58 protein-coding genes and 1 pseudogene (2 of these 59 running past the window's edge) are annotated in these 57,671 nt (G+C 42.0%); 27 read left to right on the forward strand and 32 right to left on the reverse strand.

Annotated elements, in window-relative coordinates:
- The 5 genes from tig to BLR84_RS13470 all read right to left on the reverse strand — a co-directional run.
- Nucleotides 1–1,038 carry the 5' portion of a trigger factor gene (gene tig / locus BLR84_RS13450; RefSeq protein WP_090469317.1) on the reverse strand. 321 nt of this gene lie to the left of the window's left edge, so 1,038 of the gene's 1,359 nt are visible here — the first part of the coding sequence; its start codon is at nt 1,036–1,038; its stop codon lies beyond the left edge, outside the window.
- Nucleotides 1,039–1,141: 103 nt separating this feature from the next.
- Nucleotides 1,142–2,131 carry a c-type cytochrome gene (locus BLR84_RS13455; RefSeq protein ID WP_090468700.1) on the reverse strand — a complete coding sequence of 330 codons (990 nt, stop codon included), beginning with the start codon at nt 2,129–2,131 and terminating at the stop codon, nt 1,142–1,144.
- 393 nt (nt 2,132–2,524) lie between these two features.
- Nucleotides 2,525–3,244 carry a head GIN domain-containing protein gene (locus BLR84_RS13460; RefSeq protein WP_090468702.1) on the reverse strand — a complete coding sequence of 240 codons (720 nt, stop codon included), beginning with the start codon at nt 3,242–3,244 and terminating at the stop codon, nt 2,525–2,527.
- A gap of 176 nt (nt 3,245–3,420) precedes the next feature.
- Nucleotides 3,421–4,035: a GIN domain-containing protein gene (locus tag BLR84_RS13465; RefSeq protein WP_090468704.1), complete on the reverse strand. Its 615-nt coding sequence runs from the start codon at nt 4,033–4,035 to the stop codon at nt 3,421–3,423.
- A gap of 454 nt (nt 4,036–4,489) precedes the next feature.
- Complete coding sequence (locus BLR84_RS13470) at nt 4,490–4,786, reverse strand: hypothetical protein (RefSeq protein ID WP_090468706.1); 297 nt, start codon at nt 4,784–4,786, stop codon at nt 4,490–4,492.
- A 99-nt stretch (nt 4,787–4,885) separates the two neighbouring features.
- On the opposite strand from BLR84_RS13470, the gene BLR84_RS13475 reads away from it, so the two are divergent.
- The 3 genes from BLR84_RS13475 (at nt 4,886) to BLR84_RS13485 (ending at nt 7,636) form a co-directional block, all read left to right on the forward strand.
- On the forward strand, nt 4,886–5,719 hold the full coding sequence (locus tag BLR84_RS13475) for an AraC family transcriptional regulator (RefSeq protein ID WP_090468708.1): 834 nt from the start codon (nt 4,886–4,888) through the stop codon (nt 5,717–5,719).
- A gap of 223 nt (nt 5,720–5,942) precedes the next feature.
- Nucleotides 5,943–6,482: a P-loop NTPase family protein gene (locus tag BLR84_RS13480; RefSeq protein WP_090468710.1), complete on the forward strand. Its 540-nt coding sequence runs from the start codon at nt 5,943–5,945 to the stop codon at nt 6,480–6,482.
- Between the two features lie 479 nt (nt 6,483–6,961).
- Entirely contained in the window at nt 6,962–7,636 is a 675-nt protein-coding gene (locus BLR84_RS13485; RefSeq protein ID WP_090468712.1) for an SGNH/GDSL hydrolase family protein, read from the forward strand.
- Between the two features lie 66 nt (nt 7,637–7,702).
- Here BLR84_RS13485 and BLR84_RS13490 read toward each other — a convergent pair whose 3' ends face one another.
- From BLR84_RS13490 to BLR84_RS30580, 6 genes and pseudogenes are all read right to left on the reverse strand, one after another.
- Nucleotides 7,703–8,305 carry a GIN domain-containing protein gene (locus BLR84_RS13490; protein WP_090468713.1) on the reverse strand — a complete coding sequence of 201 codons (603 nt, stop codon included), beginning with the start codon at nt 8,303–8,305 and terminating at the stop codon, nt 7,703–7,705.
- Between the two features lie 255 nt (nt 8,306–8,560).
- The gene (locus BLR84_RS13495) at nt 8,561–10,456 is read right to left on the reverse strand and encodes a RecQ family ATP-dependent DNA helicase (RefSeq protein ID WP_090468715.1); all 1,896 of its coding nucleotides are present in this window, start codon (nt 10,454–10,456) and stop codon (nt 8,561–8,563) included.
- Nucleotides 10,457–10,616: 160 nt separating this feature from the next.
- Nucleotides 10,617–11,903, reverse strand: coding sequence for a citrate synthase (locus BLR84_RS13500; RefSeq protein WP_090468716.1), 1,287 nt, complete (start codon nt 11,901–11,903; stop codon nt 10,617–10,619).
- 189 nt (nt 11,904–12,092) lie between these two features.
- Nucleotides 12,093–12,626 carry a DUF3347 domain-containing protein gene (locus BLR84_RS13505; RefSeq protein WP_090468718.1) on the reverse strand — a complete coding sequence of 178 codons (534 nt, stop codon included), beginning with the start codon at nt 12,624–12,626 and terminating at the stop codon, nt 12,093–12,095.
- 7 nt (nt 12,627–12,633) lie between these two features.
- Nucleotides 12,634–12,999, reverse strand: a complete 366-nt coding sequence (locus tag BLR84_RS30575) for an ABC transporter permease (RefSeq protein WP_369829181.1) — start codon at nt 12,997–12,999, stop codon at nt 12,634–12,636.
- Nucleotides 13,000–13,134: 135 nt separating this feature from the next.
- A pseudogene (locus BLR84_RS30580) lies at nt 13,135–13,881 on the reverse strand (ABC transporter permease); the annotation flags it as partial.
- A 248-nt stretch (nt 13,882–14,129) separates the two neighbouring features.
- On the opposite strand from BLR84_RS30580, the gene queA reads away from it, so the two are divergent.
- Both queA and BLR84_RS13520 read left to right on the forward strand, forming a co-directional pair.
- On the forward strand, nt 14,130–15,179 hold the full coding sequence (gene queA, locus BLR84_RS13515; protein ID WP_090468721.1) for a tRNA preQ1(34) S-adenosylmethionine ribosyltransferase-isomerase QueA: 1,050 nt from the start codon (nt 14,130–14,132) through the stop codon (nt 15,177–15,179).
- An 84-nt stretch (nt 15,180–15,263) separates the two neighbouring features.
- The gene (locus BLR84_RS13520) at nt 15,264–15,992 is read left to right on the forward strand and encodes a 2-C-methyl-D-erythritol 4-phosphate cytidylyltransferase (RefSeq protein ID WP_090468723.1); all 729 of its coding nucleotides are present in this window, start codon (nt 15,264–15,266) and stop codon (nt 15,990–15,992) included.
- A gap of 42 nt (nt 15,993–16,034) precedes the next feature.
- Here BLR84_RS13520 and BLR84_RS29690 read toward each other — a convergent pair whose 3' ends face one another.
- The 3 genes from BLR84_RS29690 to BLR84_RS13530 all read right to left on the reverse strand — a co-directional run bounded on the left by BLR84_RS29690 (nt 16,035) and on the right by BLR84_RS13530 (nt 17,146).
- Nucleotides 16,035–16,181: a lmo0937 family membrane protein gene (locus tag BLR84_RS29690; RefSeq protein WP_143013900.1), complete on the reverse strand. Its 147-nt coding sequence runs from the start codon at nt 16,179–16,181 to the stop codon at nt 16,035–16,037.
- A 103-nt stretch (nt 16,182–16,284) separates the two neighbouring features.
- Nucleotides 16,285–16,506, reverse strand: a complete 222-nt coding sequence (locus BLR84_RS13525; protein WP_002996718.1) for a DUF2795 domain-containing protein — start codon at nt 16,504–16,506, stop codon at nt 16,285–16,287.
- A gap of 91 nt (nt 16,507–16,597) precedes the next feature.
- On the reverse strand, nt 16,598–17,146 hold the full coding sequence (locus BLR84_RS13530) for a cob(I)yrinic acid a,c-diamide adenosyltransferase (protein WP_090468725.1): 549 nt from the start codon (nt 17,144–17,146) through the stop codon (nt 16,598–16,600).
- A 248-nt stretch (nt 17,147–17,394) separates the two neighbouring features.
- Here BLR84_RS13530 and BLR84_RS13535 point away from each other — a divergent pair, with 248 nt between their 5' ends.
- Both BLR84_RS13535 and BLR84_RS13540 read left to right on the forward strand, forming a co-directional pair.
- The gene (locus BLR84_RS13535; RefSeq protein WP_090468727.1) at nt 17,395–18,402 is read left to right on the forward strand and encodes a chitinase; all 1,008 of its coding nucleotides are present in this window, start codon (nt 17,395–17,397) and stop codon (nt 18,400–18,402) included.
- A 14-nt stretch (nt 18,403–18,416) separates the two neighbouring features.
- The gene (locus BLR84_RS13540) at nt 18,417–19,466 is read left to right on the forward strand and encodes a cyanophycinase (protein ID WP_090468729.1); all 1,050 of its coding nucleotides are present in this window, start codon (nt 18,417–18,419) and stop codon (nt 19,464–19,466) included.
- 463 nt (nt 19,467–19,929) lie between these two features.
- On the opposite strand, the gene BLR84_RS13545 is transcribed toward BLR84_RS13540, so the two are convergent.
- The 6 genes from BLR84_RS13545 to BLR84_RS13570 form a co-directional block, all read right to left on the reverse strand.
- Entirely contained in the window at nt 19,930–21,579 is a 1,650-nt protein-coding gene (locus BLR84_RS13545) for a serine hydrolase domain-containing protein (protein WP_090468730.1), read from the reverse strand.
- Between the two features lie 60 nt (nt 21,580–21,639).
- Entirely contained in the window at nt 21,640–22,455 is an 816-nt protein-coding gene (locus BLR84_RS13550; protein ID WP_090468732.1) for an AraC family transcriptional regulator, read from the reverse strand.
- 47 nt (nt 22,456–22,502) lie between these two features.
- Nucleotides 22,503–23,243 (reverse strand): ABC transporter ATP-binding protein, encoded by a 741-nt coding sequence (locus BLR84_RS13555; protein WP_090468733.1) that lies wholly within the window; start codon nt 23,241–23,243, stop codon nt 22,503–22,505.
- Nucleotides 23,244–23,368: 125 nt separating this feature from the next.
- A complete protein-coding gene (gene gatC, locus BLR84_RS13560) occupies nt 23,369–23,659 on the reverse strand; it encodes an Asp-tRNA(Asn)/Glu-tRNA(Gln) amidotransferase subunit GatC (RefSeq protein ID WP_090468735.1) in 291 nt (96 codons plus the stop codon).
- Nucleotides 23,656–24,387, reverse strand: a complete 732-nt coding sequence (locus BLR84_RS13565) for a lysophospholipid acyltransferase family protein (protein ID WP_090468736.1) — start codon at nt 24,385–24,387, stop codon at nt 23,656–23,658. The genes gatC and BLR84_RS13565 overlap by 4 nt, the downstream gene beginning before the upstream one ends.
- Before the next feature lie 38 nt (nt 24,388–24,425).
- Nucleotides 24,426–25,169, reverse strand: coding sequence for a lysophospholipid acyltransferase family protein (locus BLR84_RS13570; protein ID WP_369829180.1), 744 nt, complete (start codon nt 25,167–25,169; stop codon nt 24,426–24,428).
- A 45-nt stretch (nt 25,170–25,214) separates the two neighbouring features.
- On the opposite strand from BLR84_RS13570, the gene trpS reads away from it, so the two are divergent.
- From trpS to BLR84_RS13590, 4 genes are all read left to right on the forward strand, one after another.
- On the forward strand, nt 25,215–26,210 hold the full coding sequence (gene trpS, locus BLR84_RS13575; RefSeq protein WP_090468739.1) for a tryptophan--tRNA ligase: 996 nt from the start codon (nt 25,215–25,217) through the stop codon (nt 26,208–26,210).
- A 159-nt stretch (nt 26,211–26,369) separates the two neighbouring features.
- Nucleotides 26,370–26,984: a deoxynucleoside kinase gene (locus BLR84_RS13580; RefSeq protein WP_090468740.1), complete on the forward strand. Its 615-nt coding sequence runs from the start codon at nt 26,370–26,372 to the stop codon at nt 26,982–26,984.
- A gap of 108 nt (nt 26,985–27,092) precedes the next feature.
- Nucleotides 27,093–27,821 carry a 3-deoxy-manno-octulosonate cytidylyltransferase gene (gene kdsB / locus BLR84_RS13585; protein WP_090468742.1) on the forward strand — a complete coding sequence of 243 codons (729 nt, stop codon included), beginning with the start codon at nt 27,093–27,095 and terminating at the stop codon, nt 27,819–27,821.
- 188 nt (nt 27,822–28,009) lie between these two features.
- Nucleotides 28,010–28,588, forward strand: a complete 579-nt coding sequence (locus BLR84_RS13590; RefSeq protein ID WP_090468743.1) for a hypothetical protein — start codon at nt 28,010–28,012, stop codon at nt 28,586–28,588.
- A gap of 53 nt (nt 28,589–28,641) precedes the next feature.
- Here BLR84_RS13590 and BLR84_RS13595 read toward each other — a convergent pair whose 3' ends face one another.
- Together BLR84_RS13595 and BLR84_RS13600 are read right to left on the reverse strand one after the other, a co-directional pair.
- Complete coding sequence (locus BLR84_RS13595; RefSeq protein ID WP_090468745.1) at nt 28,642–30,135, reverse strand: TlpA family protein disulfide reductase; 1,494 nt, start codon at nt 30,133–30,135, stop codon at nt 28,642–28,644.
- Between the two features lie 265 nt (nt 30,136–30,400).
- Nucleotides 30,401–33,439, reverse strand: coding sequence for a glycosyltransferase family 117 protein (locus BLR84_RS13600; RefSeq protein ID WP_255366938.1), 3,039 nt, complete (start codon nt 33,437–33,439; stop codon nt 30,401–30,403).
- A 342-nt stretch (nt 33,440–33,781) separates the two neighbouring features.
- Between BLR84_RS13600 and BLR84_RS13605 the strand changes: the two genes are divergently transcribed.
- From BLR84_RS13605 to BLR84_RS13615, 3 genes are all read left to right on the forward strand, one after another.
- The gene (locus BLR84_RS13605) at nt 33,782–35,392 is read left to right on the forward strand and encodes a CTP synthase (protein WP_090469325.1); all 1,611 of its coding nucleotides are present in this window, start codon (nt 33,782–33,784) and stop codon (nt 35,390–35,392) included.
- 193 nt (nt 35,393–35,585) lie between these two features.
- Nucleotides 35,586–37,415, forward strand: a complete 1,830-nt coding sequence (yidC, locus tag BLR84_RS13610; RefSeq protein WP_090468747.1) for a membrane protein insertase YidC — start codon at nt 35,586–35,588, stop codon at nt 37,413–37,415.
- 542 nt (nt 37,416–37,957) lie between these two features.
- Nucleotides 37,958–39,325: an exonuclease domain-containing protein gene (locus tag BLR84_RS13615; RefSeq protein ID WP_090468750.1), complete on the forward strand. Its 1,368-nt coding sequence runs from the start codon at nt 37,958–37,960 to the stop codon at nt 39,323–39,325.
- Nucleotides 39,326–39,456: 131 nt separating this feature from the next.
- On the opposite strand, the gene mutS is transcribed toward BLR84_RS13615, so the two are convergent.
- Both mutS and BLR84_RS13625 read right to left on the reverse strand, forming a co-directional pair.
- Nucleotides 39,457–42,066, reverse strand: a complete 2,610-nt coding sequence (gene mutS, locus BLR84_RS13620; protein ID WP_090468752.1) for a DNA mismatch repair protein MutS — start codon at nt 42,064–42,066, stop codon at nt 39,457–39,459.
- Nucleotides 42,067–42,234: 168 nt separating this feature from the next.
- A complete protein-coding gene (locus BLR84_RS13625) occupies nt 42,235–42,723 on the reverse strand; it encodes a hypothetical protein (protein WP_090468754.1) in 489 nt (162 codons plus the stop codon).
- A gap of 247 nt (nt 42,724–42,970) precedes the next feature.
- Between BLR84_RS13625 and BLR84_RS13635 the strand changes: the two genes are divergently transcribed.
- The 5 genes from BLR84_RS13635 (at nt 42,971) to BLR84_RS13655 (ending at nt 46,505) form a co-directional block, all read left to right on the forward strand.
- Nucleotides 42,971–43,489, forward strand: coding sequence for a hypothetical protein (locus tag BLR84_RS13635; protein WP_090468758.1), 519 nt, complete (start codon nt 42,971–42,973; stop codon nt 43,487–43,489).
- A 404-nt stretch (nt 43,490–43,893) separates the two neighbouring features.
- Nucleotides 43,894–44,298 (forward strand): ribosomal maturation YjgA family protein, encoded by a 405-nt coding sequence (locus tag BLR84_RS13640; RefSeq protein WP_090468760.1) that lies wholly within the window; start codon nt 43,894–43,896, stop codon nt 44,296–44,298.
- 2 nt (nt 44,299–44,300) lie between these two features.
- Complete coding sequence (locus tag BLR84_RS13645; protein WP_090468762.1) at nt 44,301–45,071, forward strand: oxygenase MpaB family protein; 771 nt, start codon at nt 44,301–44,303, stop codon at nt 45,069–45,071.
- A gap of 6 nt (nt 45,072–45,077) precedes the next feature.
- Complete coding sequence (locus BLR84_RS13650) at nt 45,078–45,872, forward strand: DUF817 domain-containing protein (protein WP_090468764.1); 795 nt, start codon at nt 45,078–45,080, stop codon at nt 45,870–45,872.
- A 384-nt stretch (nt 45,873–46,256) separates the two neighbouring features.
- Nucleotides 46,257–46,505, forward strand: a complete 249-nt coding sequence (locus tag BLR84_RS13655) for a hypothetical protein (RefSeq protein WP_090468766.1) — start codon at nt 46,257–46,259, stop codon at nt 46,503–46,505.
- Here the strand turns inward: BLR84_RS13655 and BLR84_RS13660 are convergent.
- The 3 genes from BLR84_RS13660 to BLR84_RS13670 all read right to left on the reverse strand — a co-directional run bounded on the left by BLR84_RS13660 (nt 46,502) and on the right by BLR84_RS13670 (nt 49,702).
- The gene (locus tag BLR84_RS13660) at nt 46,502–48,304 is read right to left on the reverse strand and encodes an alpha-L-fucosidase (protein ID WP_255366939.1); all 1,803 of its coding nucleotides are present in this window, start codon (nt 48,302–48,304) and stop codon (nt 46,502–46,504) included. The two genes, BLR84_RS13655 and BLR84_RS13660, sit on opposite strands and share 4 nt — an antisense overlap.
- A gap of 342 nt (nt 48,305–48,646) precedes the next feature.
- Nucleotides 48,647–49,204, reverse strand: coding sequence for a sugar O-acetyltransferase (locus BLR84_RS13665; RefSeq protein ID WP_090468769.1), 558 nt, complete (start codon nt 49,202–49,204; stop codon nt 48,647–48,649).
- 15 nt (nt 49,205–49,219) lie between these two features.
- Nucleotides 49,220–49,702 (reverse strand): hypothetical protein, encoded by a 483-nt coding sequence (locus tag BLR84_RS13670; RefSeq protein WP_090468771.1) that lies wholly within the window; start codon nt 49,700–49,702, stop codon nt 49,220–49,222.
- Between the two features lie 223 nt (nt 49,703–49,925).
- Between BLR84_RS13670 and BLR84_RS30035 the strand changes: the two genes are divergently transcribed.
- Nucleotides 49,926–50,318 (forward strand): hypothetical protein, encoded by a 393-nt coding sequence (locus BLR84_RS30035; RefSeq protein ID WP_176852059.1) that lies wholly within the window; start codon nt 49,926–49,928, stop codon nt 50,316–50,318.
- A gap of 138 nt (nt 50,319–50,456) precedes the next feature.
- On the opposite strand, the gene BLR84_RS13680 is transcribed toward BLR84_RS30035, so the two are convergent.
- Nucleotides 50,457–51,014, reverse strand: a complete 558-nt coding sequence (locus tag BLR84_RS13680; protein WP_143013901.1) for a hypothetical protein — start codon at nt 51,012–51,014, stop codon at nt 50,457–50,459.
- A 166-nt stretch (nt 51,015–51,180) separates the two neighbouring features.
- On the opposite strand from BLR84_RS13680, the gene BLR84_RS13685 reads away from it, so the two are divergent.
- Nucleotides 51,181–51,462: a pyrimidine/purine nucleoside phosphorylase gene (locus BLR84_RS13685; protein WP_090468774.1), complete on the forward strand. Its 282-nt coding sequence runs from the start codon at nt 51,181–51,183 to the stop codon at nt 51,460–51,462.
- Between the two features lie 112 nt (nt 51,463–51,574).
- On the forward strand, nt 51,575–51,904 hold the full coding sequence (locus BLR84_RS13690) for a YbjQ family protein (protein ID WP_090468776.1): 330 nt from the start codon (nt 51,575–51,577) through the stop codon (nt 51,902–51,904).
- A 163-nt stretch (nt 51,905–52,067) separates the two neighbouring features.
- Here BLR84_RS13690 and BLR84_RS13695 read toward each other — a convergent pair whose 3' ends face one another.
- The 3 genes from BLR84_RS13695 to BLR84_RS13705 form a co-directional block, all read right to left on the reverse strand.
- Nucleotides 52,068–52,265, reverse strand: a complete 198-nt coding sequence (locus tag BLR84_RS13695; RefSeq protein WP_090468778.1) for a hypothetical protein — start codon at nt 52,263–52,265, stop codon at nt 52,068–52,070.
- A 31-nt stretch (nt 52,266–52,296) separates the two neighbouring features.
- Complete coding sequence (locus BLR84_RS13700; RefSeq protein WP_090468780.1) at nt 52,297–52,791, reverse strand: hypothetical protein; 495 nt, start codon at nt 52,789–52,791, stop codon at nt 52,297–52,299.
- 211 nt (nt 52,792–53,002) lie between these two features.
- Nucleotides 53,003–53,191, reverse strand: a complete 189-nt coding sequence (locus BLR84_RS13705; protein WP_076372763.1) for a hypothetical protein — start codon at nt 53,189–53,191, stop codon at nt 53,003–53,005.
- 397 nt (nt 53,192–53,588) lie between these two features.
- Between BLR84_RS13705 and BLR84_RS13715 the strand changes: the two genes are divergently transcribed.
- From BLR84_RS13715 to BLR84_RS13735, 5 genes are all read left to right on the forward strand, one after another.
- Nucleotides 53,589–54,515: a hydroxypyruvate isomerase family protein gene (locus BLR84_RS13715; protein ID WP_090468784.1), complete on the forward strand. Its 927-nt coding sequence runs from the start codon at nt 53,589–53,591 to the stop codon at nt 54,513–54,515.
- 19 nt (nt 54,516–54,534) lie between these two features.
- Entirely contained in the window at nt 54,535–55,731 is a 1,197-nt protein-coding gene (locus BLR84_RS13720) for a M28 family metallopeptidase (protein ID WP_218128321.1), read from the forward strand.
- Between the two features lie 2 nt (nt 55,732–55,733).
- Complete coding sequence (locus tag BLR84_RS13725) at nt 55,734–56,285, forward strand: GNAT family N-acetyltransferase (protein WP_090468786.1); 552 nt, start codon at nt 55,734–55,736, stop codon at nt 56,283–56,285.
- 143 nt (nt 56,286–56,428) lie between these two features.
- Entirely contained in the window at nt 56,429–56,644 is a 216-nt protein-coding gene (locus BLR84_RS13730; RefSeq protein ID WP_076371974.1) for a hypothetical protein, read from the forward strand.
- A gap of 274 nt (nt 56,645–56,918) precedes the next feature.
- Nucleotides 56,919–57,212, forward strand: a complete 294-nt coding sequence (locus BLR84_RS13735; protein ID WP_090468788.1) for a DUF3892 domain-containing protein — start codon at nt 56,919–56,921, stop codon at nt 57,210–57,212.
- A gap of 16 nt (nt 57,213–57,228) precedes the next feature.
- On the opposite strand, the gene BLR84_RS13740 is transcribed toward BLR84_RS13735, so the two are convergent.
- Nucleotides 57,229–57,671, reverse strand: partial view of a CYTH domain-containing protein gene (locus BLR84_RS13740; protein WP_090468790.1) — the 3' portion only. The gene runs 31 nt beyond the window's last position; 443 of the gene's 474 nt are visible here — the last part of the coding sequence; its start codon lies off the right edge, out of view; it ends in the stop codon at nt 57,229–57,231.

Raw genomic sequence — 57,671 nt, forward strand, 5'->3', positions numbered from 1 at the left:
ATCATTGTAACCACCATTCAATTCCTCGTCGGTCAGTTTTTCGTTAGTGGCTTTTAACCAGCGTTTCAAAAACTCATCCGGCAGGTTAAAATCAACCTTGGCCACACTCGCTTTGTAAATATCGTCCTGTAATTTACGCTCTGAATCCTGAACCATCATGGTCTCGATCTCTTCAGTAATTTTAGCTGTAAATTCCGCTTCGGTAGTTACTGTACCTTCACCAAATAATTTGTCAAAGAACTCCTGGTTCAGATCGCTTTCTTCTAAACGGTTCACATTTTTAACCGTTAACTGAAATTTCGATTTTAACTCAGCCGCTTCGTCTTCTTCAATTTTTAATAAACCGGCAACCTTTGGCGCTTCGTTATCAAAAGCTTTCTGAATATCAAGCGTTACTACATCACCTTTTTTAAGGCCGATCAATGATTTTTTTATCTTTTCATCTTTGATCTGGTCTAATCTAACTGATGCGGTATTGCTTATGCCCCCCTCAAAAACAGAACCATCCGGAGAAAGCTGGGCCAAATCTGCGTAAAGCACGTCATCATCTGCCGATACGTCAGGATTTGTCATTTTGCCATAGCTACGGCGAATATTTTTAATACGTGAAGCCAGCGTTTCGTCATCAACTTTGATCACGTACTGGGTTACTTTATCTTTTGATGAGAAATCAATATTGAACTGTGGCGCTAAACCCAGCTCGTAGTTGAATTCAAAATTATCGTTAAAATCCCAGTTGTATTCTTTCTCGTTATCAACCTTTGGTAATGGCTGACCCAATACTTCCAGTTTTTGCTCGTCGATGTATTTATTTAAAGTATCTGATAACAAGTTGTTGATCTCATCAACCAAAATACTTTTACCGTACATTTTTTTGATATGTGCCGCGGGCACCATTCCGGGACGAAAGCCTGGCAGTTTAGCCTTTTTAGCGTTTTCTTTTATGGCTTTGTCAACACGTGGCTGGTAATCCTCAGGGTTAATGTTGATCTTAACAACTGCATTCAGGGCATCTACTTTTTCCTGTGTAATATTCATCTTTTTACCGGGTATTTTTAATTTAATCGTTTGAAACGTAGCCATAAAACCAATTCAGGCTATACAAATTTCGAGGCGCAAAAGTATGAATTTTATTTTAAATTTAATCACGCAATTCTGCCGGGGTAAATTTATCCACCTTGTTTTTTACGGGCTTTATGGTTTTGATATAAGCATATATGGCCTCCAGGTCGGTAACCTTCATGGTACCGTATTTATACCAGGGCATAATGGTTTGAAACTCATTTGGTTTTATAGGGGTCTGTTGACGGGTGCTATCGGCATATTGTGTAAAACGACTTAAAAACTGGGCTTTTGTCCAGCTACCTATACCTGTTTCTTTATCAGCCGTGATATTGGCCGACCGTATGGTACCACCGTTGGGCGATGTATATTCATGTCCACCGGCAAATTCCAACCCTTCAATGATCTTACCTTTGTTGGCCTGGCTGTGGCAATCTTTACAGGCTCCTATCCGCACCAGGTAAGCGCCGTACGCCAATGTATCATGCTGATCGGGCACCGTACCCAGCGTGGCCTTTGCCGGCATGGTATGCACCAGTATGTTTAATGGAAAATCGAGTTTACGCTCGGGATAGTCGGTCGTTTGTGGCTTAAGCGTGCGCAGGTAGGCAATAATGGAATAAACATCTTCCCTGCTCATTTTGGAGTACGACTCCCAGGGCATGATCGGGAATATAGCCGAGCCATCTTTTTTAACCCCGGTGGTAATAGCCCGGAACAGTTCACCGTCAGTCCAGTTTTTTAAATGGTATGGAGTAATATTTGGTACATAAACAGAACCCGGAAAACCCACATTGGCATCAAATTTTTCGCCGCCAGCTCCTAATGTTTCTTCTTTTACCGGCCCGGCCAATATGTTCCATTCGCGTTTGGAGTGGCAATCAACACAAGCTGTTATATGATTGGCCAGGTATTTACCGCGTTCAATACGCTGCGGGGTGGCTTCTACCTTAATATTTTCCGGATCGCCTACATTGGGCAAGGCCAGGGTAATATAGCTTATACCAGCTACAACAATTAAAACAATGGCTATTACAATATAGCCTGCAAACTTTAAGATCTTTTTCATGAATAGGTAATAGGGACGCGGCAAAACTAATCAACTTTTTAAACTTATGATTAACCTTCTACACCGTATTTTCACCGAAAAATCACGCGTAGATTTACGTTGTTTCGACTCACCCCGGCATCGCTACATCTCCGATAACCACACACGTCATTGCGAGGTACGAAGCAATCTCTACATAGGCAGGGTAACTATTAAGGGTTTAAACTGTTCAATTTGCTCTGTATAGCATAGAGATTGCTTCGTACCTCGCAATGACGTTATTTTTTAGTTCCCTCTCCTTTGGAGAGGATTACTACATGAGGGCTTCGCCGTTTAGGTGAGGCTCTCCCCTCCCAAAAAAACAAAAAAGCAGGAACCCTCGCTCCTGCTTTTTACAAAATAGTAAATACCTATTTAGTCAACTTTTTCAATGCTCGATGCGCCCGATTTGTCGTTATTCACAGTTGTAGGCGAACCTTTATACCTGATCTCCGAAGCGCCAGAAGAGTGAACATTAAGCGTTTTTAATACGTTGATCTTGCAATGACTGGCGCCTGATGAATTAATGGTGTATTCGCCAACCACAAAATCAAAGGCATTGATCTTGCCTACGCCGCTAAATTCCACCTGGTGGGTGGCTGCCTGCCCGGTTAAGTTCAGTTCGCTTACACCACTGCCATGGCTGTTTACATTAGCCGCGTTCAAATCAAGGTTAACTTTGGTAGCGCCCGATAAATGAATGTTCAGATCGCCGGTAGTGATTTTACCAGTTGATGAAACCTCCACTGCTCCTGATGATTTAAGCTCTTCCAGTTTGCGGATACCGATATTTACCACCAGGCTATCATCAAGACATATTGTTTTTGTGGTTTTGATGACCAGTTTACCGCCATTAACAGAGGTAGAAACATATTTAAGCAGGTTATCATCTCCCGTAACCGAAATGGAGAGTGAGCTATCCTGTTTTAAATGAATTTTATATGCGCCAGATATATCGATCCTGCTAAAATCAGTGGCTTTGCGTTGCTCCGTAATTATTTTCCCCGAGCCATGTACGCAAACAAGCTTACATGATGAAATTATACTTAATGATGCACATGCGATGATGGCAATAACTAAACCTGTTTTTTTCATAATGATAGATTTTTTATGGTCATAAAGCTATCAGGCGTTATGCCCATGATAGTTTTATTATGTTTTTTTACTTTGTGACGTTGTTTATAGAGTTGAAGTTACATCAAAAATAAAAAAAGCTGTCACAAATTGTGGCAGCTTCTCAGAATATATGATGAACTTTTGCAAAAGTTGGATTAAAGACCTGCAAACTCGTTTGCTATTTCTTTTTGAGGTACACCGTTCAATTTATCGGTGAAGCTTTCGGCAGCAAAGTTGTTGTTATTTACGCTGGTAGTGTTGCTGTGGTTTAAAGTATAAACAGTAGCGTTACCGCTCAGATCAATTTTAGCGTGATCATTTACGTTAACGTTGGCTGTATAAGCATCTACATTTAAAGTAGCGGTAGCGTTGTTGTGCAGGTTAACTTCCAGTTCAAGGGCTGATAATTTACCAAATGATTTTACCTGGGCGTTGTCATAAGCGCTGATAGCACGCAGATCATTAGCAGTTACCCAAACAACCAGTTTTTCTGCTTTGTATGAAGTGATACGCAATACACCGTTTTCGCTTTGAACAAGGGCGCTTTCACCATAGTAGCGGTTGTAAACTTTTACCTGGTCGGCGGAGCCGTCAGAAACAAACAGTTCCACATTACCGCGGATCTCGATCTTACTGATCTTGCTTACTTCTTTTACTACAGTGGCAGTGTTGCTGGTAGTGTTATTATTATTGGTAGTTGCATAAGTTGTGCTGGCGATACCACCTACTAAAACTAACATAGTTGCGATGGTGAATAATTTTGTTTTCATGATATTAATATTTTGATTGTCAATTAATTATATTGTCTTTATTTTTTAAATACATCTATATGACGCCCCCATTTTTAAAACGTTACAGCTGTTTGGAGCCAAATAGATGTACGGCCTTATTTTGTCGGCGAACGGAGGATTTATATCGGTGAACGGCGAAAATATTTTTAGGAGGAAAAGAGGAAAATGACCGATTAAGGTGTGGGATGAGAGCAATAAGGGCTTTTTATAAGGAGGCTGTCATCCTGAACTTATTTCAGGATCCCTTTGGACAGATTGACGGTCATGCTGCACACCTTGCATATGGGATGCCGAAACAAGTTCGGCATGACTGGATTTTATATGGCTTAATAGAAAAGAAGGCCTGTCATCCTGAGCACCGTCGAAGGATCGCGCGTAAAAGGCCTGCCCACCATGCTTCGACGGCGCTCAGCATGACACCTATTATAAATACTCAGTTAACCATTGGGCTTACCGGCCGGTAATAAACCTCACTGCGGCCATTCACCGTTTTAACTACAAAGCCATGCTCAATAAGCCATTGCAGCACCAGGTAAATGCTGCTGGTGCTCACTTTAACACCATTAATGCGGATATGCCTCGACAGAGTATCTACATCGGCATCATCTGCCAGCTTTAAAACGTGTGCTATGATATGCTTTTTTTTAACCGACAGGTTATATTGATGCAGATGACAATATTGTACAAATTCATCAGGAAGGGCTGTTGCCGTTAGGTTAAAGTGTGTCATAAAGTGATTCAATTGAAATACCGTGTTTTATTTCAAAGAAAAAAATATATACACGTACAATTGTTGTACATAGGGGCGATATAATTGTAAATTTACGACATGAAGAAAAAGCAATTTGCGCCCCTGGTAATTTGCGATGTGGAAGGGGCCGGCATCATCCAATCCCGGCATAGCCACACCTATTATGAAATCATCTATGTACAAAAAGGTACAGGCACACATATCCTTAATCAGAACCGTATCCCCTACAAGGCGGGCGACCTGTTTTTAATATGCCCAGAGGATGAACACTGTTTCGACTATAAAAAGTATACTTGTGTTACGCTGATCAAGTTTACCGATGAGTTTTTCAGTTCTCAAAATCAATCCATCCCGCATGTAGGTATCGTATTCAGTCCGCAGGACCTGATGCGGCACAAACTGTTAAAAGAGATCAAACTCACTTTCGACGAACCTTTTAAAACCATTTTAAAGAGCACCGTCGACAATATTAAAGCTTACAATGGGTCGACAGATATAGCTACCTGTCCCTATATCTTTTATCAGATCCTGTCGCTCTTTGGTTTAATAACACAGGCATTGGGGCGTATCGACGCGCAATTGGTTAACTGTCCGCCGGGCAAACAGGAGCTGATATCTTATATCCATCAGCATATTTACGAACCCGAAAACATCCAGATCAAAAACGTAGCCGCGCATTTTAATATCGCTACCAGCTATTTTAGCGCCTGGTTTAAAAGAAATTTTGATATCAGCTATCGTGATTACATCAACGGGTACCGTGTTAAATTGATTGAGATCCGTATCAGCAATAAAACCTCCACCCTGAGCCAGATAGCGGAGGAGTTTGGGTTTACCGATGTGAGCCACCTATCCAACTATTTTAAAAAGAAAACCAATACCAACGCGAGCCATTACGGCAGAACAGCGTGATAGAGCTATTCATATACTTAATTTATATAATTAATAAAAAAAATGTCATTTCGACGAACACGAGTGGGATATGAGCATTGGAGTGAGGAGAAATCTTTTGCGACAGACTTATCCATAATATCGCGTGTAAAAGATTTCTCCTCGTACCTCGTTCGAAATGACAGTTCTTTATAGCTGAAATGGAGGCGGCTTTTCAATCAACAAATAGGTCTATATTATATATATGAAAATACACATCATGGGCGCATCCTGTGCCGGCTCAACCACTTTGGGCACCGCCTTAGCCCAACGCCTGAACTATCCACTGTTTGACAGCGACAAATATTTCTGGGAAGCAACCGAACAACCCTTTACCGTAAGACGTGATCCGGAACTGCGAAACGCTATGATGATGCACGATGTTAACAGTAATCCAAACTGGATACTTACCGGATCGATGGTGAGCTGGGGACCAGTATGGCTGGATATGTTTGACCTGGTAGTATTTCTGTACATTCCCCACCACATCCGGATACAGCGCCTGCATAACCGCGAGCTGGAACGCTATGGTGATGCTATTTTTAACGATCCGGAACGCGCGGCCAATTACCAGGCATTTATTAAATGGGCAACAGGCTATGACGATAATACCACTAAAGGCCGTACCCTGCAGGTACATGAAAACTGGTTGAGCCAGGTAAGCTCCCCTATTTTAGAAATACGTGGGGACACCACGGTACAGGAACGCTTGGACCTGGTTTTGGAAAAAATGAAGGAGTTGTAACGTAAAAACTGGAGATAGCGCGATTCCTTCCCTCGGGAAGGGCAGGAAGGGATTTATACACTTTACCCGTTTATGTCGCCCGTATAAACCCCTCCCTGCAACTACACAACCTACCGCACCCCTCCCGTGGGGAGGGAATTGAAACAGCAAAGTATTTGAATCTCTTCTTAATTTTTCGTATATTTATATCAATAGCAGCCCGCTTGTCTTTTCAGGAGATAAGCGGGCTGTTTGGTTAAGGATAAAAGGGCTCTAAAATAGGCTATTTTTCATTTAGTTCATTGACAATCAATAATTTAATACTTTTTAAACCTATCAAAACCGTGTTAAAATTTGTTAAAAAGTGTTAAAATCGATGGTTTTGAAGCAATTTTCGATGGTTTTTGAGTGATTTTTGCCCCATTTTTAGTTAAAAAAGTGTTAAAATAAAGCTTTAAAAAGTTTTGCTGTTAAATAATTAACGTAATAATGCTAGTCGCATGAAAATAAACCTATCCATCATTTCACTCACATTACTTTCAGCTGTTTCTTCTGCTCAAACACAGCTAATCAAAAATCTGCAGGCAGGCAAACCCCAAATCCTGGTTGTTTATGGTACTAGTTTAACCGCGGGCGCCGGAGGGCATGCCTGGGTAGATTCTGTAGCTGCCGATCTGAACAACAAGTACCACGGCAACTTAACCGTGTATAATGCTGCCAAAAGCGCCATGTGGTCAACCTGGGGCGTACAGCACCTGGAGGATAGTGTGATCAGCAAAAAACCCGACGCCGTTTTAATTGAGTTTAGTATGAACGATGCTTTCCTGAATTACAAAACCAGCAGGGAGCTGGCCGAATTGAATCTGAACTATATGATCGATCGTATCAAACTGTTTAATCCCAATTGTGAGATCATCCTGCAAACCATGGACATAGCGCTCGACAAACATGCTACTGACAGGCCCGACCTAAACACCTATTACGACCTTTACCGCGAGGTTGCAAAAAAACGAAAGCTTTTACTGATAGATCATTATCCGCATTGGAAAGCCATACTGGATAAAGGAAAAGAAGAATATTTGAAATATGTACCTGATGGTCTGCACCCGGATGCTGAGGGCGCCCGCAAAGTGATAGCACCTTATGTGATTGAAAAACTGATGGAAGGGAAATAGCTATAAAAGACAAAGCCACCTGGCTTCAGGTGGCTTTGTTCGGTGATTAGCCTGCTGTGATGGCAATTATAAACCTGCATACTCGTCTGCTTTAACTTTTACACCATTCAATACTTCGCTGGTGTGCTCTGCTATCAGGTTTGATCCGTTTACGCTTGAGCCATAGCTGCGGTTTAAGCAGTATTCATTAACAGTACCGCTTAAGTTAGCGCAAGCTTTATCATTCATGGTAACACGTGCACTGTAAGCATCTAATTTTAAAGTGGCTGATGCGTTGTTGTATAATTTCACATCCAGTTCAATGGCTGACAGGTTGCCGAATGAGCTGATGTTAGCATTGTCATAAGCAGTGATGCCTGAAAGTTCTTTTGCGGTAACCCAAACCACTAACTTTTCGGCTTTGTTATATGATGATATACGTAACACACCGTTCTTTGCTTGTACCAATGCGCTTTCGGCATAATAACGGTTGTAAACTTTTACTTCATCGGCCGGACCGTTGGATACATATACCTGAACGTTACCGTAAACTTCGATCTTATCGATCCTGGTGATGTCGGTTAAAACGATGCCTTTGTTGTTGTTTGTGTTAACAGTGGCTTGTGCTTGATTTCCAATTCCAAATACTATAGCTGCTACAGTAAAAAGGGTGATTGCTAAAGTTTTCATGATTTTAATATTTTGATTGTCAGTTGATTAATATTGTTATTTTAAATACACCAATATGACGACCTCACTAAAAAAACGTTACAGCAATATGGCCTGTAATAGTTGTACGCCGGGTTTTTGTCGGTAAATGGAAGAATGTTGTCGGTGAAAAGCGGGAAGAAAAAGAGCTGATTTTGGAAGTCCGTGAGTTGATGGGGTAAATGTCGCCAGAACAAGGATAAAATGTATCCCTTAAAACGCAAAACTTACTACTATTTAGGCCAGATAATACTTTTCTCCGTCGGTTTTTATTTTGCCGGCATCCAGCAATAGGCGAATGGTTTCCATCTTTTCTTTTTCGGTACCTACGTTAATGGTATTTATCAGTGTGCCGATATCCGGGGTGGATATTCCAAGCAATTGTACAATTTCATGGGTGATGTCATCAAAGATCTCGTCGGCGTTTTTTTGGCGTTTCTCATCCAGGCAAACGTCGCAAACGCCGCATTTACGGGCATTGGCTTCGTCGAAATAGGCCAGCAACATTTGGCTGCGACATTTTTTGGCGGTCGCGTAAGCAAACACCGCTTCCATTTTCTGGCGATAGGTCTCCTTGCGTTCTTCTATGTACTTTTTGTTGATAAAGAGGCGGTCGGCCTGCTGGCGGGGCTTTAAATAAGTTACCTGGGGTTGATCTGTCTGCTGCAAATAGCTGATCAGCCCAAACTCCTGTAGCTGCATTAATCCATCTATCACCTGCTGAACGTTTAAGTTAGTGCGCCGCGACAGATCGTATTCTTTTAAGCGTACGTAATTTTCAAATGAACCGCCGTAGGAGCGCAGCAGGGTTTTAATAAAAGGATCCCAACCTGCGTTCTGTATCTGGAAGTTATACAATACCTCATTTACCACCTCAAACCGGAAACGTGACGGCAAAAACACGCTTTCGTTGAAGGAGAGGTATTCGTCCTTTTCCAGAAATTTGAGTGCATTGAGCGTTTTAACGGCATCCAGCTTAAAGCGGCTGCAAAACTCGCCCAGGTCAAGATCAAAGCTCAGGCCCTCGCCTGCACCATAAGCCAGCTGGTAGTAATTGGCCAAACAATGATACACAAGCTTGATCTCCTCCACCGATGGAAAGTTCAGCACAAACATTTTTTCCTGCCTTAGTCTATCGGAATGTGTATATAGTAAAATAGCGTAGGCCTTTTGTTCGTCGCGCCCGCCGCGCCCCCCTTCCTGATAATAAGCCTCCAGGCTTTCGGGCATATCTTTATGGATCACAAAACGCACATCGGGCTTATCAATTCCCATTCCAAAAGCGTTAGTGGCTACAATAATACGGGTACGGTTATTTTTCCAGCTTTCCTGTTTTTCGGCCCGCTGATCCATGGCTAAACCGGCATGATAATAATCGGCTTTTATACCGTTCTCATTATAATATTTGGCAATATCAGCAGCATCCCGGCGACTGCGTACATAAACAATGCCGCTGCCTTTAACACCACGGGCAATATCCAGCATCTTTTGCAGCTTATTTTCAGCATTTTGCACTACATAGCTTATATTTCGGCGTTCGAAGCTCTGCTGGTAAATAACCGCGTCCTTGAACAATAATTTCTGCTGGATGTCGAGTTTCACTTCGACCGTAGCAGTGGCTGTAAGGGCTAATACGGGCACTGTGGGGTGCAATTCCCGCAGATCGGCAATGTGCAGATATGGCGGTCGGAAATCATAGCCCCATTGCGATATACAATGCGCCTCGTCAATAGCTATCAGGTTTACTTTCATATACCGGATCCGCTCGCGCACCAGTTCGGACAGTAAACGCTCGGGCGACAGGTACAGGAACTTGACCGAACCATAAATGCAATTATCCAGCGCCAGATCTATCTCCCGCAAACCCATGCCCGATACTATGGATACCGCGTTGATCCCTTTTGCTTTCAGATTCTCCACCTGGTCTTTCATCAGGGCTATCAGTGGCGATACTACGATACAGATCCCCTCTTTAGCCAAAGCAGGCACCTGGAAACAAACAGATTTACCGCCACCGGTAGGTAATAAAGCCAAAGTATCGCGACCTAATAAAACAGATTTGATGATCTCGGCCTGCATAGGCCGGAAACTATCGTGGTTCCAGTACTGTTTTAATATTTCCTCTATGGTCATGTGGCGGCTTCAAATATAAAGGCGGAAGGATGAAAAGACAAAGGATTAAAAGATAAAAGACCAACGCAAGGTACCTGTACAAAAATAGCGGTGATTTTGTCACCGCTATTTTTGTATTTCTGACTATGGACTATTGACCATAGACTATGGACTTAAAAAATTATCTCTTTTTTACATCAACATATTCCCTGTCAGTATCGCCGGTATAGATCTGGCGCGGGCGACCGATAGGTTCCTTGTTTTCTTTCATTTCTTTCCATTGCGCTATCCATCCCGGCAAACGGCCCAGGGCAAACAGTACGGTGAACATTTCGGTTGGGAAACCTAATGCACGGTAAATGATACCTGAGTAAAAATCAACGTTAGGGTATAATTTACGCTCTACAAAGTATGGATCTTTCAGAGCTACTTCTTCCAGCTTTTTCGCTATTTCCAGCACTTCGTCATTGATACCTAACTTCTCTAATATATCGTCGCAAGCTTTTTTGATGATTTTGGCGCGTGGGTCGAAGTTTTTGTACACACGATGACCAAATCCCATCAGGCGGAACGGATCATTTTTATCCTTTGCTTTGGCAATCCATTTATCGGTATCGCCGCCATCGTTCTTGATCTTCTCCAACATCTCGATAACCGCCTGGTTAGCACCGCCATGCAGCGGGCCCCATAAAGCAGATATACCAGCAGAAATAGATGCGTACAGGTTGGCATCAGACGAACCTACTATACGCACTGTAGACGTTGAACAGTTTTGCTCGTGATCGGCATGCAGTATCAGTAATTTATTCATTACATCAACTACAACCCTATCAACTTTATAATCTTCTGTACGTTCCGCAAAGGTCATGTACAGGAAGTTGGTTACATAGTCGAATTTATTTTGAGGATATACAACCGGGTGCCCTAATGATTTTTTATAGATCCATGATACTACTGTGCTCATTTTTGCCAGTAGTTTTATAATCTCCAGGTTAACCTCTTCTGTTGAAAGACCTTGTTTTAATGATTCGGGGTTGAAAGCAGCCAGGGCACCAATCAATGATGAAAGCTGCCCCATGGGATGCGATTTTGACGGAAAACCATCAAAAAACTTCTTCATATCCTCATGAACCAACGTATGGCGGCTTATCTGGTATTGAAAATCAGTAAGCTGTTGTTCACTTGGCAATTCGCCATAAATAAGCAAGTAAGCTACTTCGATGAAACTGGCATTCTCGGCCAGTTGCTCAATCGGGTAACCACGATATTTTAATATGCCTTTTTCTCCATCTAAAAAAGTGATGGCACTTTTGGTAGCACCTGTATTTTTATAGCCGATATCCAGCGTTACGTAACCGCTTTGATCCCGGAGTTTTGAAATATCAATAGCTTTTTCACCTTCTGTACCCTCAATCACCGGGAGGTCAAATGTTTTATCACCAATCTTTAGTTGTGCTGTATCCGACATAGAATATAATTGTTGTAACAAATGTAATTAAATCTGTGTATTATAACCCTCCAGATCATTTACTGTTTTGTAAATTTTATGTGCAAATCTATTAATTAAACCCAGTTTTGCTAATTACAAGACATCAATTATTCGTTAAAAAAACATTATTTACAAAGCGGGGACACATCAATAAAAAAACCTGCCGGCTTAATTGATCTGCTCTTTAACCTGTCCGCAGGTTTTCATGTGCTCGGGGAAGTATGGATTTTCGATGGCTTTATTGACAGATAGCCAATAGCCGCCCTTGCCATTATCAGCCATAGGACAAAAATCAACATATATTGGGGCCGATTTAAATTTAGCGCCTTTTATAAGACCGATGACATCTTTACTCAATATCAAAAACGCGTCGCGCTGCGCTTTGATATCATCACCTGTTGCTATTTGATGAGCAAGCGTAGCGGTTTCAGTACAACCTTTAATACCGGCCAGTTTATCCTCCAACATAGTGGCAGTACTTTTAATGCCCTTCATGTTCGATTTCAGGAACTGATTTTTGAGACCTATATAATTATTAAATACATCGGCTGTATTGGAGGTATCAGCTACTTTGGCTACGATAGTTTTAGTACTATCTGATTTGATTGCTGTTACTTCTGCCGGTTTGTTGGTTTGTTTGCATGCGGCTAAGGCAACCACGAGGCCTGCAAATAGGGCGCTATTAAAAAGATTGATCTTCATATGGGTATCAATTTGTGCGTATGGCTTCCACAGGATCAAGCCTCGAAGCTGAATACGCCGGAATAATGCCCGAAATTACACCTATTCCCAAAGAAAAACCTAAGCCTTTTATAATATTATTGATATCCAGTACCACCTGCACATCAAACAGTGCCTTGACCCCGAAGGTTGAGAAATACACCAGTAAAAGCCCAACCAAACCTCCCAACAAGCAAAGCACAATGGATTCGATCAAAAACTGAAGCAGTATGAAATAATTTTTAGCACCTAATGATTTTTGAATACCTATAATATTAGTACGTTCTTTTACCGATACAAACATGATGTTAGCTATACCAAAACCACCCACCAGCATGGAGAATAAACCGATAATAAAACCACCTTTATTAACAATGCTGAAAAGATCGTCCAGGGCGTTGGTAAGCATCGTGGTGCGATTCAGTGAAAAGTTATCTTCCTGTCCGGGTCGCAAACTCATGATGGAACGCATCAGACCTCTCAGTTCACTCTCTACATCATCAACCGGGATACCTGTTTTACCCCTTACGATAATTTGCGGGTTATATTTTTCATTTTGTACATCAATCAAATTATGAGCAAAATTAAGGGGCAATAAAACTTCTTTATCTGTTGATATACCCAGCATGTCTTTTCCTTGTTTTGAAAACACCCCCACCACTGTTACGTAACGGTTCAGTACTTTGATCTGTTTACCCACAGCATCACCAGCCGGAAACAGGTTTTCGGCTATATCAAAACCTATATTAACTACAGGCGCACCTGTTTTTGATTCCATTTCGGTAAAATACCTGCCGTTCGCAAAGTCAAAGTTCCAGGTTTTGTCATGATCTTTCGAAGCCGCATCTATCTGGGCGCCTTCAACCGTGTTGCTCTTATACTTAATGGTGCGGTTATCTATAGATATCTCGTATGATAAAGCTTCGGCAGTTTGGCTGCGGCGCTGCAACTCATCAAAATTGCGCAATTTAGGTACCGGCCGCTGTAAATATTTCCACCAGGGAAAATCGCTGCCCCCAACCCAAGGCCATTTTTGAACATAAATACTGTTATTACCCAACTTATCGACACTCTTTTGCAGGTTATTGCGCAAGGTATCAACAGCCGAAAAAACCGCGATGATCGTAAATATGCCTATTGTTACCCCAAGCAAGGAAAGCATAGTGCGCAGTTTATTTTGTCTTAGCGCATCATAAGCGAATAAAAAGCTTTCTCTGAAAAGTTTTAAAAATAGCATACAACTTATTTTGATCTCGATGGTTAATCATTCTACCACACAGGTTTACAAACTATGGCGGGAGAATATTTTTGTAAAAATATACCAGTATGGAATATTTCGTTTTTTAGACGATATTACAGCTGTTAAGTTACATTCTTTTTATATATAAACTGAATAATATGCAAACCATGTTGTTCATAAAAAAATCGGTGACATTAACAAAAAAAATTCATACATTTGCGCCCTGAAAATTCATAAATACAAGCATGAAATTATCTCAATTCAAATTCAATTTACCCGAATCATTAGTAGCACACAATCCATCTGCCACCCGCGACGAAGCCCGTTTAATGGTTTTACACAAAGATTCAGGAAAAATTGAGCATAAAATATTTAAAGATGTACTGGATTATTTTGATGATCAGGATGTCATGATCCTGAATAACACCAAAGTATTTCCTGCACGTTTGTATGGTAATAAAGAAAAAACAGGTGCTACAATTGAAGTGTTTTTATTACGCGAACTCAATAAAGAACTTCGTTTATGGGATGTGCTGGTTGATCCGGCCCGTAAAATACGCGTAGGTAACAAATTATATTTTGGTGATGACGATCTGTTGATTGCCGAAGTTGTGGATAACACCACCTCACGTGGCCGCACCATCCGTTTCTTATTTGATGGTACCGACGAAGAATTCCGCAGAAACGTGGAGATCCTGGGCGAAACACCACTGCCAAAATACATTAAACGCAAGGCTACTGCCGAAGATAAAGAGCGTTACCAAACCATTTTTGCCAAGCACGAAGGCGCTGTTGCTGCCCCTACTGCCGGCCTGCACTTTAGCCGTGAGCTTATGAAACGCCTGGAATTAAAAGGTGTTGATTTTGCCGAAGTTACCCTGCACGTGGGTTTAGGAACTTTCCGCCCGGTTGAGGTGGAGGACCTGACCAAGCACAAAATGGACTCAGAGCAATTTATCATTGAGCAAAAACAAGCTGATATCGTAAACCGCGGTATCGAACGTAAAAAACGCATTTGCGCGGTAGGTACAACTTCTATGCGTGCCATTGAATCAGCTGTATCTGCTGGTAAAACATTGAAAGCCGCTAACGACTGGACAAGCAAATTCATTTTCCCTCCGTATGATTTCAGCATTGCCAACAGCATGATCACCAACTTCCACACACCAGAGTCGACCTTATTGATGATGGTATCGGCATTTGGCGGTTATGAGCATGTAATGAACGCTTATGAAGTTGCGGTTAAAGAAAAATATCGTTTTTACAGCTATGGCGATGCCATGCTGATCATCTAAAATCAGATTTGAGATGTTAGATTTGAGATATGAGAGTTTTCTTGTATCTCATTTTTTTTGCTTTAGATTTGGGTAATATTTTTTATGGACGATCAAAATCTCAAATCTCAAATCGCATATCCCGCATCTAAAAAATACTACGCCATTATAGTGGCAGGTGGTACTGGTACCAGGATGCAATCAGTGGTTCCTAAGCAGTTTCTATCGCTTAATGGACTACCTGTTCTGATGCATACTATACAGGCTTTCACCCAATCGACCATCAAACCTGACATTATTTTAGTTCTACCAGCGGCCTATCATGATTATTGGAAAGAGCTTTGCCACACCCATCAATTTGATACGCCTCATACTTTGGTTACCGGCGGCGAAACTCGTTTTCATTCTGTCAGGAACGGACTTGACCTGATATCGTCTGACGATAACACCCTGGTAGCCATTCATGATGCCGTACGACCGCTTACCAGCAATCATATTATCGAAACCTCATACCAATACGCCCAGAAACATGGCAATGCGGTTACAGCCGTTAAAAGCCGTGATTCGGTAAGGCAGTTGGTCAATGACAGGTCTGTAAGCTTATTAAGAGATCAAATCTACCTGATACAAACCCCGCAAACTTTTAAAATAAGCTTATTAAAAAAAGCCTACCAACAACCCTACAGCGAACATTTCACCGACGATGCCAGCGTGGTTGAACAGGATGGGGTTGAAATACACCTTACCGAAGGCAGCCATCAAAACATCAAGATCACTTTTCCCGAAGACATAGCCATAGCCGAACTGCTTTTAAACAAAAAGCCAACGACCTGAGGTCATTGGCTTAAAATTCTTAATTGCATGAGCAGGTAATTGCTATGCCCTGCGGATAATTCCTAAAAGTACAGCGATAATAGCTATAACCAATAAAATGTGGATCAGTCCGGTAGCGTGACCAAAGAAAAACCCAAATATCCATCCTATTACCAGGATAACGGCGATAATGTACAATAAACCTCTCATTTTTGATATGTTTTAAGTGATAAATATGAAAGGCATATTACTAAAATCATTCCAAAAAGCAGAGTTCATAAAAAAACCCTCCATAAGAGGGTTTTTAATGCTGTTAATATTCGTCTTCGTTAAAAAAGAAATCGTCTTTTGTCGGGTAATCCGGCCATATTTCTTCGATATTTTCATACGGTTCACCATCGTCTTCCAGCGCCTGCAGGTTTTCAATAACCTCAACAGGAGCTCCTGAACGGATAGCATAATCAATTAATTCATCCTTTGTTGCGGGCCAGGGCGCATCTTCAAGGTGAGATGCTAGTTCAAGTGTCCAATACATGTTTCTCTATTTATATTTAATTCAGTAAATTAACTTTTTCGCAAAAGTATAATATTTTCAATTGGAAAATCAACATTTTTTTTCACATTTTTCATATGCGGGGTATCCATTGATTTTCAGGTATTTTATGCTCAGTTGCAATCTTACGTGCTAAAGTGAACAGGTAATCGCTCAATCTGTTCAGATAAATGTTCACTTTTTCGTCAACCGGGCTTTCTTCGGCTAAATGAACGGTTATCCTTTCGGCCCGCCGGCAAATACATCTTGCAATATGGCAAAACGAAATGGTATTATTTCCGCCCGGTAAAATAAAATGACGTAATTCAGGCAATTTTTCGTTCATAGCGTCCATTTCCTGTTCCAGTAGCTCCACATCGGTCATATACAGGTCGGGTATTACCATTTTTGATCTTTCCGGATCGGCGGCTAGCGAGGAGCCTATAGTAAACAATCTGTCCTGTATCTGCTTCAATATGTCCTTATCATGCTCAGTAATATCCTGATCGCGAATGAGGCCGATATAGGAATTCAGTTCGTCAACCGTTCCATAGCTCTCAATCCGTATGTGGTGTTTGGCTACCCTGGTTCCTCCTATTAATGATGTAAACCCCTTATCGCCTGTTTTAGTATATATCTTCATATTTTATCCGGCAGCATTTATCCTTTAGTTCAATATACGTGTATATATTTTGTATTGATACCACTTGTAGTATAATTTTTGCTAATAAAGTGTAAATTTTTAAATGATAGGCTTAAACTTGCATAAATAACAGAGTCAAGAGGTAAGAGTCAAGAATTAAGAGAATATATAATAGCAATTTAGTTTTTATCCAATCTTGACTCTTACCTCTTGATTCTCATAACTTGGTTCTTTTTAACTATAAAACTATGAGATCGATCATATCATCAAAATTCGTAATTATACCTTTTGCCGCATTAGTAGTCTCGGCTTTTAGCTGTGGCAACAGTAATAGTTCCAAAGCACCGGCAACGGCAACAACCGCTTCTCAAAAAACGGTATCTATATCTACACTCATCAGCGAGCAACAATTCAATGAGCTTTTTCCGCAACGCGATAAATTTTATAGTTACGCTGCTTTTATAAAAGCAGCAAACGAATTAGGCGAGATAAAAATAAAAGTTACCCGCAGGGCCACCTCGGTATATCAATATATACGTACCGATAAAAGTACAGGCAAAACAAGTACTGTAAGACAAGATGGCGACTGGAACGAGGAATGGGCCAAAAAGAAACCCGACAGCACTTTTACGGTAGATTACGGCAACTTCGGGACCCAATTTAGCGCCGAAGCCAATAAAAAGGAGCTGGCAGCATTCTTCGCGCATATAGCCCACGAAACCCGCCACGGTGTAAATGCTACTTATACCGACGGGCTGATGCTGATACATGAAAGCAATACATCTTTAAGTTATATAGCCGAGAGTGACGAATACCCACCGGTGGCAGGCAAAAAGTATTATGGCCGCGGTCCTATGCAGTTAAGCTATAACGGCAACTACGGCCTGGCCTCTACCTGTATATTTGGTGATGCCAAAACTTTATTGAACAATCCTGATATGGTGGAGACCGATCCGATAGTAGCTTTTAAAGCCGCTATTTATTTCTGGATGACACCCGAAACGCATAAACCATCGGCACATGATGTGATGACGGGCAAGTGGCAGCCCAATGCTATTGATAAAGCTAAAGGCCGCACACCCGGCTTTGGCATGACCATCAACATAGTGAACGGTGAGGTTGAGTGCAACAAAGGCGAAAACATGTACAGCATGAACGACCGTATTGGCTTCTATCAATTCTTTTTAAAGAAATTGGGTATCACCGATGCCAACTGCGCCTGCTCATGCGGTAAAATGGAACCTTATAAGTATTAAGCTTATATTTACACATGCGTTTTTTTCTTTCTATAATTACCTTGTTAAGCTTTAGCCTTACCACATGGGCTGCTGCTTTGCCTGATACTGTTAAAAAAGATAAACATATTGCTGGTCGCCCAGCCTCGATAGGCATTATAGGCGATACCGCTAACGTAAATACGCCGGTCAAAGCCGGCCTGGTGATGATAGGTGGCGGCAGGGATGTTGACGAGGCTTTTAAATGGATGATAGACCGCAGCGGTGGTGGCGACGTGGTGATTATCCGGGCGTCGGGTAAAGATGGCTACAACCCCTATATTAATGGACTGGGTAAGGTAAATTCGGTGGAGACCCTTAAAATTGATTCAAGGGCTTTGGCCAACAACGATACGGTTGCTTATATCATCCGCAATGCCGAAATGCTTTTTATCGCTGGTGGCGACCAATCCAACTACATGAATTTTTGGCGGGGAACCAAAACCATGGATGCTATCAATTACCTGCTCAATGTAAAACATGCGCCTGTTGGCGGCACCAGCGCCGGCTGCGCCATTATGGGTGGCATCTATTACAGCGGCGAAAATGCCAGCGTTACCGCCGAGCAGGCCCTGGCTAACCCCTACAATCCGTTGGTGAAATTGTATCATGATGATTTGCTGCATGCCCCCTTCCTCCAATCGGTAATTACTGATCAACACTACATTACCCGCGACAGGCAGGGCCGCCATGTGGCCTTTTTAAGCCGTATTGTTAAAGACTGGCACTTATTTGCCAACGGCATAGCTGCCGATGAACATACCGCGGTTTGCGTTGACGAAACTGGTCATGCGGTAATCTTTGGTACCAGTAAGGCCTACTTTTTATTGACTAATAACCCAAAACCGCCCGAGGTATGCGAGCCGGGCAAACCCTTAACCTGGAATAATAACCAACAAGCCATCCATGTTTATGAAGTACAGGGGACTGCAACCGGCAACGGAAGTTTTGACGTAAGCAGTTTTAACCCTACACAAGCATCGGGTGGTAAATGGCAATGGTGGTGGGTAGAAGCCGGGAAGTTAAAGCGACAGGAGGCGAAGTAATTCCCCTCAGTCCATTTAAGCGTAAAAGTGGGTTTACATGGTTTACACAATTTACGGTTAACATTGACTTATTTAATTGATTATCAATTTATTATAATAAAACACAATAAATTAATGTAAACCGACTTATTGGCTCATTTAAGCGTCCGCGCTTATGGCTATTTGAAGTCTCACCGCTCCCGCGAGATTAGCGTAGCGTATCTCGTGGGATGCATGGTTAAAGCTTCCAGCTTTAATTCAGCTGAAAGCCCGCGGTAGCGGGAGTATTAACAATCATGTCATTGCGAGCGATAGCGTGGCAATCTCCTCCCTTGCTAACGCGTAGACGGAATAGCTACGAGATTATTAATGTTGTATTTTTTTTAACGGTATTAATGAGCTCCCTTTGGTCGGTTGTCTTCGTCGTGCCTCCTCACAATGACATATTTGAGATATAATTTCTTACCCTCAATTCTGGAGTAACCTACTTCAACACCGCCGGTAAAATATACTCCTGCATTATTTTATCAACTTGTGGATGCGCGTAGGGTTTGCCATATGCTGTAGCCGTAACAATCACCACCAATGGCACATCGGTAAAAACAAATATTTTGTTGCCCCCATTACCCGAGCAATAAAAAGTTTCGTACGATTTATCATTCACGGTGTAGGTTTTGTTCCAGAACAGATAGCCGTAACACCCCTCGCCTACCACATCTTTTGGCAGGGTAAGATATTTGGTAAACGATTGTTTCACCCAGCTTTCAGGAATGATCTGTTTGCCGTTCCATGCCCCATTATTTTTATATAACTGCCCGAATTTGGCATAATCCAGTGAGCGCATCTGCAAGCCGCCGGCGGTACTCGGAACGTGCTGTGGAGAATATGGCCACTGATACTTTACTATACCCAGAGGTTTAAACAGTTTTTCATCGGCATATTTTTCCAAGCCTCCCGGGACAGACTTATTGACCATATCGCCCAGAAGCATAGCTCCGGCCGTAAAATAATTCCATTGTTTGCCCCCGGTTTTGGCACTATCCACACGAAGATCGAGTGTGAATTTTGCCCAATCAGGCGTTGGGTACATATTTTCTTCATTCCCGGGCGAATCGCTATCGTTATCATCCCCATCAAATATGGAGCTCATGGTGAGCAGGCTTTTCAGGGTAATACCTTCTTTCCGCGGCGAATAGTTATTAAACTTCTTAAGATCGTAAAAATCTTTTAACGTTTGGTTTTCGCTTTTTATAAACCCATCATGTATAGCGATCCCCATCATGGCCGAGGCGAAAGTTTTGCCCACCGAGCGGGGATCATGCAATGAATCGCGCGAGCTGCCATTAAAATATTCTTCAATCAGGAGCTTTCCATTTTTAATGACCACAATACTGGTAATATCTTTCAACTTATTTTGAGCTATTAAGCCATTCATTGCCATGATCTTGTTCTGATCAAAGAGTTCGCTGGAAACCTGCCAGCCGCTATTGGGTTTTATAGCCTGTACCTGGACAGCCCTTGTATCAGGCGGTGGAACGGTAAACCGAAGCCCTCCCTGGGCAATTATTTCACCAACTTTTAAATCCGGGATATTGATATACGGTCGAACCTCTATTTTCAATAAATGCTCACCTGTTATCAACGCGTCGTCACCGCCCCTGGCTGTAAAACGATACCAAAGGCCCCTTCCCCAGGAATCTTCGTTACGGTTACTGATCAATGGGACACTTATAGTGGTTTTAGTATTTTTAGTTGCAGGTAAATTAGCCCCTTTATTGAGATTCTCCTGGTATATCTGCCGGCCATCAACATAAAAAGTAAACTGAAAATTCCCTTTATTTGAATCCTCAACGCTTAAAGAGGAATTGAGTTGGTGTTGATAATTGGTTAAGGAATTGGCTATAAAAAACCTCATATACAGATTATTTTGAGGTCTTGCTTCAAATTGATTAAGCAGGTCGGTTTGTTTTAACCTTGTTAAATTGATGGTATCGGCCAGAAAAACAACTTTCCCCACATTGCCTTTGTAGACGGGCAAAGTGAGCAACTCGGGCTGGGTAATATTGCTGGTTTGCGCAAATGATGATGTGGTAACAGTAATGAAGGTTAGGATAAAAAGTATATAGCGTTTCATCTTTTTATGATATGATATATGCAAAGCTGCATGGATAAACTCACACAAAATAGAACAGAATTAACATGCCCGCGTAAGCAGTTTACGGTAGGCCGATGGATTGCCGTCGCTAAACTGCTTAAAGCTGCGTAAAAAATGGCTCTGGTCTGCAAAACCGCATCGAAAAGCAATATCGGTTAACGACAGATGATGATCATGCAACAAGGAGAACGATCTTTCGACCCTTAACTTCCTGATGTACTCGCCCAGGTTACAGTTAAAATATTTTGAAAAGTCACGGGAAAGATGAACTGGGTGAATTTGCAATTGAGCCGACAGATGATCAAGTGTATGCTTTTGAGTAAACTCATCTGCCAGGATCTCCTTTAATTTTTTGGCCCAAAGCGGCACCTGCTGTGGCGGACTTAATTTGCCAACCTGCATTTTGACCAGTGTTTGCAACAACAACGCTTCAACAGAAAGGGCGGTTACTTCATCGTCAATTTTTGATTCTTTAAAGAGCCTGTACAGCAAAAATTTAACATCCGGATCATTGATCGTAAAACTTCCCTGAATTTTATCCTGTTGAAGATCAAAACCATCAAACCAGTTTTTTTGCAACTCGATATGGAAGCCTCGCGTAAAGCCTTTGGGTTTTATGTTGTAATGTGGATCCTGCCAGTTATGAAACAGCAAACTACCGGCCGAGCAATTGTAAATTTCCTTCTTGTTGCCTTCAATAACATTGCCGGCTAATATAAACGTGAAATAGGCATTTTCGTGATAGTGCCAATCTACCTTATCGTGGGTGTATTCGGTATCGGTTAAAGTGATCCCTTTCAAACAGATGGTTTGATTGGTTTGTCCGTAAAAACTTCCTGTTTGTAAATATTTCACGGATAATTGAATTTTCGTGATTCCTGACTCTAAAAGTCCTGTCTCTTTTAAACCTCTTCTACCTTGCGGTTTACGGTTTGAATCTCGGTATTGGCATAATCATTTTCAATCAGGCCATCGCGCATACGCACAATACGGTGAGCGTGTTTGGCTATATCCTCTTCGTGGGTTACTAAGATGATGGTGTTGCCTTTGGCGTGGATATCTTCTATCAGGCCCATTATTTCAATGGATGTTTTAGTATCGAGGTTACCTGTAGGCTCATCGGCCAAAATAATAGATGGGTTATTGATCAAGGCACGCGCCACGGCTACACGCTGGCGCTGACCACCCGATAACTCGTTTGGTTTATGATCAATACGATTGCCTAAACCCACGTTTTTAAGCGCGTTGGTAGCACGCTCTGTGCGGTTTTCTTTGTTAATGCCGGCATAAATTAAGGGTAAGGCCACATTATCAAGCGCCGTATTACGAGGCAACAGGTTAAATGTCTGGAAAACGAAACCGATCTCGGAGTTACGCACCTCGGCCAGTTCATTATCAGTCATGTGGCTTACGTTGATGCCGTTCAGGATATATTCACCTTTTGAGGGTGTATCCAGGCAACCCAGGATATTCATTAAGGTTGATTTACCCGAACCTGATGGACCCATCAATGCTACAAACTCGCCTTTATTAATATTCAGGGTAACTGATTTAAGCGCGTGGATCACTTCGGAGCCGATCACGTACTTACGCCCGATATCTTTAATGGTTATTAATGGTTTGTCAGTATTCAATGGCTCCATATATATTTTTCGTTTGGACTAAGATACACTTCTGAATGTTACAGATAATTCAAAATTAAAAAGTCAAAATTCAAAAGCATAATAAGGGGTTCTGAATTTTGACTTTTTAATTTTGAATTATGAATTTACTTCTCGATCACTTTGGCAACCAGGAAGTAGTTTTCATCGTGTTTTGGGGCGTTTTCCAGCGCTTCCTCATGGGTTATCCTTTGTTTTACTACATCATCGCGCAAAATATTGGCATCGCCGGTCATATAAACCAGGGGCTCCACGCCGGTTGTATCCAGTTCATTCAGTTTTGCCATAAAGTCAAGGATCTTACTCATATCCTTAATCATTTCCTGCTTTTCTGTTTCGTTAAGCTCTAAACGGGCCAGGTGGGCAACTTTTTCAACTGTTTCTTTATCAATGGTCATGCCTGTAGCAATTTTTGTTTAATAATATCGTAAACCTCATCGCGCAGGGCGTCGGCGTCATCTAAGGTTAAATGGGCCGTTTCAATGGGTTTATGTACAAATATATCACAAATTCCGGGTCTGCTGCCAAATTCTTTACCGGTATCCCAAAGCACTTTCCAGGTATCCAGTGAGGTAATGGGGATAATTGGCACCTTCATTTCGATAGCCAACCTGAAAGGGCCATTCTTAAATTGATGTAAAGCAGGCGGATAAGTATCAGGAATGGTACCTTCTGGAAATATCACTACACTCACGCCATTCTTTAACCTTTCGGCTGCCACTTTAAATGCTCTGAATGATGATATTTTGCTTTCGCGGTTAACCGTAATATCTATTGTTTTAAAAAAAAAGTTTAGCACAAAATAAGCTTTCAGTTCTTCTTTGGCCATAAAACAATGATTATTATGTAAATTGGTGCTGATAGCCAATACGTCAAGGTTTGAAGTATGGTTAGGGCATATTACATAAGTTTTGTTCCAGTCGATAGGCGCCTCATAGGTGGCCCGATAAAATATACCTGAGCATGCCGAGCTTATCAGTGCAATTATCTGCCTGAATTTATTGATGTATTTATAAAGCTTTGGTCTTTTACTAAGCAGGTACAGAATTGGGAAACAAAGGATAAAAAAGAATGTAACACTGGTCTTGTAAAACTGTGTATGTATTCTTTTTATTATTAATTTCATGGCGACCAAAATTAGAAAAAATACTCAATCACCACAGGCTAAACCATCACTAACTGTTGTTGCTCGTTAAGTTTCTGTTTCATCATGTCATAAACCCTGTCGCGTAGCATGTCGGCATCGTCAACAGTTAGGTTGTTGGTATCAATGGGTTTATGCACATAAAAATCGCAAACACCTGGCTTACTGCCGTATTGCAGTCCGGTATCCCAGAGCATTTGCCAGGTATTGGATGAGCTTACCGGGATAATGGGTATTTTTAACTCAATGGCTAGCCGGAAAGGCCCATTTTTAAACTCCTGTAACTGTGGTGGGTAATCATCAGCTATTTTGCCTTCGGGAAAAATGATCATGGTTATACCGCTCTGTAATTTTTCGGCTGCCTTTTTGAAAGCCCGAAATGACGACATTTTACTTTCCCGGTTCACCGGGATATCAACCGAACGGAAGAACAGACCGGTCACCAGGCCATCTTCCAGCTCCTGTTTACCCATAAAGCTGCAGTTATTATTTACCAATGAGCACATGGCAGCAATATCCAGGTTAGAGGTATGATTGGCACATACAATATAGGTTTTGCTCCAGTCAACAGGTTCTTCAAACTCAAAGCGGTAAAAGAAGCCAACGGCGGTCGAACTGATTAAGCCCCAGAACCTTCGTAAGCGGTTCAGGTTCCGGTAACGCTCGGGTTTTCGCGAGCAATAGTAAAAAAACGGCCAGAATATAAAATAAGATAATGCCACACTGAGCACATACAGGTAGATATGCACTTTTTTCAATATCATTTTCATCAGCATCAAAAATAGAAAAATTCCTTACTTTCGCAACCTATGGAAACTGTTGTTAGTGGCATCCGTTCAACCGGAAATCTGCACTTAGGAAATTACTACGGAGCGCTGCAAAATTTTATAAAAATGCAGTCTGAATATAACTGCTTTTTTTTTATCGCCGACCTCCACTCATTAACTACGCACCCTACCCCAGCCGATCTGCATACCAACGTAAAGCAGGTTTTGGTAGAATACCTGGCTGCCGGCATCGACCCGGACAAAGCGACCATCTACGTACAATCAGACGTACCGGAGATAGCCGAATTATACTTGTATCTTAATATGAACGCCTACCTCGGCGAGCTGGAACGCGCCACATCTTTTAAAGACAAGGTGCGCGCCAATCCCGATAATGTAAATGCCGGTTTGCTTACTTACCCGGTATTGATGGCGGCTGATATTATTATCCATAAAGCAACCAAAGTACCTGTTGGTAAGGATCAGGAACAACACCTGGAAATGGCCCGCACCTTTGGCAACCGCTTCAACAGACTGTACAATCACGATTACTTTCCCGAACCTTACGCTTTTAGTTACAGCGACAACCTGGTTAAAATTCCAGGACTTGATGGTAAAGGAAAAATGGGTAAATCAGAAGGAGAAGGCAATGCTATTTTCCTGGGTGATACACCGGAGGCCATTCGCAAAAAAGTAATGCGTGCGGTAACCGATGGCGGACCTACCACAGAAAATCAAACCAAACCCCAGGAGATCCAGAACCTGTTCGACCTGATGAAAGTTGTTTCATCGGCAGATACGCTGGCTCATTTCGATAACCTGTATAATACCTGCAGCATTCGTTACGGTGATCTGAAAAAACAGCTGGCCGAAGATATGATCATTGCCACTGCCCCTATCCGCGATCGTATCAATGCCATTGCCGGAGATGCTGCTTACCTGAGCAAAGTAGCCCAGCACGGTGCCGATAAAGCCCGCGAAAGCGCTTCAAAAACCATACGCGAGGTAAGAGAAATTATAGGTTTCAGGAAATTTTAATAAGTTCATTGTCAGAATCAGAATTGACAGAATTTTAGGATTTACAGAATTGATCGCTAAAAATTTTTATAATTCTGATGATTCTGTAAATTAGGAAAATCCTGATTCAGACAAATTCTGTAAATTAGGAAAATTCTGATCCGAACAAATTAACACTGTATGCACATAGCTATTGTAGGAAACATAGGAGCGGGCAAAACTACCCTCACCGAAATGCTGGCCCGGAACTATGGATGGGAACCGCTGTTTGAAGCCGTTGATAACAATCCCTACCTTGAAGATTTTTACAGCGACATGAAACGCTGGAGCTTTAACCTCCAGATCTATTTCCTGAACAGCCGTTACCGCCAAATAGTGGACATACAAAAAAGCGGGCGCAACATTCTGCAGGATCGTACCATTTATGAGGATGCCTATATTTTTGCCGAAAACCTGCATGATATGGGCCTCATGACTACCCGCGACTACGAAAACTACCAGTCTATATTTGATAATATTACCGAGTACATTAAACCACCCGATCTGTTGGTTTACCTCAAAGCATCTGTACCTACCCTGGTGAGTAATATACAACGCCGCGGTCGGGAATATGAAATAGGTATTCGCCTGGACTACCTCTCTAAACTGAACGAGAAGTATGAAAAATGGATCAGGAACTATAAGCTGGGCAAATTATTGATATTGGATAAAGACAACCTTGATTTTGCCAACAATACCGAAGACATGGCCACCATTGTTCAACTGATCGAGCGCGAAATTAACGGACTGTTTTAGAACGTTGTAAGTTTGACGTTTTACGTAATACGTTCCAAGCAGTTCAAGCATTTAAATAATTACCAGGCGAAACGTACAACGTATTACGTAAAACCTACAACCTAACAAATGAAAGTATTAGGTATTATCCCCGCCCGTTATGCGTCTTCCCGTTTCCCGGGCAAGCCATTGGTTGATATTGGTGGTAAAAGTATGATACAGCGGGTTTATGAGCAGGCCAAAAAATGTACCAGCTTAAGCGAGGTTGTTGTTGCTACCGATGACGAACGCATATTTAATCATGTACAGGCTTTTGGCGGCGTAGCCGTAATGACCGGGTCTGACCACCAAAGCGGAACCGACCGTTGTGCCGAAGTGGCCCTGCTGCACCCGGAGTATGAAGTGATCATCAACATTCAGGGTGATGAACCATTTATCGATCCCGAACAGATCGCCAAATTAGCCGCCTGCTTTACCGACAAAGCCACACAATTGGGCACACTGATCAAACGAATTAAAACCGAGGAGGAATTGTTTAATAACAACTCCCCAAAAGTAGTGGTCAACAAATTATCCGAGGCGATTTATTTTTCACGCTCTGCCTTGCCGCACATCCGCGGACAGGAACCCGAAAACTGGCTGGAATTTTATACTTTCTTTAAACACATCGGCATATACGGATATCGGGCCGATATCTTACAGCAGGTCACCAAACTACCCGTATCATCACTGGAAAAAGCCGAAAGCCTTGAGCAGCTCCGCTGGATAGAGAACGGCTACCGCATCAAAGTTGCCGAAACCGAACTGGAAACCTATGCGGTTGATGTACCAGAAGATCTGCTGAAATTGAAGTTTTAATAATATCTCCTTTACTAATTCCGAGCTTATAAGTTCCATCCAGTTGGGAGGGAATCGCAGATGCCCCAGCTTTCTTTTTACTATTCTGAACATCTCAATATTAATCGTTTGATTAAAATATGGCATTCATATAACACTATGGGGTTAAACATGTAATAACTTTGTATTTACATTAACCTCACAGTACTATGAAAACTCTTTTGAAAAAAGTAGCCATCTGCTTAGCGGCTACCTTATTTACATTAGGAGTAAAGGCTCAAAGCCAGGACTACGTGATTACAACCCAGGGCGATTCGATACCCTGTACCATCAAGATCCCCTTAATAACCTGTGGCGATGGCAATTATAAAACAAGTACCAATGGTCCGTCTGTAAAGATCAAGCCTGAAGAGATCAAAGAATATTATATCAGCAAAAAGGAAACACTATATAGAGCTGTTATCAAAGAAGGCAAAACCAAACCTGAATTCCTGCTTGTTTTGGAAACCGGAAAAATAAGCCTGTACGAAGAAGTTACCGAAGTTTATGTTAACAATACCGTTACCACCCTTACTAAGTGGTATGTTGCCAAAGGCTCCGATGTTGCAATACCTTTAAAAACCGACGATGTATTCATGGCCAAATCCAGAAAACAGCGTAAGGGAGAATTTACCACACTGATCAGTGATAACAATGCGGTTTATGCCCAATACACCGCCGAAAACAAATTCAGCTTTAAGCGGATCAGGATCCTGGTTCAGCAGTATAATAGTACTACAAGTATTTAAAATGCAAAAAGAAAAGGGCGATTCAAGAATCGCCCTTTTCTTTTTGCGACCAATTACTTATTAACCAAAGCCTTATCCAGTTCAGCAGTAAGCAAATTGCCATCTGATGGCCTTGCGCTGTTATTGTTCACTATTTTGCCATCAGTGCCAATAGTCATATAATGAGGGATCCCCATTATATTATATTTTTGACAAACCGGATTTCGTGTCCAGCCCTCGGCAATAAGATTAATGCCGCTTACCTTTAACGATTCCAGGCTATTTTTCCAGGTTTTTTTATCAGAATCGACACAGATATTCAAAAAAACCACATTCTTATCTTTATATTTTTCATGCAGCGGCTCGGTGGCGTTTTTTATTTCGTACACACAGGGGCCACAGCCTACACCCCAAAAATCAATGTAAACTACTTTGCCCCGCAAACTTTTCAAGGATACCGTTTCACCTTTATCATTCTTCAAACTAAAATCAGGCGCGGGCTTACCGGGTTTTAATTGCTGTACCACCGCATAAAATTGTTTAAGACTATCCGCATATCGCGGTGTTTTAACCTTGGTGATAAAGTCCTTATAAACACTGCTTACATCGTCAAATGGGTAAAACCCAAACGCCTCTTCTATCTCCTTGGTCGCAAACCAATCGCGAATCTCGGGTAAATGCAAATTATTCATACCAAAGTAATACTCATCCCATACAGGCACCCCGGCAGACGGCTTGTTCCCCCACCCCGCTCCCTGAGCAGGTACGTAATTAGAGCGAGCATAGTTAAAAATAAATTGCTTATAAGCGTTGCTATTCCTGTAAGCATATACCGATTCGGCGCGGTAATTACCGGGGTTAAATTTATGGTTGAGCATTTTCCCAATGGTACTGGTATCTTTAATTTTCAGATCAAATCTGGTCACTAATCCATAATCACTTAACAGGTTAACGTATTTATAATATACATCGGTGATCAACTTCCGACTTTCGGCCTGGTCAAGATGTACTGCCGCTATCATCATCTCCTTGTTATACAAATTATTTATCTTATCATACTTCACTGAATCAGGAGCTTTATCGGCGTACATAGACTTCATCAGGTCCATCAACTCTACACGGCAATTGTTATAAACAGAAATCATGGTCTGTAACCTGGCATTAATATGCGATTGTGGCGATGATACGCGAAACGTATTTTTAAAATCCTTGTTATCCCAGTTTACCTCAATGATATCATTTTTTTGAGCGCAAATGGTAATAGCGTCATCGTTTAGATACAGGTAGATATCTTCTGTTTCGCTGTCAATACTAATAGTTTTGTTAAAGTTACCATCCTTATCAACGGGAACGGTTACGGAGTAATTGGTCAAATCGCCGGTTATGGCCAGCTCCCAGAATTTATCGCTAAAGTTTTTAACGCTCCCTTTTATTACAGCGGTGGCTTTGGGTGCAGGTGTAGTGGTTAAAGGCATAAAGATTAAATCTTTATGAACAACTTTCTTTTTTATTTGAGCACTCAGGTTCAGCGCTAAAAATAGCAGGGGTATAAATAGCAGGTTTTTCATGAGATGTAATAAGATTAGATTATCGTAAATATAGGACTAAAACAACTAAACTTAAGTTTGCATGATGTTTATTCAAGATATGTCATTGCGAGCGCAGCGTGGCAATCTCCTCCCCAGCAGAGGCACGCGAGGAGATTGCTTCGTCGTTCCTCCTCGCAATGACATATTCTTGATAAGTAATTGAGTTCGTGCCCTGAACGCAACACATCATCTTATCTTCAGAGTTCCTGGATTTTAATTCTCAGGGTACCCCGTTTTTACTTATCTATTCCTGCCTGTTCAGCAAAGCCGCAAACTTATTGCCGTAATCGTCCAACTGCGCCTGGTATTGTTGGTGCAGGGCTGTTTCCTTATAGGTTTTTGTAGTATCGGCCAATCCGTTCAATACATATAGCTGAAACTGCACCTCGTTGGCATTCAGTGCTTCGGGTTTATTTTGCAATAGGGTATAATTATAAGCCAGCTGATCGGTCAGATAACTATCAATACCTTTTATATATCGGTTAGCCAGTTCCTTATCATTCAGTTTATAGGCCACCTGTGCCAGCATGAGCTTACGATGGGCCGAGTCGATATTGGGGTTGATATCCGGCATCTCCTGATCAAATTTATGCAGTACATTCAGCGCCAGGTCATTCCGGCCATCTTTAATCAATCCCTGGGCCAGTTCATGGAAAGTACTTTCCATAAAAGGATAAAACTCAGTTTTGGCTACCGGATCAAGATACCGGGCATGCTTAAAATTGCCGAATTTAAATTTGTTCATCACATTATTGTAGGCTACCAGGCTGTTAACCTTGCTCAGCTGATCCTTCATCGAAGTATCCTTTTTAAAAGGTATCAGGTGATAAACAAAGCCTTCTTTATACAAGTATGGTTGTAAACCGTTCATCCCAGACGGAGGCACCCCTATGGTAAAGCATACAGGCCTTTGCCAATTGTTATGAGCCAGAATATCCATGATGGCCAGGTTATCCTTAAAAATATAATTGGCAGGATACTTCCACTCCATCTCCGTAGCCAGTTTGTCTTTTTGCTCCGTGGTGATTACCCCGTTCTTTACTATAACATCCGGGTTAATGCTGAGTTTAAAGTTTTTTGTGGGCAGGTAATTCATGGTTTCGCCATTCTGATACTGTACTTTGGTGCGGCTATCGTCGGATGTAATAAAATCAAACACATCCTTTACATCTACATATCCGGGTATCTTAGCGTCGTTAAAGGCTATTACATCGCGTGTGCCCAATTTATATTTATCAAAGGGCATAGTAATAGGTAATGGTGCCGATTGGTTCATTGGCCGCTGCATTTGCCGTATCATCCAATCACTGCCAAATAAGCTGGTAATTACTATTCTTACATCAGGCCTAATGCCTTCAACCTCCTGGTCATACCAAAGGGAATAGGTATCATTATCGCCATTGGTAAACAGGATGGCATTTTTGGGGCAGGATATCAGGAAATTATAGGCCATGTCATGCGGAATCATTTTGGTCGACCGGTCATGTCCACCCCATTCCTGCCGGGCCAGCAATACGGGGGCAACCAACAGACAAGTTGCCACCGATGCCAGCGCCGCGCTGTGCGCGTTTATCTTGCGGCGTGCGGCATCATACAGGGCCAACACACCCAGGCCAATCCAAATGGCAAAAGCATAAAACGAACCCACGTACGAGTAATCGCGCTCGCGGGGTTGCAGGTTCACTTGGTTAACATATAGTACAATAGCCAAACCGGTAAAAAACCAAAGCAAGGCTATAATGGTAGCATCTCCCCTTCTTCGTTTAAAATGATAAAACATCCCTAATAAGCCAATGATCAATGGCAGGGCATATAAAGGGGTATAAGTATTTGAATTGGTGATAGATTTTGGCAGATGACGGGCACCATCAAAAATACCAGAGGTCCAGTTGCCATCAGTTGACGCCGTGCTGGTTTGGCCGTCCAGATCATTATAGCGGCCCACAAAATTCCATAAAAAATAGCGCCAGTACATCTGGTACATCTGCCAGCTCAGCATCCATCTCATGTTATCTGCAAAGGTGGGACTTTGCCCATCGGGCAGGTTAAGCCATTGCTTGTAGAATTGCACGTTCTGCGCAAAATCCTGATCACCCTCAGTACTGTGCATACGGGGCATAATGGTATTATGATCAAACACGTAATTCTGTTTTTTGCCGGATATCTCATAGCGGTTACGGCCCTTGCGGTACATAGCGCTGCCCTCGCTTTGATCAATTACTTTGGCGTCGAATTGCGGGCCGTATAGCAGGGGATTATCGCCATACTGGGTCCTGTTCAAATAGCTATTCAGGGTAAAAGCATTATCCGGATGCCAGTTGTTCAGATTGGTGTTAGCTGTAGCGCGGATAGGAATATATATAAATGATCCATAGCCAAAATAGATAAAGGCCAGGCATACCAGCGCCAGATTTAGCGCCATTTTTTGATGACGGATGCTATATCTTATAGCAAAAACCAATAATGCGATGAGGACTACAAATACAAATGCTGCTCCGCTGCCAAAACCCATTCCCAGTGTATTTACAAAAAACAGATCAGCATAAGCGGCTATCTTGATGGTATATTCCCTGATACCATATTGCACCAGACCCAGGATCACGATGCTGATCAAAAACACCACGATGCTGCTTTTTATAGTAGGATTTTTATGCCTGTGGAAATAATAAACCATAGTGATGGCCGGGATGGTTAACAGATTAAGCAGATGTATACCTATGGAAAGACCCATAATATAGGCTATCAGCACAATCCATTTATCCGCACCGGGTTCATCGGCGTGGGCTTCCCATTTCAGTATAGCCCAAAATACCACCGCGGTACATAAGGACGACAGGGCGAACACAATAGTTTCCACCGCCGAAAACCAGAAGGTATCGGTATAGGCAAAGGCGAGTGCCCCCACCAAACCGGCACCCATTACCGCGATCATTTGCGATGAGCTGATATCCTGACCTTTAGCTACCAGCAGTTTTTTAGCCAGGGCGGTTATCGTCCAAAATAAAAACATCACCGTAACCCCGCTGGCTAATGCCGAACCCAGGTTGGTGAAATAAGGTACTTTGGTGTTATCACCGAAAGACAACAGGGAAAACAGTTTACCCAGCATGGCAAACATCGGGTAGCCCGGCTGGTGCGATACCTGCAGGCGGTAAGCGCAGGATATAAATTCGCCGCAGTCCCAAAAGCTAACAGATGGCTCCAGGGTTAAAACATAGGTAGTAAAAGCGATCAGGAGGCATAGCCAGCCTAACAGGTTATTAATCTTGTGGTAGCGTATCATAAATAAGGTTGTAAAGTTTAATCATATGTAACTGAGCACCAATTTCGGAGTAAACAACCAAAAGTCCATGGACATTAACATACCTTAACATCTTTTAACACATTTTAACATATTGATTTTAAGGAGATAACGTGAGATATTGGTTAGCAGGTATTGCTGGGGCAGATCATTATGCATAGAATGTATAATTCAGTAAACAGAAAATACATCCTGTTAAATCACTAACTCACTAAATCAATAATTCAATAATTAGTAAGGCGAAACCCAAAAATTTTCATACTTTTGTATCCCGTACACAAACAATTGGTGCCGCGTAAAAAAGGCGCCACTTTACACAAAATCATGACTAAATATATTTTTGTTACGGGCGGCGTTACCTCGTCGTTAGGAAAAGGTATTATCTCAGCCTCTTTAGCCAAACTTCTTCAATCGCGCGGTTATCGCGTCACTATCCAAAAATTTGATCCCTACATCAATATTGATCCGGGAACATTGAACCCTTATGAACATGGAGAGTGCTATGTGACCGAAGATGGTGCCGAAACAGATCTGGACCTTGGCCATTACGAGCGTTTTTTAAATACCCCTACTTCCAAAGCAAACAACATCACTACAGGCCGCATTTACCAAAATGTGATCAATAAGGAACGTGAGGGTGCTTTTTTGGGTAAAACCGTACAGGTTGTACCCCACATTACCGACGAGATCAAAAGAAATTTCCGCATACTGGGCGAAAACGGCGAGTACGATATCGTGATCACCGAATTAGGTGGTACTGTAGGCGATATTGAGTCGTTACCATACATTGAGGCCGTACGCCAGTTTAGGTGGGAAAATGGTTCGGGTAACTCTTTGGTTATCCATTTAACCTTAGTCCCTTTCCTGGCTGCCGCAGGTGAATTAAAGACCAAACCAACCCAGCACTCCGTAAAAATGTTGCTGGAGTATGGTATACAGCCCGATATATTGGTTTGCCGTACCGAACACCCGCTTACCAATGATATCCGTAAAAAAATAGCCCTGTTCTGTAATGTGAACATCAACGCGGTAATCGAGTCAATAGATGCATCAACCATCTACGATGTGCCTTTGCTGATGCTGAAAGAGCAGTTAGATAAAACTGTACTTACTAAATTAAAATTAGCCCACAAAAATGAACCCGACCTGGAAAGCTGGAAAGATTTCCTGGGCCGTTTAAAAAACCCTACTGCCGATGTACGTATTGCTTTGGTAGGTAAATATGTGGAGCTCCCGGATGCTTATAAATCTATCAGCGAAGCGTTTATCCACGCTGGCGCTAAAATGGAGTGTAAAGTAAGGGTTGAATATATCCCATCGGAACAATTAACGCCCGAAAATGCCATCGAGAAACTAAAAGGCATGCACGGCGTACTGGTTGCCCCAGGTTTTGGTGAGCGTGGTTTTGAAGGAAAGATACAGGCTATACGCCATGTGCGCGAAAATAACATCCCGTTCTTTGGTATATGTTTAGGTATGCAGTGTGCCGTGGTAGAGTTTGGCCGCAATGTTTTAGGTCTGGATAATGCCAATAGTACCGAAATGAACCCTGAAACCCCATACCCGGTGATCGGTATGATGGAAGATCAGAAAAACATCACTAACAAGGGCGGCACCATGCGCCTGGGTGCTTATGCTTGTGAGCTAAAAAAGGGCAGCAAAGCCGCTACTATATACGGAAAAACCCGAATTTCTGAGCGTCACAGACATCGTTATGAGTTTAATAACGAGTTCCTTAAACAGTATGAAACAGCTGGTTTAACGCCATCTGGCATCAATCCTGATAATGGTTTGGTAGAGGTTGTAGAGCTGAAAAACCACCCATTTTTCGTAGGCGCACAATTTCATCCCGAATTAAAATCAACAGTTGCTAATCCGCACCCACTTTTTATTAACTTTGTCGCCGCTTCGCTGGCTTATGCCCGCAAGAAGTAAATACAGATATTTATAATGCCTGGACGCGTTCTGAATATACTATAATTGAGCTAAGGCATCGTAACATACCTACTGATGATGACTCTAAGCAATATATAGTGTACAAAGTAGCATCGATCTGAGCAACAAAGACGAAAATTTAACAGTGATGATCAATAACTGATAAAAAACTGATCATTCGATACAATAGATAATGGATAAAAATACATTTACAGGATTATTCCTGATCATGGCAATTATAGCCGGCTCAATTTATTTTCTGAAGCCGTCTGATGCCGAACTTAAAAAGGAACGACTGGTACAGCAGCAGGACTCTATAAGAAAGGGTTTAGCTAAAGCAAAAAGCGCCGCTACAGCAGCAATCAAACCAGACACCAACAAAGCCCAGGCGGTTGACTCTGCCCTATTGAAAAGCCCATTTGGAGCAGCCTCTGTAGGCAGCGAAAAAACGGTAACCTTAGAGAATAAGGACCTGTTAGTAAAACTGAGCACCCGTGGTGGCAAGGTTGCTTCTGTGGAACTTAAAAACTTTAAAACCTTTGATAAAAAGCCGCTTATACTTTTCAGCGGCGCTCAAAATCATTTTGGTTTAAATTTTACCGCCGGTAATACGCCTATAAATACCGACAATTATTACTTTACACCAAGCGCTCCTGAACTTAAAGTTGCCGAAAAAGATTCTGCTTCGGTTACCCTGCGTTTAAGCTACAGCCCTACCCAGTATATTGATTATGTGTACAGCTTAAAAGGTACCGGTTATAAACTGGGCCTAACCATTAAGCCAACCGGTCTTGATGGTGTTATCAACAACAGCGGCAACATTAACCTGAACTGGGCAGCCAGCCTGCACAAACAGGAAAAAGACATCAAACAGGAACGTCAGTATTCAACTGTGTATTATTTTAATACCGAAGGACATGATGATTGGTTGAGCGAAACCAAAGATGATCAAAAAGATATCAGCGATAAGAAAATGGCCTGGATTGCCTTTAAGCAGCACTTCTTTTCAAACGCGTTGATCGTTAAAAATGGCATCAGTCGTTCAAATATGGCTGTATCTACAGATGTAGCCGATACTGCCGATGTTAAACAAATGAAAGCCGACCTGACCATTGCTCGTAGTGCTGATGGCAGCGTGCCTATGGAGTTTTACTTTGGCCCTAACCGTTATTCAACTTTAAAAGCACAGGGATCCGACCTGCAAAAGTTGGTTAACCTGGGTTGGGGACCTTTAAAATACATCAACCAGTTTGCTGTATTACCGGTATTTAACTTCCTGAAGCAATTTAACTGGAGCTACGGCCTGATTATTTTAGTATTGACCATTGTATTGAAGTTGGTATTATCGCCGCTTACTTATAAATCATACCTATCGATGGCTAAAATGCGCGTGCTGAAGCCCGAGATGGATGAGATCAAAACTAAAGTTGGTGAAGATAACCCTACCCTTTTACAGCAGGAATATTTAAAGCTGTATAAAAAGGCCGGTGTAAACCCATTAGGTGGTTGTTTACCATTAGTGATCCAAATGCCTATAGTGATTGCCTTCTTCCGCTTTTTCCCAAGTTTATTTGAACTGCGTGGCGAAAGCTTTTTGTGGATGCATGACCTTTCGACCTACGACTCAGTGATCACCTTTGCTCCGATAGCTATATTGGGTGGCATAAGCCACATCAGCTTAATGTGTTTGCTGATGACCATATCAACCCTGATCTATACTTATTTTAACAACCAGATATCAGGTGCTACCGGCCAGATGAAATACATCGGTTACATCACCCCTATCGTATTCCTGGTTACTTTGAACAGCTATCCTGCCGGTTTGAACTATTACTATTTCCTGGCTAATATGCTTACCTTTTTACAGCAATACCTGATCAAATTCATGGTTGATGATAAAAAGATACATGCCCAGATACAGGAGAATAAAAAGAAGCCTGAAGAAAAGAAAAAGAAATCGGGTTTTGGAGCTCGCATGGAAGAAATGATGCGCCAGCAACAAGTACAGCCTAAGAAGAAATAAGTTTTTTTGATTTTGGGACTTTTGGACTTAGGACTGAAAGATAAAAGACAATAGACGACAATAGAAAAGCCCTGAAAGATGAATCTTTCGGGGCTTTTTGTTATACATCTTTTGCTATTGTTTGGCATCTGTGAATTGACGTTAAGCCGGTGATATTTGTGCAAAAAGTGGGTTTACACTTTTTTGCATGAAAAATTTCTAATATATTGATTATCAATAATATAAATCCATGTTAACCCTAAAAAGTGTAAACCATGTAAACCCACTTTTTGTTAATTGAGTTAACCCAAAGCTATATATCCATTCGTGATTGAATATCCGGATGGATCAAATAAAAAAGAGGCTGTATCATAAATGATCAGCCTCTTTTTGTTACACATCATTGCCGTGTTTGGTACCTGTATATAAAGAACAGAGCCTTATCACTTGTATAACACAGACGATGAGGTATTTTATTTTCGTCCCTGATCCTTTAGTCTTTTATCTTTCATCCAAAAATAAAAAACACTAAAATAATTAGCAAAATATATTACATTTGAAACATGTATGCAATTGTCGATATCGAAACCACCGGGGGCCATGCCAGCGCTAATGGCATTACCGAAATTGCCATATGCATACATGATGGTAAAAAGGTGATTAAACGCTTCCAGTCGCTGGTAAACCCGTTGAGGGAGATACCTGTTTATATCAGCGCGTTAACCGGCATTACCAACGAGATGGTACAAAAAGCTCCACCATTTGAAGATGTGGCAGCTGATGTTTACCACCTCATCCACGGCAAAATATTTGTCGCGCATAACGTTAACTTCGACTATTCATTTGTACGTTACCATTTAGCCGCAGCCGGTTACGATCTGCAGTGTAATAAACTGTGCACCGTGAGGCTGGGCCGTAAAATATTACCCGGACTGCCCTCTTATAGCCTCGGGCGCTTATGCAAACACCTGGGTATTGATAACGAAAGCCGCCACCGCGCCGGTGGTGACGCCGAGGCCACAGCCGAACTATTTACCCTACTGCTGAACAGTGATTCAGATGGCCATATTAAAATGGCGCTGAAGCAGGGATCCAAGGAGCAATTGCTCCCCCCTAATCTTCCAAAAAAGGATCTTGACCAGTTACCTTACATGCCAGGTGTATATTACTTTCATGATCAAAAGGGTAAAGTGATCTATGTAGGTAAGGCCAAAAGCCTAAAGAAACGGGTAAGCAGCCATTTCACCGGTAATAACCCGGGACTGCAGAGGCAGGAATTTCTACGCAATATACACCAGGTAACTTACCAGGTTTGCGGTACTGAATTAATCGCTTTTGTATTGGAAGCTATCGAGATCAAACGCCTGTGGCCCAAATACAACCGCTCCCTGAAACGGTTTGAGAATGCCTACTGCCTTTATGCTTTTGAAGATCAGCGTGGCTATCTGCGCCTCGCGGTAGATAAATACCGCAAATACAGCGACCCGATATATACCTGCAACTCCCTGCTCGATGGCTATAACCTACTTAACAAGCTGATCGAAAACTTTGAGCTTTGCCCCAAATTATGCTTTATTCAAAAGAACCAAGACCTGTGTGCCAGCGTTGCAGGAAGCTCATGCGCCTGCGAAGGTGTGGAAAGCGTTGAGGATTACAACCGCAAAGTAAATACGGCTATTGATCAATTAAAGCAGGCCTTACCTACCTATGCCATCCGTGATGAAGGTCGCACAGGCGATGAACATAGCTGTATTTTGGTGGAGAAAGGCCAGTTTTATGGCATGGGCTATATCTCCCACTATTTTGATGCCGACAATATCCAGCAACTCAAAAATTACCTGACTCCATACCCAGGCAATGATTATATCAAGAATATTGTATCCAACTATGCCTCCCGTTACCCGGACCGAATGGTAGTGTTTGCTTCCTGATCAGTAAATTGTTGTCATGCTGAATTTATTTCAGCATCCCACAGGCGGATACCCTTTTTATGGCTGATAGCTTGTCCTATGAGATGCCGAAATAAATTCGGCATGACTTATATTTTATCTGCACATCTATATCAACTTTTTATCACCCGCTGTATCTCATCCAGCTTCATCAGAGCCTCAACTGGAGTAAGGGTATTTACGTCAAGGTTATTCAGGGTATCACGGATCTTGACCAGAACCGGGTCATCAATCGAGAACATTTGCATCTGTACAGCTTGCTTTTGCACTTTACGAATGCTCTCTTTTATATGCTCGCCACCGGTACGTTCATTTTCAAGCTTCTTCAAGATCTCATTAGCGCGACTCAATACTTTGGGTGGCATACCCGCCAGTTTGGCCACATGGATACCAAAACTATGCTCGCTACCGCCCGGTACCAGCTTACGCAGGAATATGATCTGGTGACCGACCTCTTTTACTGATACATTAAAGTTTTTGATACGGTTGAAACTGTTGCTCAACTCATTTAACTCATGATAGTGGGTGGCAAACAAGGTTTTGGCTTTGGCCGATGGATGATTATGCAGGTATTCGGCAATTGACCAGGCAATGGAGATACCATCGTATGTTGAGGTACCACGGCCGATCTCATCCAACAGGATCAGACTACGGTCCGACAGGTTATTCAAAATGCTGGCGGTCTCATTCATCTCCACCATAAAGGTTGATTCACCGGATGAAAGGTTATCCGATGCGCCTACCCGGGTAAATATCTTATCCACTAAACCTATCGAAGCCGACTTGGCTGGTACAAAACAGCCCATTTGAGCCATCAATACAATCAAACCGGTTTGCCTTAACAAGGCCGATTTACCCGCCATGTTGGGGCCGGTAATGATAATGATCTGCTGCGATTCCGAATCCAAATAAACATCATTGGTGATATAAGATTCACCCAGCGGCAGGTTCTTCTCGATCACCGGGTGACGGCCACCTTTAATATCCAGCTCCCGGCTTTCGCTCATTTCGGGCTTTACATAGTAGTTTTTGATAGATATGGTAGCAAAGTTTAGCAGCACATCCAAACGGGCTATCAGCTGGGCATTAAGCTGTATCGGCTTAATATATTCAGCAAGGGCATACAGCAGGTCGTTGTACAAACGTGTTTCCAGCGCCAGTATCTTTTCTTCGGCGCCTAATATCTGCTCTTCGTATTCTTTTAATTCTGGGGTGATATAGCGCTCGGCATTCACCAATGTCTGTTTGCGGATCCACTCCGACGGCACCTTATCACGATGGCTGTGCGTAACTTCCAGGTAATAACCAAACACGTTATTAAAGGATACTTTGAGCGATGGAATGCCGGTTGCCTCTGCTTCGCGCTTCTGGATCTCGAGCAGGTAGCCCTTACCGCCGAAGGCGATCTTACGTAACCTGTCCAGTTCCTCGTTGATCCCCTCGTTCATTACCGATCCTTTTACGATCATTACCGGGGGTTCAGGGTGTAACTCTTTTTCTATTTTTTCGCAAATAAGCACGCAGGGATTAAGCTGTTCGCCAATGGCCCGGAGTGGCTGGCTCTCGGATGTTTCGGCTATTTTTTTGATGGAGCCGATAGCCATTAATGCTTTTTTAAGCTGGCATACCTCGCGTGGATTGGCCTTTTGTAAACCAATTTTGGAGATCAGCCTTTCCAGGTCGCCTATCTGGCGGATGTATTGCTGCAACTCTTCGCGCAGTTCTTCCTGGGCTATCAGGTATTCCACTACGCCCAGGCGGTCGTTGATCGGTTTTATTTCTTTTAACGGCATCACTATCCAGCGGCGCAGTAAACGCGCGCCCATGGGTGAGCTGGTTTGGTCAAGCACATCAACCAGGGTTTTGGCGTTCTCATTAGCCGAACCAATCAACTCCAGATTACGGATACTGAATCGATCGAGCCACAGATACCGGTCTTCTTCAATACGCGATATCGATGATATATGCTGCAGGTTGCGATGTTCGGTCTCGTTGAGATAGTGGATAGCCACCCCCGCGGCAATAATACCCAGGTTAAGCTTATCAATACCAAAACCTTTGAGCGATTTTACACCGAAATGTTTTAGCAGCGTTTCATTGGCATAATCCCCGCTGTAGGGCCACTCATCAAGCGCATAGGTATAAAAGCGGTCGCCATAGGTATCCTTAAAATCACGGGTACGGCTTTTGGGATAGATGACCTCGCTGGGCGAAAAACTTTGCAACAGCTTATCAATGTAATCACTGTTACCCTGCGCGGTGATAAATTCACCTGTCGAAATATCAATGAGGGCAATGCCTACGGTATTTTTTTCAAAATGAAGTGATGCCAGGTAATTATTGGTCTTCTGATGCAGTATATTATCATTGGTAGCCACACCAGGGGTAACCAGTTCCGTAACGCCGCGTTTAACAATGGTTTTGGTGGTTTTAGGATCTTCCAGCTGATCGCAGATAGCCACACGCTGCCCTGCCCTAACTAATTTGGGCAGATAAGTTTCCAGCGAATGATGCGGAAAGCCGGCCAGTTCAATATGGGTACCAACACCATTACCACGACGGGTAAGTACAATGCCTAATATGCCCGAGGCTTTAATGGCATCTTCGCCAAAGGTTTCGTAAAAATCGCCCACACGAAATAGCAGCAGGGCACCGGGATACTTAGCCTTTATGGCATTGTATTGCTGCATTAAGGGGGTTTCTTTGGTAGTGTCTTTAGCCAAGCGGTTACTCCTTTTGTTAATCGGGTAAAGTTAATGCATTGACTGCGCATTTACGGGATTGTGGAAAAGTTACAGCGTTGTGGAAATCAGCAAAACCGTGGGCTTTATGTACGGAAACTAATAACCTGAAAACAAAACTCAAAAGTCTTAAATAGCAGTTGATTGCAATTATCGGCTTAATCCACCAAAGGTTTTCTGATCAGAAAAAGGTGATGCTGGTTTAATTTTAGCCTTGATATACCGATCTATAATATCATTATAAATGTCCTTGTCGTTTCCCTCTATCAAATCGGTCGACACACAGATACAACTGTTTCTGATACCCTCTCCTTTTACAGTAAAAAAGATAGACAAGCCCTGCCCACGCATTTTCCCGCAGCTGATGTCTGTTACATCTTTCCAGTAAACAACCTTATTTTCAATATGATAGATCAGTTTTTCATGATCAAGTTGCAGAGCGGCTTTATCTTTCAGATCGTAAGTAAAACATTGCCTGCAATAATAAACGGCAATAGCGCTAAGAATAGCTATTACCGGTAAAACACCTGGCCAGTTATGGGTATTTATGTCCGCAACACATATAAACGCTATAGCAAAAGGTATAATGATACCTACAAGCCACAAGGCTTTACTGCATTTATAAGTAATAACGTTCATTTTAGGTTTTACGGAAGTACTAAAATAAAAAAAATTATTTAAAATAAAAAATATTTAATGTCAATACTACAGTTTTTTAATTTTATTCTTACTAATTGGTTTACAAACAGATATACGATAGATACTGTTATTGGGTTTGCTGGCGTAAAACATTTTTTTAAAAAAACCTTCAATATTTTTTGGCCGGAGTTGCGCCACCGGTCACAAACAACTTTTTCCAAATACTGTTTAAGCTAAAATTTACCTGATGAGTACCTTAAGACTACTAAGCGACGAACAAAGCAACCGGATCAAACTTTTTTATAAAACCGGCTTTCCTATCGGTATTATATTCATACTGGCTTTTGGCATCCCTTTAAGTATCGTAACATTAGCTTTTGCAGGTATTATAGCCTCCATAGCCATGCTCATTTTAATTACCTGCGGCATTTATCTTATTGTCAAAAAACGAAATCAAAAAATTTCTCATGCCCTGGAAGTATATCAATACGGAACCGAAGAGGAGATTTATTTCGACTCCATTGAACTAAACTATAACTACCAGGTAAACGGCCGGCCGCAACAGATCATCAACATACGGTGCGGTAATGAGCTGATACAGGTTAAAACATTCAGCGATAAGGTTTGCAATGCCTTTAGACTACCTTCGCAAAAGGCCTACTTTTATGAGCAGTATCCCGAGATTGTTTTACCATCATCTATATTTTATACCACTATTAACGATAAACAGAATCCCTCTCAAAAAACCAGAAGCATTAATATTTAGCTATCCTTTTTCGCTGCTCCAAAAAACTTTTTAAACCTTAAATTTTAACAATTTTTAGTCGAAAACACGGTGAAAAACCTTCGTTTTTAGTCATTTTAACAAAGTTTTAACACCATTTTAACACTTTTTAACAAATTTTTGATGGGTTTTGAAAGCTTTAAAAAGTATTAAATATCTGATTGTCAAATAACTAAATTAAAAACGACCTGTTTTTGATCTGTTTTATCCTTAATAAAACAGCCCGGTTTTCCTTTTTGATCAGAAAAACCGGGCTGCCGTTCACTCAAATATACGAAAATTGGGGCGTAAATCCAATCTATATTTCTTGATATACGGCCTTGCCTCTGCTTCCATTTGGAAATATGAATTTTTATTAATTACTTTGTATTACAAAGTACTTTTAAATGATAAAATCATATCGATATTTCACCCCTGCCCTGTTGCTTTTTTTGCTGGAGGTTTTGATTGCCCGGTACGTGCATGATAGCATCATCCGTCCGTTCGGCGGCGATTTCCTGGCCGTAATATTTCTTTACTGCCTTATCAAAAGCTTTTTATATATACCGGTATTCAAAGCTGCTTCATGGGCATTGCTGGTGGCTTATGCTATAGAGGTTTCACAATACTTTCATTTAACCCGTTTATTGGGTCTGCAAAACTCAAAAGCGATCACGCTAATATTAGGCAGTTCCTTTTCATGGATGGATATATTGTGCTACACCTGTGCTTTTGTGCTCATTATCATGACAGAACAATTCAGAGCCCGCCTTGCGGCAGGTAATCAAATAACCAGGAACCTGAAACAATAAATATGGAATATTTTGTCGATGAGCACTCTATAGTGCGAAAGATCTGGGGTAAGGCCGATACCATCCTGTTTATTTTTGCGGGGGCGGCGGCTGAATTTGCCCTGAACAAAGCGGTGGATTGGTTATACTTTACCGGTAAGCTCCCTGCCGACCCACTAGGCCGCTTATTCTCTACGGTGGCTTATTCCCGGCAGATCATTTTTTCGGAGCGTGAGGCGGCCCTAAAGGCTATTGACAGGATCACGGCCATTCACCAGGGTGTTGAAGCCAGCCGGGGCGCACAAATACCCGATTGGGCCTATCGTGATGTATTGTTCCTGCTCATCGATCTTTCTATCAGTTCCTACGAACTGTTGGAACGGCCCCTAACCCTGTTAGAAAAAGCCCAGACCTTTGCCGTATTCAAACGCGTAGGTACGCGTATGCAGCTTACAGGTTTACCCGCCACCTATTCCGAATACCTGGACATGCGCCATCAACATCTGCAACAAAACCTGGTTCAGGGCGACCTAACCGTCGACCTGTATCATCAATATCGCCTGCATTTGGGTGCCGCGCGCTACCATGTATTAAAACAGGCTCAGTTGCTGGTGGTACCACCTCAGGTGCGTGATCATCTCCACCTAAACAGGGTGTCATGGTTGCGGCCTGTATTATGGGGGTACAAATTCTTAAAACTGTTAAAACTAAGCGCGTTTTTACGCGACGCGCTGCTACCGGCAGCCTACAAATCGCAAATAAAAGATCTTGATAACGTATACCTCCAATCCTAAAATCCGGTGAAAACAAGTCACTTTTTTACATTTGTTAAGCAAGAGGCCCTGTCCTGCCTGTTCCCGGCATTGGTTTTTACAATGCTGGCCATATCGCATTTATTTAAGGTATTTATTCCCCGGTATGATTTTATGCTGATAGCCTGCCTGTTAATCCAGATGGCCATGTACTACACCAAAATTGAGACCAAAGATGAGGTACTGGTGATCTGTGTATTCCACCTTTTAGGCCTCGGGATGGAGCTGTTTAAAGTACATTATGGCTCCTGGACTTATCCGGAATTTGCGTATACCAAAATTGGGGGCGTGCCTTTGTACAGCGGTTTTATGTATGCCAGCGTAGCCAGCTATCTGTGCCAGGCCTGGCGACGGTTAAAACTCGGGATCATCAACTGGCCCCATCACCGCACTGCACGTATCATAGGCGCGCTTATTTATCTGAATTTTTTTACTAATAAATTCATCTATGATGTGCGTTACTTGATCGGTTTGCTCATCCTGTACTTTTTCTGGCGATCTGTAGTGATATTTAATCTGCAAGGCAAATTGTACCGCATGCCCACTATACTTTCGTTCCTGCTCATCGGTTTTTTTATCTGGCTGGCCGAAAACGTAGCTACCCTGCTTGGTGCCTGGAAATATGCCTATCAACATCACGGCTGGGCTATGGTGAATTATCAAAAAATAAGCTCCTGGGGCTTCCTGGTGATCGTGAGCTTTATTATAGTAGCCGAATTAAAGATGCTGAAAAGCGGGGTTAAAAAGTCAGCTCCTTTAATTGCCGACACCGTGCATAATTAAGATAGGGTGTCATGAAGTCAGTCGAAGCATAATGGGCAGGCCTCCGCGCGGGTCTTCGACAAGCTCAGACTGACAGGCCATTTTTGAAGGTTATATAAAAATATGTCATTGCGAGCGATAGCGTGGACAACCGACCGTAGGGAGTTCATTAATACCTTAAACAAAAATTAACATTAATAATCTCCTCGCTTGCATATTAAACGCGATGAGATTGCCTCGTCGTTCCTCCTCGCAATGACATAGTGTTTAAAACAACGTTTTTCATCCATGGTCTATGGACTATCGACCATAAACCTATCTGTAACATTTTCGATGCTTTTTTATCGGCGACAATAAGCCCGCATAACCCGCCGTTCCTTGTCTAAACCTCTTTCGCTATACAATATGAATAAACAATTCAGCCAGGTTAAAATACGTTACAATACCGATAGCAATGGCCAGGATCAATGCTGGCGACTCATCCTTGATGGCGACGAAGTATTGGTTGAATCGGTACAGGTTAACGCCTCGGTTTTTACCTCCCGGGATTGGATCGAATCCGTCGGTAAATTCAAACATCACATTTCGGTAAGCGATTGCCATGTCAGCATCGACGAAGAAGGCACCGCCCTGATAACGGCTAATGCCCTTTAAAGTTTTTTACTTAACCAGATCCTGTTTAATAATAATTCCTCATGCTCTTTTGAATCTGCCTTTAAAGTGATCTTATAAAAGCCTTCTTTAGGGAAATTGAAAGTACCGGTCCGTTCGTTCACAAATTCATCGGTATAACTATCATGTGGTTCTACAACCACCTTCCCTGTTGGCTTTAATGATTGTGACAGATCTTGATCACCAGCTGTAATTTTTATCGGCGTAGCGGTTTTTGAATTATTATGGTAGGATATATCTACATTATAAGATCCTGCAGCAGGTACATAAACCTGCCAGCTAAGCGAACCTTCTTTATCTATGATCAAATGAGCGGGACGCAGGCCATCAAATGGTACCTTTTTATAGGTTGCCGTTTTTTCCGAAGCATTATTACCGGTTAAGGCCAATCCCCCGAATGTTGATTCGGCTACTGCCTTTTCGTCCAGCTCTACCGATTGCGCGTATTGTAAGGCGATCACGGATACAAAATGATCTCCGGCAACATCTGGCAATTGGATATGGGTATATGGGCCCGTTTTTGTAAAGTTTAAGGCAACTTTACCGGCATCAGTTATCAGCTCCGCTTTTTCGGGTTTCGACAGGATCCCGGTTAAACGTAATATCCGGTCCAGGGGCCAGTTATATACCTGCAGGTAAACGATCTGTTTTTCCCCTTGTTTCTTTGTCGTTATCCTTCCCCAATCGTGCTGATCTGGTCGTAATTGAAGCCCTGTACAGCCATAAACAGATTCACCGTTTTTGGATAGCCAGACACCCATGTCATTCAATCGAGTTTGATCTTCATAAGGAATAGCACCATCTGCCCGGGGACCAATGTTTAGGGTGAACCCGCCGTTGAGACTAACGTTGCCTATTAAAGATTGTAGTAACTGACTGGTAGATTTATATTCATTCTCCAGCGCGTTGTAGCCCCATGAATTGGCAATTGTGCCGGATGTTTCCCATGGATGATTGGTATAAGCGGCGCCTAACTGGTTATCGCCCATGGTTTCGAAATCAATACCCGGAGTATTTGCCGGCAAGCCCAGTCTGGAGTTGATCAGGCAATTTGGTTGCAGTTCGTGTATCAGTTTGATAACCTGATCCAACTGCTCTTTTTTTACAATGGTTGTTTTGTAATCAACCCACATATCAAACCAGATCATGGCAACGTCGCCATAATTGGTTAACAGTTCACGCAGTTGTGGTAAAACTTTTCCCTGCCAGTATTTATTGTATTGCTCATCGGTAATACGGCCGGTTATTTCCTGGTTATGATCCCAGCCATCCGGATGTTCCCAATCCAGCCAATGCGAATAATAAAAGCCCAGCTTCATACCATGCTTTTTACAGGCAGCTGCCAACTCCTTCAATACATCTCTATTGGTACTACTAAGCTTACTTAAATTGTTATCACTCACTTTGGAGTTCCAGATAGCTATGCCATCATGATGTTTGGCGGTAATGAGGATATATTTCATGCCTGCTTTTTTAGCCTGTAGTACCCATTGTTCGGGGTTTATTTTATCCCAGTTAAAGCGTTTGGCCAACTGCACATATTCTGCTTCGGGTATGCGGTTGCGGTAGCGGATCCATTCTGCATAATTATTTCCATTTCTAAGGCGCTCACCCTCCCAGATCCCTTCGGCCGCGCTGTACAATCCCCAGTGAATGAACATGCCGAAACGGGCATCGGTAAACCATTTAACTTTTTCACTATTAGTTAATGCAGGCTGAGCGTTAACAGCGCCTATAAAAGAGAAGAATAACAATAAAGCAAGCAGTGTACGTTTCATCATTTTGTTGATGTGTAGGTATTTAACAATTAAGAGCGTTTATAATGGTTTATAAAAGTACTAATCGTTATAGCTTAAAATTTCGCGAAGTTATCATATGACTAAGCGAAATTGGCACAAAAGCTGGCTATCCGGGATGCTTGATCTGAGAAGCTGTTTAAAAAACATTTTATGTAGAGACGCATAATTGCGTCTCCCACCGGACAAGCCGCCTTTCAAAACGTAACCGTCTTAACATGTAAGGGGGGGACGCAATTATGCGTCTCTACATTTAAAAACAATCGAATTTAGGCAGCTTCAGAAATTCCGCGCGCTTTAGGGTACTGAAGTGAGTCTTTTAACTGCTTACAACTCCCTGATCACCCGGCAGGGGTTACCTGCTGCTATAACGTTAGCGGGGATGTTTTTTGTAACCACACTGCCCGCGCCAATGGTGGTATTATCGCCAATGGTTACGCCGGGGCATACAATTACCCCGCCGCCCAACCATACATTATTGCCGATGGTAATAGGCGACGCGTACTCGGGGCCTTTGATGCGTTCGGCTGCAATAACGGGGTGATAGGCGGTATAAAGCTGCACATTGGGCGCCATGGCCACGTTATGACCGATGGTTACACGGGCGCAATCCAATATGATACAGTTAAAGTTCATGAACAGGTTTTCGCCTGCGAAAATATTGGAACCATAGTCGCAATAAAATGGCGATTGAATATCGATCTGGTTTTCAAAGCCGCCCAGCAATTCTTTTAAAACTGCTGTTTTACCGGGTTTATCGTCATAACTTAAGGCGTTATACTGCATAAATAATTTCCGAGCCCTTGACCTGCCGGCTACCAGTTCGGCATCACTTGCATCATAAAGCTCGCCGGCAAGCATTTTTTGTAATTCGGTTTTCTCCATAGGTAGTATTGGTTATTACGCGCCAAGTTCTGCTTTGTCGTCATAGCCCAGCTGCAGATCCTCTGCTATCCGATTAGCGGAGGGCCTGCTCCGGAGAAGAATAAGCATTAAAACGACTGATATAAACAGGTAAAACAAATTACCGCTTAACATAAAGGCTACGATATTAAAAAGAGAAGGCCCTTCTAACAAAGCCGCTCTGGTGATAAATGCAGCCTGGTAACCGGTCACTTTACTTTGCAGGTCAGCTTTTTCAGTAAGGCGCCCAATTAGTTGCTTAAACAAAAAGAAGCCTGCAATAATGCCTCCGAAGGCCAGCAGCGGGGCAACAAAGAAAAAAACATCCTTGGTATCCCTGGCATTAAAATATATGGCTTTGGTACCGGTTGCATAAGCAACACCCGCAAACAACACCTGCCCGGCCAGTAAGGCGCCGTGTATAACTTTCATGGTTTTAACAGCAGCAGCCGGGCTTTGCGGTACTAAAGGTGGGTTCATTTTGCGATTGATTTAGTAATGCATTATACAGATATTTTACGAGAACATCATTAAATTATTTTATGATTTAACTTTAAATATGGGCCGGCAACTTTGATCTATTATATACAGTCACCCCCCTATCCTACCGTAGCTTAAAGCCCAAATCATTAATTACTTAAAACTATTTAAAATAACCAACGTTATCTTATTAGTTAATTTTTTAAATTAAAAAAGAAACATTATGAAAAATTCAAGAATAACGGCTACGGCTATTGCACTCACATTTGTGGCTTCTGTAGTATTTGCCGGTAACCATAAAGCTGGCGACCAGCAAAAAGCGAATGGACTGAATATAAAGAGAACCGTTATGGTTACAGATACAGTTCCGGATAAAAAGAAGAAGAAAAAAGAGCCAAAAGCTCCAACTCCGGCGCCAAATCCGACACCAACACCTACGGATCCAACTAATCCAAGTCCTACTCCTATGCCAACACCTGCGCCAACACCAAACCCTAATCCAACACCTACACCTACGCCAACACCAAATCCTAGTCCAACACCTGCGCCGGTGCCAAGTCCAACACCTACGCCAAGTCCAAACCCTTCACCAACGCCAACGCGTCCTGGTCAATAGTTTGGTTTTGGTTAATATAAAGCAAAAAGCCCGCTGTGAAAATTCACAGCGGGCTTTTTAAATATGATGAGATGTAATCAATTGCTGATAATCCCGGAATATGTGTTTTTGATTTAAATATGAGATAAAAAAACCTTCTTACTTGCTCACAAAGGTATAAGGCAAATTAGTGAATGTACCTGACAATATTTGTTGTACATTGATGGATATAATATTACCCTCATCGTCTGTATTAACTTGTTTGGAGGTAAATGAATAAGTACCCGTTATTACCTTCTTAACCGAATCGATAGCAGTTGTAGTAACAGATCCAGATCCTGGTTCTACAATACCTACCTGATTAAAATCGCCCCCAATTAATGTTTGGGTGTAATAAGCCAGCTGAACATTGTTGGTAGCATCAACTTTATAGGTAGCAAACGGAAAACCAGCGGTATTTGTGCTGTTAGGTACAGCTACACTGATACTTACCCGTTGCTGAGTGGCGGTACCAACCACCGTAAAAGTCTTGGTTTTAGCAGCAGCATTATAGGTGATGGCGGCGCTTACCGAATCAGGATTCCACGCGACACTGTTAATATTAGCAGATAGTATTTTATCGGAAATTGTAGAAGCAGAAGTAGTTACGTCCTTTTTACAGCTTTGAATACATATAGCTGATAAAAGTAACAGCATCAATAGTTGAGTTTTCTTCATATATAAATTTTATGCAAATAACGCTTTTTACGAAGTAATAATTACAACCGAAGTTGCTTTTTTCACATATTTTAACATTCTGTATGGATGCGTCATGCAATTGAGGTTTGCAAATTATAAAACAATTGATTTTAATTGAGCATATTAGGCCCTAAATTTTTTAAGCATGATCAACGTAAACGAATATTTTGAAGGCGCTGTTAAGTCGCTGGCTTATACCACCGCACAGGGCCGCAGCACTATTGGTGTTATTGAAAAAGGCGAGTATGAATTTGGAACATCGAGCCACGAAACCATGACCGTTATTGAAGGCCGGCTGGAAGCTTTATTACCCGGCGAAACTAACTGGCAATCCTTTACCGCCGGACAAATATTTGAGGTAGATGCAAATGTGGTATTTAAAGTTAAAACCGAAGTACAAAGCTCTTACCTGTGCACCTACCGGTAAAATAAAAAGGGCATTATTTGTAATTATATGGCGTATGTGTTATCTAATTATAAAAACATACCAACCATTTAAATGGTTAACCTAAACATCAATACCAATAATTAAAAAACAAATGGATACTTCACTTATTACTACCAGTACCTCTTTAGAGGGTTATCGTATCACCAAACATTTAGGTGTTGTTCGTGGTATTACCGTACGCAGCCGTAGCGCTCTTGGTAATATTGCCGGTGGCTTTCAATCACTTTTTGGCGGCAGGCTTTCTATTTATGTGGAGCTGTGTGAAAATGCCCGCGAAGAAGCTTTCCAGCTTTTAGTACAGCATGCACAGGCTTTGGGTGCCAATGGCATTATTAACATGCGTTATGATGCCAACGAAGTGATGCAGGGCATTACCGAAGTGCTGGCCTATGGAACTGCCGTTGTGGTTGAAAAAGTGTAAAACTGATATATGTTCTGTTAAAAGAGGGAGCGGTGATCATTACCGGTTCCTCTTTTTTTAACACCACATTTGATCTGAGGGGCAAATCAACACTTTAAAATAATAAGATAAAAAAACCGGCCAGGTAGCCGGTTTTTATAAAGACGATATCAAAACGCCCGTATTAATTAAAATACGAAAGCGGGATGGTTTTCCACATACCATTGGCCAGGTGACCAATCAGTAACTCATAAACCAGGTAAAGTGGCCAAAACAAATAGTGTATTAACAGCAATATCAGCGAATGATTATAGTACCAGCTGATCATCAGCGTGTACAAGCCTAATACAAGGTATAGTATACTGGTTTCTCTTTTCTTCATTATTTATTTTAAGCTAATGTACTGATTCGACTTAATTAGTGCAATTTTTCATGTTGTAAATTACGCTGTAATCAGCAGCTGCATTGGTTTGTTGCCTGCCCGTTTTAGCATCATAACTATACGGCTTTTGAGCAAGGGCATTCCCCCTTAACTGAAACTCCACGCTCATAGTATCTTTTGAGCCTTCCTGTGTAAAGGTCCATACTGCTTTGATGGCATTGCCACTAAGCGTTCCTGTGATAATCCCTTTACGCGCGTCTTTCTCTTTAGGGAGCCAGCTCATTTTTCCGGTTACCTTATTGCCGTTGATCAGCATATTAACCATGGTGGTATCCTGCGTCTGTTTGCCATCGGTATGATAAAAGCAATATTGCATATTTACCATAGGCGCATCAGCCTGGTTGGCCAATATTGTATCCTTTTTGCCGCCCGTACTTAGGGTATCAGCGGTATTACTATGGTTGCCTGAGCATGAGGCAGCCATCATACCTGCAACAAGCAGGCATAGTTTTATTTTTATGGCCATTTATAAATATCGTTATAAGTTATGACAAATTAAATGTCAAAAGGTTGAATGCCCCTTTACGATATTTATAATCTGATTTACAGATAGTTATTCTACATATAGAACACAGCCTGCAGGAATAATGAAAATGGAATGATCAGGGAGGGATGTATTACAATGGTTATGCAGTGTAAACAATAGGTGTTACACTACATAAATTGTAAATTGGAGTTTATACTTTTTTTTCGGGCGGGGTTGATACGATCTCGCCAAATTCATTGACATAAGCCATCATGCTTTCCAGATCGCTACCGCCACTGTTTTGCTGACGCTCCTGTTTACGCAGTTCTTTTTCTTCTTTCTTTTTTTGCCTGTTTTTTTCGAGCTGTTTTTTCATGAAGGTTGCTTGCGATTTAGCCATATTTATTAAAAATTTAGTTAAACAATGTGCTACTCCCGGTTAAAACCTATAAAACCCTATTACCTGAACAAAAAGTTCTACACTGAACATGCATGAAGAGGAGGATCATCAATTTAATTTCCGGGCAGCAACGGTATCAGCGGGGATAAAAATGAACCCTGGTCAACAAGGATTGATTTGCGGTGGCTATATGGGAAATAGCGATAATTTTCCGTTTGTGGTACAAATATACGATTTTTTAAGAAAAATCACGAATATGCCAGCCCTAATAGTTTGATCTATGGAACCCGGCCTTCGTAATTATACCCAACACAATACGCAAGGCAAGCAATAGCACCTCCAAACTCAAAATCACATCTTTTTTTTATATTGCTGCCTCAAATCCCAATTACCTATTATGAAACGCAGAAACTTTGTGCAAAACTCTGTATTGGCAGGTGCATCATTATTAACAACCGGACTTTTAAAACCAGATCCGGCGACAGCCGCGACCACAGCTCCCGATACCGGCAAACCCTTTCATTTAAACTATGGCATACATGATGGCATGTTTAAAAACCATGCCGGTGACGATTTTATTGATCAGATTAAGTTTGCTTATGACCAGGGCTTCCGCAGTATTGAAGATAATGGTATGGCCCGCCGACCAGTTGATCAGCAGAAAAAAATTGGTGATACATTGGCTAAATTAGGTATGGCCATGGGCGTTTTTGTGCAACCTGGTTTAGGTAATGATACCAACCTGTTAGCATCGGGCAAAGCCGAACATCTCGATAAATTCATCGCTAGCTGCAAGGAAGCGGTTGAGGTGGCCAAACGGATCAATAGCAAGCTGGTTACCGTAGTTCCCGGCGATTTTGTGCGTAACCTGCCTATTGGTATACAAACAGGCAATGTAATTGAAGCCATCAAAAAAGGCACGGCCATTATTGAACCTCATGGTCTGGTCATGGTGCTGGAACCACTCAGTGATAATCCCGACCTGTTTTTACGCACACCCGACCAGGCTTATGCTATCTGTAAAGCTGTGGGTAGCCCTTCCTGCAAAATTTTGTATGATATGTACCATGTACAGCGCAACCAGGGCAATATCATCCCTACCCTTAATTGGATTTATGACGAAATAGGTTATTACCAGATTGGTGATAATCCGGGTCGTAAAGAACCCGGCACTGGCGAGGTTAACTACAAAAACATATTCAAACATATTTACGATAAAGGATATAAAGGGGTGTTGGGTATGGAGCATGGAACAGCGGGTGCCGGTAAAGAGGGTGAGCTTGCCCTGATCAAAGCATACCGCGAAGCTGATAGTTTTATGTAAGCAATCGTTATCATAAATAATGAAATCAAAAACACCTCAGCGCCTATTTCTTACTGCAACCTGCCTACTGCTAGCCGCCAACTGCACAATGGCACAGGACAGTCTGTTTGCCCGTAAAATGGTTGATACTTTAACTTCGCCTTACTTTTGGGGGCGTGGTTATACCAAAGATGGCGTACACCGTGCTGCCGATTTTTTAGCCGGGCAATTTAAGACCTATGGTATAAAGCCCATGGATGGCAAAAGCTATCCGCAAGAGTTTAGTTACCCGGTTAATACTTTTCCGGGTAAAATGAAGGTAGTAATCAATGATGTGGAGCTTAAACCCGGCGTTGATTATATTGTAAGTCCGGACAGTAAAGGCGTGGCAGGTACAGGCAAGCTGGAGCAAATTGATAGTACACACTTTGTCGACAAGCAAAATCGTGTGGTTTTATCGCTCGAAAATAAGCTCACCTGGTCTGTTGAAGGCAAAGCACTTGATTATACATTGATCCAAATGGATAAAAAGTCGGTAAAACAAACACCGGCTACTATCCAGATCGATATAGAAAATCAATTAATCCCTGATTTTAAAACAGCAAACATCTGTGCTATGGTGAAGGGGACTTCCAAGCCCGACTCAATATTGGTGGTTACCGCGCATTATGATCATTTGGGTGGTATGGGTAGCAACACCTATTTCCCGGGTGCTAATGACAATGCCAGCGGAGTTACACAGTTATTAAGTTTAGCTAAATACTACGGAGCCCATCCGCAGCGCTACAGCATAGCCTTTATTTGCTTTTCGGGCGAAGAAGCCGGACTACTGGGTTCTAAATATTTTACCGACAATCCTTTGATCCCCTTAAAAAATATCCGCTTCCTGATCAATTTAGATCTTGACGGTACCGGGATTGAGGGAATTACCGTAGTGAACGCTACCATTTACCCCAAAGAATTTGCCGCATTAAAACAAATTAATAGCCAGGGTAATTACCTGGCAAAGGTAAACCCGCGCGGAAAAGCTGCCAACAGCGACCATTATTATTTTACAGAAAAAGGGGTTCCTGCATTTTTTATATACACATTAGGCGGTATCAAAGCCTATCATGATGTTTTTGATATCAGTAAAACTTTACCCCTTACGGAGTATAAGGACCTGTTTAAACTCATCCTAAGGTTTAACAGTAGTCTGATGACGAAACAAGGGGTAATCATATCATCAGCCAATTAATTATGCTCCAACTTAACTTTGACCCGTTTCCTGTTCTAACTACCGAACGCTTGATATTACGACAGTTTACTTTTGCCGATGCTTCAAAGCTTTTTGAGATACGAAAAGACCCGGTTATTATGCAATACATATCCCGGCCACTGGCAAAAACGCTTGATGATGTTATTGATCTGATAAAAGTTATTAACGATTTGTTAAGCGGCAATAATGGCATTACCTGGTGCATTACGCTTAAAAACGAGCATGAGTTTATCGGCAGCATAGGTTTTTGGCGTATAGAAAAAGAAAATTACCGGGCCGAGATAGGATATCTGCTAAACCCGGCTTATCAGGGTATGGGTATTATGCAGGAAGCCATAGAAACCATTATTAATTATGGTTTTGGAGCCATGAACCTGCACTCGATACAAGCTATCGTAAGCCCGCACAACGCCGCCTCAATAAAACTACTCCAAAAAAATAAGTTTACACAGGAAGCCTATTTTAAGGAGAATTATTTTTATAATGGGGCATTTAAAGACACCGCTGTTTACACGTTATTAACAAAAACTTAAATGTGTTAACAAAATATTTACTTCAGGTATTTTGAATTAAAAATTTTTAATGCATGTTTACAGCATAAAAACCAATTATAACTAAGGCCGAAACAATTCGGCGAAAATGAGGTTAACAATTATTAAAAACAAAAGAACTTATCATGGCAACAGAAAAAGGAAGCGGCATTACCGCGTATTCAGTAAAAACCAAAACTAAAAATGTACCTATGATCGATCCTGTTATCGACATAAAATCAGGAAGGTACATTGCAACGGGAAAAGATAGCGCAGGTAACAAAATGGCCGCTATTATGGGAAAAGCAACTGCCGAAGAGCATATCAAAAACGGTAACGCCAAAAAAGGCACTGGCTGGTAAATAGCACAATAAAACCCCAGGCATCTATTGATACCCGGGGTTTTATTTTATATCATATCTCCCCTCTTCTCTTAGTTTTCATTTTAGCCGGTCTTCTACCGGTATTATCACATAATCTTCAAGCTAAAATTTATTTGCCAGGCGCTAGTTAACCGTGTGGTTTTTACGCATTTCGGGTACTTTTACGCAAAAAAAATGGGTGAAAACACCTATTTCTCTTCAGTTTCATTTGTTTTATTTTTGTAACACCTGTTAATTAAAAACGAATGAGCCGATGTCTGTACGTATTCTTTGTATAAAAACCGATGCCAAGCTGCACAAAAACCCTTATGTAGCCATAGATTCATTAGAATGGGTAAATGAACGCATTAATGTAAAAGGGGTTACCGAGAGAGCAAAACTTTATGATTGGATAAAGGACGCCGACGGGGAAGCTTATGTTATTGACGAGTATGGCAATAAAACTACGCTGATCCCCGCGCTTTGCCCGGATGGTAATAAATATGTTAAAACCGTGTCTGACGAGTCGAAGCCAGATTATTTATTGACATTACCTCAAACCGCATAAGTTTTATATTAAATACCTACACGTTCCAGGTGTTAAACGGCTCTATCGATAAAGCCGAGTTGTAGTATTTTTTGTCGCCGGTAACCTCAACGGTGATCCATTGGGGTAACTTAAATGTTTCAGCCTCGTCTTCCAGTTCAATTTCCGCTACCAGCAAGCCCTGGTTTTCGCCTAAAAAATCATCTACCTCCCAAACTTTACCTTCATAGCTAATACAATAACGGATCTTTTCAAGCTCTGATACAGCAAAATTGTTTAGCAGCTCTACACCTTCGTTAACCGGGATGGTATATTCATACTCCAACCGACTTATCCCTTTTGTTTTTCCTTTAATGGTTATATAACCATGTTCGTCCGTGACACGCACACGGATAGTTTTGATATCGTCGCTCAGAATATATCCCTGGCGGTAGTGTTTACCTTCGGGTTTATTCAAAATCCGCCACTGTTCATGATCAA

The sequence above is a fragment of the Mucilaginibacter sp. OK268 genome (assembly GCF_900103125.1).
Lineage (GTDB): Bacteria > Bacteroidota > Bacteroidia > Sphingobacteriales > Sphingobacteriaceae > Mucilaginibacter.

Bases quoted from the DNA above. Each gene is read 5' to 3' on its own strand.
- BLR84_RS13525 (WP_002996718.1), bottom strand. From the start codon at position 16,506: ATGTATTGGACACTTGAACTAGCATCTCACCTTGAAGATGCGCCCTGG.
- BLR84_RS13645 (WP_090468762.1), top strand. From the start codon at position 44,301: ATGGAATATTTTGTCGATGAGCACTCTATAGTGCGAAAGATCTGGGGT.
- BLR84_RS13460 (WP_090468702.1), bottom strand. From the start codon at position 3,244: ATGAAAAAAACAGGTTTAGTTATTGCCATCATCGCATGTGCATCATTA.
- BLR84_RS13545 (WP_090468730.1), bottom strand. From the start codon at position 21,579: ATGAAACGCTATATACTTTTTATCCTAACCTTCATTACTGTTACCACA.
- BLR84_RS13695 (WP_090468778.1), bottom strand. From the start codon at position 52,265: ATGAAGAAAAGAGAAACCAGTATACTATACCTTGTATTAGGCTTGTAC.
- BLR84_RS13590 (WP_090468743.1), top strand. From the start codon at position 28,010: ATGAAAACTCTTTTGAAAAAAGTAGCCATCTGCTTAGCGGCTACCTTA.
- trpS (WP_090468739.1), top strand. From the start codon at position 25,215: ATGGAAACTGTTGTTAGTGGCATCCGTTCAACCGGAAATCTGCACTTA.
- BLR84_RS13465 (WP_090468704.1), bottom strand. From the start codon at position 4,035: ATGAAAACAAAATTATTCACCATCGCAACTATGTTAGTTTTAGTAGGT.
- BLR84_RS13640 (WP_090468760.1), top strand. From the start codon at position 43,894: ATGATAAAATCATATCGATATTTCACCCCTGCCCTGTTGCTTTTTTTG.
- BLR84_RS13455 (WP_090468700.1), bottom strand. From the start codon at position 2,131: ATGAAAAAGATCTTAAAGTTTGCAGGCTATATTGTAATAGCCATTGTT.
- BLR84_RS13600 (WP_255366938.1), bottom strand. From the start codon at position 33,439: ATGATACGCTACCACAAGATTAATAACCTGTTAGGCTGGCTATGCCTC.
- BLR84_RS13505 (WP_090468718.1), bottom strand. From the start codon at position 12,626: ATGAAGATCAATCTTTTTAATAGCGCCCTATTTGCAGGCCTCGTGGTT.
- BLR84_RS13680 (WP_143013901.1), bottom strand. From the start codon at position 51,014: ATGAAGAAAACTCAACTATTGATGCTGTTACTTTTATCAGCTATATGT.
- BLR84_RS13480 (WP_090468710.1), top strand. From the start codon at position 5,943: ATGAAAATACACATCATGGGCGCATCCTGTGCCGGCTCAACCACTTTG.
- BLR84_RS13485 (WP_090468712.1), top strand. From the start codon at position 6,962: ATGAAAATAAACCTATCCATCATTTCACTCACATTACTTTCAGCTGTT.
- BLR84_RS13655 (WP_090468766.1), top strand. From the start codon at position 46,257: ATGAATAAACAATTCAGCCAGGTTAAAATACGTTACAATACCGATAGC.
- BLR84_RS13670 (WP_090468771.1), bottom strand. From the start codon at position 49,702: ATGAACCCACCTTTAGTACCGCAAAGCCCGGCTGCTGCTGTTAAAACC.
- queA (WP_090468721.1), top strand. From the start codon at position 14,130: ATGAAATTATCTCAATTCAAATTCAATTTACCCGAATCATTAGTAGCA.
- BLR84_RS13475 (WP_090468708.1), top strand. From the start codon at position 4,886: ATGAAGAAAAAGCAATTTGCGCCCCTGGTAATTTGCGATGTGGAAGGG.
- BLR84_RS13495 (WP_090468715.1), bottom strand. From the start codon at position 10,456: ATGACCATAGAGGAAATATTAAAACAGTACTGGAACCACGATAGTTTC.
- BLR84_RS29690 (WP_143013900.1), bottom strand. From the start codon at position 16,181: ATGAGAGGTTTATTGTACATTATCGCCGTTATCCTGGTAATAGGATGG.
- BLR84_RS13685 (WP_090468774.1), top strand. From the start codon at position 51,181: ATGATCAACGTAAACGAATATTTTGAAGGCGCTGTTAAGTCGCTGGCT.
- BLR84_RS13715 (WP_090468784.1), top strand. From the start codon at position 53,589: ATGAAACGCAGAAACTTTGTGCAAAACTCTGTATTGGCAGGTGCATCA.
- BLR84_RS13565 (WP_090468736.1), bottom strand. From the start codon at position 24,387: ATGAAATTAATAATAAAAAGAATACATACACAGTTTTACAAGACCAGT.
- BLR84_RS13615 (WP_090468750.1), top strand. From the start codon at position 37,958: ATGTATGCAATTGTCGATATCGAAACCACCGGGGGCCATGCCAGCGCT.
- BLR84_RS13540 (WP_090468729.1), top strand. From the start codon at position 18,417: ATGCGTTTTTTTCTTTCTATAATTACCTTGTTAAGCTTTAGCCTTACC.
- BLR84_RS13735 (WP_090468788.1), top strand. From the start codon at position 56,919: ATGTCTGTACGTATTCTTTGTATAAAAACCGATGCCAAGCTGCACAAA.
- gatC (WP_090468735.1), bottom strand. From the start codon at position 23,659: ATGACCATTGATAAAGAAACAGTTGAAAAAGTTGCCCACCTGGCCCGT.
- BLR84_RS13580 (WP_090468740.1), top strand. From the start codon at position 26,370: ATGCACATAGCTATTGTAGGAAACATAGGAGCGGGCAAAACTACCCTC.
- BLR84_RS13490 (WP_090468713.1), bottom strand. From the start codon at position 8,305: ATGAAAACTTTAGCAATCACCCTTTTTACTGTAGCAGCTATAGTATTT.
- BLR84_RS13700 (WP_090468780.1), bottom strand. From the start codon at position 52,791: ATGGCCATAAAAATAAAACTATGCCTGCTTGTTGCAGGTATGATGGCT.
- BLR84_RS13555 (WP_090468733.1), bottom strand. From the start codon at position 23,243: ATGGAGCCATTGAATACTGACAAACCATTAATAACCATTAAAGATATC.
- kdsB (WP_090468742.1), top strand. From the start codon at position 27,093: ATGAAAGTATTAGGTATTATCCCCGCCCGTTATGCGTCTTCCCGTTTC.
- BLR84_RS13725 (WP_090468786.1), top strand. From the start codon at position 55,734: ATGCTCCAACTTAACTTTGACCCGTTTCCTGTTCTAACTACCGAACGC.
- BLR84_RS13625 (WP_090468754.1), bottom strand. From the start codon at position 42,723: ATGAACGTTATTACTTATAAATGCAGTAAAGCCTTGTGGCTTGTAGGT.
- BLR84_RS13530 (WP_090468725.1), bottom strand. From the start codon at position 17,146: ATGAAGATATATACTAAAACAGGCGATAAGGGGTTTACATCATTAATA.
- BLR84_RS13665 (WP_090468769.1), bottom strand. From the start codon at position 49,204: ATGGAGAAAACCGAATTACAAAAAATGCTTGCCGGCGAGCTTTATGAT.
- BLR84_RS13595 (WP_090468745.1), bottom strand. From the start codon at position 30,135: ATGAAAAACCTGCTATTTATACCCCTGCTATTTTTAGCGCTGAACCTG.
- yidC (WP_090468747.1), top strand. From the start codon at position 35,586: ATGGATAAAAATACATTTACAGGATTATTCCTGATCATGGCAATTATA.
- BLR84_RS13500 (WP_090468716.1), bottom strand. From the start codon at position 11,903: ATGTCGGATACAGCACAACTAAAGATTGGTGATAAAACATTTGACCTC.
- BLR84_RS13535 (WP_090468727.1), top strand. From the start codon at position 17,395: ATGAGATCGATCATATCATCAAAATTCGTAATTATACCTTTTGCCGCA.
- BLR84_RS13605 (WP_090469325.1), top strand. From the start codon at position 33,782: ATGACTAAATATATTTTTGTTACGGGCGGCGTTACCTCGTCGTTAGGA.
- BLR84_RS30035 (WP_176852059.1), top strand. From the start codon at position 49,926: ATGAAAAATTCAAGAATAACGGCTACGGCTATTGCACTCACATTTGTG.
- BLR84_RS13660 (WP_255366939.1), bottom strand. From the start codon at position 48,304: ATGATGAAACGTACACTGCTTGCTTTATTGTTATTCTTCTCTTTTATA.
- BLR84_RS13570 (WP_369829180.1), bottom strand. From the start codon at position 25,169: ATGATATTGAAAAAAGTGCATATCTACCTGTATGTGCTCAGTGTGGCA.
- BLR84_RS13730 (WP_076371974.1), top strand. From the start codon at position 56,429: ATGGCAACAGAAAAAGGAAGCGGCATTACCGCGTATTCAGTAAAAACC.
- BLR84_RS13720 (WP_218128321.1), top strand. From the start codon at position 54,535: ATGAAATCAAAAACACCTCAGCGCCTATTTCTTACTGCAACCTGCCTA.
- BLR84_RS13690 (WP_090468776.1), top strand. From the start codon at position 51,575: ATGGATACTTCACTTATTACTACCAGTACCTCTTTAGAGGGTTATCGT.
- BLR84_RS13520 (WP_090468723.1), top strand. From the start codon at position 15,264: ATGGACGATCAAAATCTCAAATCTCAAATCGCATATCCCGCATCTAAA.
- BLR84_RS13470 (WP_090468706.1), bottom strand. From the start codon at position 4,786: ATGACACACTTTAACCTAACGGCAACAGCCCTTCCTGATGAATTTGTA.
- BLR84_RS13705 (WP_076372763.1), bottom strand. From the start codon at position 53,191: ATGGCTAAATCGCAAGCAACCTTCATGAAAAAACAGCTCGAAAAAAAC.
- BLR84_RS13635 (WP_090468758.1), top strand. From the start codon at position 42,971: ATGAGTACCTTAAGACTACTAAGCGACGAACAAAGCAACCGGATCAAA.